This window comes from Pedobacter ginsengiterrae (assembly GCF_039537385.1).
GTDB lineage: Bacteria > Bacteroidota > Bacteroidia > Sphingobacteriales > Sphingobacteriaceae > Pedobacter > Pedobacter ginsengiterrae.
Map to the genome: position 1 here is coordinate 1 of NZ_BAABAK010000006.1, position 57,671 is coordinate 57,671.

The 57,671-nt window shown below is 35.5% G+C and carries 48 protein-coding genes and 1 other RNA gene (1 of these 49 running past the window's edge); 19 read left to right on the top strand and 30 right to left on the bottom strand.

What is annotated here, in order from left to right; all coding sequences use genetic code 11:
• Nucleotides 1-124 precede the first annotated feature (124 nt).
• A complete protein-coding gene (locus tag ABD692_RS07385) occupies nucleotides 125-631 on the bottom strand; it encodes a GNAT family N-acetyltransferase (RefSeq protein WP_316761003.1) in 507 nt (168 codons plus the stop codon).
• A 261-nt stretch (nucleotides 632-892) separates the two neighbouring features.
• Here ABD692_RS07385 and ABD692_RS07390 point away from each other — a divergent pair, with 261 nt between their 5' ends.
• The gene (locus ABD692_RS07390) at nucleotides 893-2,545 is read left to right on the top strand and encodes a M28 family metallopeptidase (protein WP_344766028.1); all 1,653 of its coding nucleotides are present in this window, start codon (nucleotides 893-895) and stop codon (nucleotides 2,543-2,545) included.
• A 91-nt stretch (nucleotides 2,546-2,636) separates the two neighbouring features.
• On the opposite strand, the gene ABD692_RS07395 is transcribed toward ABD692_RS07390, so the two are convergent.
• Nucleotides 2,637-3,239 carry an outer membrane beta-barrel protein gene (locus tag ABD692_RS07395; RefSeq protein WP_316761007.1) on the bottom strand — a complete coding sequence of 201 codons (603 nt, stop codon included), beginning with the start codon at nucleotides 3,237-3,239 and terminating at the stop codon, nucleotides 2,637-2,639.
• Between the two features lie 308 nt (nucleotides 3,240-3,547).
• Nucleotides 3,548-4,105 (bottom strand): NADPH-dependent FMN reductase, encoded by a 558-nt coding sequence (locus ABD692_RS07400; protein WP_344766029.1) that lies wholly within the window; start codon nucleotides 4,103-4,105, stop codon nucleotides 3,548-3,550.
• Nucleotides 4,106-4,198: 93 nt separating this feature from the next.
• On the opposite strand from ABD692_RS07400, the gene ABD692_RS07405 reads away from it, so the two are divergent.
• The gene (locus tag ABD692_RS07405) at nucleotides 4,199-5,401 is read left to right on the top strand and encodes an MFS transporter (RefSeq protein WP_344766030.1); all 1,203 of its coding nucleotides are present in this window, start codon (nucleotides 4,199-4,201) and stop codon (nucleotides 5,399-5,401) included.
• Between the two features lie 300 nt (nucleotides 5,402-5,701).
• Here ABD692_RS07405 and ABD692_RS07410 read toward each other — a convergent pair whose 3' ends face one another.
• The 4 genes from ABD692_RS07410 to pyrE form a co-directional block, all read right to left on the bottom strand.
• A complete protein-coding gene (locus tag ABD692_RS07410) occupies nucleotides 5,702-8,233 on the bottom strand; it encodes a hypothetical protein (RefSeq protein ID WP_344766031.1) in 2,532 nt (843 codons plus the stop codon).
• A 201-nt stretch (nucleotides 8,234-8,434) separates the two neighbouring features.
• Complete coding sequence (clpB, locus tag ABD692_RS07415; protein WP_344766032.1) at nucleotides 8,435-11,035, bottom strand: ATP-dependent chaperone ClpB; 2,601 nt, start codon at nucleotides 11,033-11,035, stop codon at nucleotides 8,435-8,437.
• Nucleotides 11,036-11,421: 386 nt separating this feature from the next.
• Nucleotides 11,422-11,820: an SRPBCC family protein gene (locus ABD692_RS07420; RefSeq protein WP_344766033.1), complete on the bottom strand. Its 399-nt coding sequence runs from the start codon at nucleotides 11,818-11,820 to the stop codon at nucleotides 11,422-11,424.
• Nucleotides 11,821-11,853: 33 nt separating this feature from the next.
• A complete protein-coding gene (gene pyrE, locus ABD692_RS07425) occupies nucleotides 11,854-12,519 on the bottom strand; it encodes an orotate phosphoribosyltransferase (RefSeq protein WP_344766034.1) in 666 nt (221 codons plus the stop codon).
• Between pyrE and ABD692_RS07430 the strand changes: the two genes are divergently transcribed.
• Entirely contained in the window at nucleotides 12,518-13,129 is a 612-nt protein-coding gene (locus ABD692_RS07430) for an NUDIX hydrolase (RefSeq protein WP_316761029.1), read from the top strand. The genes pyrE and ABD692_RS07430 overlap by 2 nt on opposite strands.
• A 101-nt stretch (nucleotides 13,130-13,230) precedes the next feature.
• Here the strand turns inward: ABD692_RS07430 and ABD692_RS07435 are convergent, their stop codons facing one another.
• From ABD692_RS07435 to ABD692_RS07455, 5 genes are all read right to left on the bottom strand, one after another.
• Nucleotides 13,231-13,839: a hypothetical protein gene (locus tag ABD692_RS07435; protein ID WP_344766035.1), complete on the bottom strand. Its 609-nt coding sequence runs from the start codon at nucleotides 13,837-13,839 to the stop codon at nucleotides 13,231-13,233.
• Nucleotides 13,829-14,332: an RNA polymerase sigma factor gene (locus tag ABD692_RS07440; protein ID WP_344766036.1), complete on the bottom strand. Its 504-nt coding sequence runs from the start codon at nucleotides 14,330-14,332 to the stop codon at nucleotides 13,829-13,831. Before ABD692_RS07440 ends, ABD692_RS07435 begins: the two co-directional genes overlap by 11 nt.
• A 186-nt stretch (nucleotides 14,333-14,518) precedes the next feature.
• Complete coding sequence (coaD, locus tag ABD692_RS07445; protein ID WP_316761040.1) at nucleotides 14,519-14,980, bottom strand: pantetheine-phosphate adenylyltransferase; 462 nt, start codon at nucleotides 14,978-14,980, stop codon at nucleotides 14,519-14,521.
• A 366-nt stretch (nucleotides 14,981-15,346) separates the two neighbouring features.
• Nucleotides 15,347-15,883, bottom strand: a complete 537-nt coding sequence (gene rsmD, locus ABD692_RS07450; protein WP_316761041.1) for a 16S rRNA (guanine(966)-N(2))-methyltransferase RsmD — start codon at nucleotides 15,881-15,883, stop codon at nucleotides 15,347-15,349.
• Nucleotides 15,874-16,680: a DUF3822 family protein gene (locus ABD692_RS07455; protein ID WP_316761042.1), complete on the bottom strand. Its 807-nt coding sequence runs from the start codon at nucleotides 16,678-16,680 to the stop codon at nucleotides 15,874-15,876. The genes rsmD and ABD692_RS07455 overlap by 10 nt, the downstream gene beginning before the upstream one ends.
• A gap of 262 nt (nucleotides 16,681-16,942) precedes the next feature.
• On the opposite strand from ABD692_RS07455, the gene ABD692_RS07460 reads away from it, so the two are divergent.
• The 3 genes from ABD692_RS07460 to ABD692_RS07470 all read left to right on the top strand — a co-directional run bounded on the left by ABD692_RS07460 (nucleotide 16,943) and on the right by ABD692_RS07470 (nucleotide 20,889).
• Nucleotides 16,943-18,082: a putative sensor domain DACNV-containing protein gene (locus tag ABD692_RS07460; protein WP_344766037.1), complete on the top strand. Its 1,140-nt coding sequence runs from the start codon at nucleotides 16,943-16,945 to the stop codon at nucleotides 18,080-18,082.
• 327 nt (nucleotides 18,083-18,409) lie between these two features.
• Nucleotides 18,410-19,843 (top strand): ATP-dependent DNA helicase, encoded by a 1,434-nt coding sequence (locus tag ABD692_RS07465; protein WP_344766038.1) that lies wholly within the window; start codon nucleotides 18,410-18,412, stop codon nucleotides 19,841-19,843.
• A 377-nt stretch (nucleotides 19,844-20,220) separates the two neighbouring features.
• Complete coding sequence (locus tag ABD692_RS07470) at nucleotides 20,221-20,889, top strand: MCP four helix bundle domain-containing protein (RefSeq protein ID WP_344766039.1); 669 nt, start codon at nucleotides 20,221-20,223, stop codon at nucleotides 20,887-20,889.
• An 86-nt stretch (nucleotides 20,890-20,975) separates the two neighbouring features.
• Here ABD692_RS07470 and ABD692_RS07475 read toward each other — a convergent pair whose 3' ends face one another.
• A complete protein-coding gene (locus tag ABD692_RS07475; RefSeq protein WP_316761052.1) occupies nucleotides 20,976-21,821 on the bottom strand; it encodes a CvfB family protein in 846 nt (281 codons plus the stop codon).
• Nucleotides 21,822-22,194: 373 nt separating this feature from the next.
• Between ABD692_RS07475 and ABD692_RS07480 the strand changes: the two genes are divergently transcribed.
• Nucleotides 22,195-23,931, top strand: coding sequence for an ABC transporter ATP-binding protein (locus ABD692_RS07480; RefSeq protein ID WP_344766040.1), 1,737 nt, complete (start codon nucleotides 22,195-22,197; stop codon nucleotides 23,929-23,931).
• A complete protein-coding gene (locus tag ABD692_RS07485) occupies nucleotides 23,915-25,675 on the top strand; it encodes an ABC transporter ATP-binding protein (RefSeq protein ID WP_344766041.1) in 1,761 nt (586 codons plus the stop codon). Before ABD692_RS07480 ends, ABD692_RS07485 begins: the two co-directional genes overlap by 17 nt.
• A 51-nt stretch (nucleotides 25,676-25,726) precedes the next feature.
• Here the strand turns inward: ABD692_RS07485 and ABD692_RS07490 are convergent, their stop codons facing one another.
• Genes ABD692_RS07490 through ABD692_RS07500 form a run of 3 tightly spaced genes read right to left on the bottom strand, consistent with a single transcriptional unit; the run spans nucleotide 25,727 to nucleotide 26,889 of the window.
• A complete protein-coding gene (locus tag ABD692_RS07490; protein WP_344766042.1) occupies nucleotides 25,727-26,095 on the bottom strand; it encodes a DoxX family protein in 369 nt (122 codons plus the stop codon).
• A gap of 6 nt (nucleotides 26,096-26,101) precedes the next feature.
• On the bottom strand, nucleotides 26,102-26,566 hold the full coding sequence (locus ABD692_RS07495; protein ID WP_344766043.1) for an SRPBCC family protein: 465 nt from the start codon (nucleotides 26,564-26,566) through the stop codon (nucleotides 26,102-26,104).
• The gene (locus ABD692_RS07500; protein WP_344766044.1) at nucleotides 26,566-26,889 is read right to left on the bottom strand and encodes an ArsR/SmtB family transcription factor; all 324 of its coding nucleotides are present in this window, start codon (nucleotides 26,887-26,889) and stop codon (nucleotides 26,566-26,568) included. The genes ABD692_RS07495 and ABD692_RS07500 overlap by 1 nt, the downstream gene beginning before the upstream one ends.
• A 170-nt stretch (nucleotides 26,890-27,059) precedes the next feature.
• Between ABD692_RS07500 and ABD692_RS07505 the strand changes: the two genes are divergently transcribed.
• Nucleotides 27,060-27,947, top strand: coding sequence for an SMP-30/gluconolactonase/LRE family protein (locus tag ABD692_RS07505; protein WP_344766045.1), 888 nt, complete (start codon nucleotides 27,060-27,062; stop codon nucleotides 27,945-27,947).
• Between the two features lie 61 nt (nucleotides 27,948-28,008).
• On the opposite strand, the gene ABD692_RS07510 is transcribed toward ABD692_RS07505, so the two are convergent.
• Together ABD692_RS07510 and ABD692_RS07515 are read right to left on the bottom strand one after the other, a co-directional pair.
• Nucleotides 28,009-28,296, bottom strand: coding sequence for a putative quinol monooxygenase (locus tag ABD692_RS07510; RefSeq protein WP_344766046.1), 288 nt, complete (start codon nucleotides 28,294-28,296; stop codon nucleotides 28,009-28,011).
• The gene (locus tag ABD692_RS07515) at nucleotides 28,268-28,900 is read right to left on the bottom strand and encodes an NAD(P)H-dependent oxidoreductase (protein ID WP_344766047.1); all 633 of its coding nucleotides are present in this window, start codon (nucleotides 28,898-28,900) and stop codon (nucleotides 28,268-28,270) included. Before ABD692_RS07515 ends, ABD692_RS07510 begins: the two co-directional genes overlap by 29 nt.
• A gap of 97 nt (nucleotides 28,901-28,997) precedes the next feature.
• Here ABD692_RS07515 and ABD692_RS07520 point away from each other — a divergent pair, with 97 nt between their 5' ends.
• The gene (locus ABD692_RS07520) at nucleotides 28,998-29,894 is read left to right on the top strand and encodes a LysR family transcriptional regulator (RefSeq protein WP_344766048.1); all 897 of its coding nucleotides are present in this window, start codon (nucleotides 28,998-29,000) and stop codon (nucleotides 29,892-29,894) included.
• Between the two features lie 165 nt (nucleotides 29,895-30,059).
• Here ABD692_RS07520 and ABD692_RS07525 read toward each other — a convergent pair whose 3' ends face one another.
• From ABD692_RS07525 to ABD692_RS07560, 8 genes are all read right to left on the bottom strand, one after another.
• Nucleotides 30,060-31,700, bottom strand: coding sequence for a TldD/PmbA family protein (locus ABD692_RS07525; RefSeq protein ID WP_344766049.1), 1,641 nt, complete (start codon nucleotides 31,698-31,700; stop codon nucleotides 30,060-30,062).
• Nucleotides 31,701-31,963: 263 nt separating this feature from the next.
• Nucleotides 31,964-33,280 carry a TldD/PmbA family protein gene (locus ABD692_RS07530; RefSeq protein WP_316761079.1) on the bottom strand — a complete coding sequence of 439 codons (1,317 nt, stop codon included), beginning with the start codon at nucleotides 33,278-33,280 and terminating at the stop codon, nucleotides 31,964-31,966.
• 2 nt (nucleotides 33,281-33,282) lie between these two features.
• Nucleotides 33,283-34,917, bottom strand: coding sequence for a TldD/PmbA family protein (locus ABD692_RS07535; protein ID WP_316761082.1), 1,635 nt, complete (start codon nucleotides 34,915-34,917; stop codon nucleotides 33,283-33,285).
• Nucleotides 34,918-35,006: 89 nt separating this feature from the next.
• On the bottom strand, nucleotides 35,007-36,803 hold the full coding sequence (locus ABD692_RS07540; RefSeq protein WP_344766050.1) for a hypothetical protein: 1,797 nt from the start codon (nucleotides 36,801-36,803) through the stop codon (nucleotides 35,007-35,009).
• A gap of 2 nt (nucleotides 36,804-36,805) precedes the next feature.
• Entirely contained in the window at nucleotides 36,806-38,938 is a 2,133-nt protein-coding gene (locus tag ABD692_RS07545; protein ID WP_344766051.1) for a DUF4175 family protein, read from the bottom strand.
• Entirely contained in the window at nucleotides 38,925-40,298 is a 1,374-nt protein-coding gene (locus tag ABD692_RS07550) for a BatA domain-containing protein (protein WP_344766052.1), read from the bottom strand. Before ABD692_RS07550 ends, ABD692_RS07545 begins: the two co-directional genes overlap by 14 nt.
• A gap of 3 nt (nucleotides 40,299-40,301) precedes the next feature.
• Nucleotides 40,302-41,189: a DUF58 domain-containing protein gene (locus ABD692_RS07555; RefSeq protein ID WP_344766053.1), complete on the bottom strand. Its 888-nt coding sequence runs from the start codon at nucleotides 41,187-41,189 to the stop codon at nucleotides 40,302-40,304.
• Complete coding sequence (locus ABD692_RS07560) at nucleotides 41,189-42,235, bottom strand: AAA family ATPase (protein WP_344766054.1); 1,047 nt, start codon at nucleotides 42,233-42,235, stop codon at nucleotides 41,189-41,191. The genes ABD692_RS07555 and ABD692_RS07560 overlap by 1 nt, the downstream gene beginning before the upstream one ends.
• Before the next feature lie 102 nt (nucleotides 42,236-42,337).
• Here ABD692_RS07560 and ABD692_RS07565 point away from each other — a divergent pair, with 102 nt between their 5' ends.
• Both ABD692_RS07565 and ABD692_RS07570 read left to right on the top strand, forming a co-directional pair.
• Nucleotides 42,338-42,967 carry a DUF4159 domain-containing protein gene (locus tag ABD692_RS07565; protein WP_316761097.1) on the top strand — a complete coding sequence of 210 codons (630 nt, stop codon included), beginning with the start codon at nucleotides 42,338-42,340 and terminating at the stop codon, nucleotides 42,965-42,967.
• Between the two features lie 20 nt (nucleotides 42,968-42,987).
• Nucleotides 42,988-43,761 (top strand): NIPSNAP family protein, encoded by a 774-nt coding sequence (locus ABD692_RS07570; RefSeq protein ID WP_344766055.1) that lies wholly within the window; start codon nucleotides 42,988-42,990, stop codon nucleotides 43,759-43,761.
• 795 nt (nucleotides 43,762-44,556) lie between these two features.
• Here ABD692_RS07570 and ssrA read toward each other — a convergent pair.
• Both ssrA and ABD692_RS07580 read right to left on the bottom strand, forming a co-directional pair.
• Nucleotides 44,557-44,922, bottom strand: a transfer-messenger RNA (tmRNA) gene (gene ssrA, locus ABD692_RS07575).
• A gap of 98 nt (nucleotides 44,923-45,020) precedes the next feature.
• Entirely contained in the window at nucleotides 45,021-45,380 is a 360-nt protein-coding gene (locus ABD692_RS07580; RefSeq protein ID WP_316761104.1) for a response regulator transcription factor, read from the bottom strand.
• 163 nt (nucleotides 45,381-45,543) lie between these two features.
• On the opposite strand from ABD692_RS07580, the gene ABD692_RS07585 reads away from it, so the two are divergent.
• A complete protein-coding gene (locus tag ABD692_RS07585; protein WP_344766056.1) occupies nucleotides 45,544-46,422 on the top strand; it encodes an aldo/keto reductase in 879 nt (292 codons plus the stop codon).
• Nucleotides 46,423-46,439: 17 nt separating this feature from the next.
• Here ABD692_RS07585 and ABD692_RS07590 read toward each other — a convergent pair whose 3' ends face one another.
• Entirely contained in the window at nucleotides 46,440-46,856 is a 417-nt protein-coding gene (locus ABD692_RS07590) for a putative quinol monooxygenase (protein WP_344766057.1), read from the bottom strand.
• A 241-nt stretch (nucleotides 46,857-47,097) separates the two neighbouring features.
• Here ABD692_RS07590 and ABD692_RS07595 point away from each other — a divergent pair, with 241 nt between their 5' ends.
• Complete coding sequence (locus tag ABD692_RS07595; RefSeq protein WP_316761111.1) at nucleotides 47,098-47,349, top strand: hypothetical protein; 252 nt, start codon at nucleotides 47,098-47,100, stop codon at nucleotides 47,347-47,349.
• A 328-nt stretch (nucleotides 47,350-47,677) separates the two neighbouring features.
• Here ABD692_RS07595 and ABD692_RS07600 read toward each other — a convergent pair whose 3' ends face one another.
• On the bottom strand, nucleotides 47,678-48,262 hold the full coding sequence (locus ABD692_RS07600; RefSeq protein ID WP_344766058.1) for a DUF4142 domain-containing protein: 585 nt from the start codon (nucleotides 48,260-48,262) through the stop codon (nucleotides 47,678-47,680).
• Between the two features lie 221 nt (nucleotides 48,263-48,483).
• Here ABD692_RS07600 and ligD point away from each other — a divergent pair, with 221 nt between their 5' ends.
• The 5 genes from ligD to ABD692_RS07625 all read left to right on the top strand — a co-directional run.
• A complete protein-coding gene (gene ligD / locus ABD692_RS07605) occupies nucleotides 48,484-51,222 on the top strand; it encodes a DNA ligase D (protein WP_344766059.1) in 2,739 nt (912 codons plus the stop codon).
• Nucleotides 51,223-51,305: 83 nt separating this feature from the next.
• On the top strand, nucleotides 51,306-52,076 hold the full coding sequence (gene ku / locus ABD692_RS07610) for a non-homologous end joining protein Ku (protein WP_316761120.1): 771 nt from the start codon (nucleotides 51,306-51,308) through the stop codon (nucleotides 52,074-52,076).
• A gap of 492 nt (nucleotides 52,077-52,568) precedes the next feature.
• Entirely contained in the window at nucleotides 52,569-53,663 is a 1,095-nt protein-coding gene (locus ABD692_RS07615) for a phosphotransferase enzyme family protein (protein WP_344766060.1), read from the top strand.
• A gap of 425 nt (nucleotides 53,664-54,088) precedes the next feature.
• Complete coding sequence (locus ABD692_RS07620) at nucleotides 54,089-56,755, top strand: valine--tRNA ligase (RefSeq protein ID WP_344766061.1); 2,667 nt, start codon at nucleotides 54,089-54,091, stop codon at nucleotides 56,753-56,755.
• A gap of 283 nt (nucleotides 56,756-57,038) precedes the next feature.
• Nucleotides 57,039-57,671, top strand: partial view of a sugar phosphate isomerase/epimerase family protein gene (locus ABD692_RS07625; protein WP_344766062.1) — the 5' portion only. 231 nt of this gene lie beyond the right edge of the window; only the first 633 of its 864 coding nucleotides appear in the window; it begins with the start codon at nucleotides 57,039-57,041; its stop codon lies off the right edge, out of view.

Here is a 57,671-nt window from a genome sequence, read left to right on the forward strand (position 1 = left end):
CAGAAATTATTAACTTCTACTCCTTTTTTCTAACCCAATCTTAAAGGGACTTTTTCAGTGCCCTCTGAGAATCGGGACTTTTTTTGTTTAATAGAATTAGGTAATTGCTTTTTACAAAATGTATCTACTTGGTTATAGCTGCATCAGTTAAGTCTTTATACATTATAAAAGCATCAACAAAGCCTAGTGTTTTGTGTCTGAACGCCTTCGGTGTTTTGCCGATAATATCAAAGCCAAATTTCTCCCACAGTTTTACAGCACCTTCATTCGTGCTAACCACTATGTTAAATTGTATGCCTAAATATCCATTGTCTTTGGCGAATTGAATAGAATGTTCGCAAAGTAGTTTTCCTGTCCCTCGTCCGTGATGCTTTGGATTTACCATATAACTGCAATTGGCAATATGGTTACCCAGGTCAATCTGGTTTGGCTTAATAATATAAGTCCCTAAAATTTCGCCGTTATCTATAGCAACGAATGTGTTCATATATTCGGCAAACCAATGTTTATCTAAGCTGCTCTTTGGTGTATTTGGGTCGAAAACATAGGTGTCGCCTGTCGAAATCACATTTTCAAAAATTTCCCAAATCTTGTCAAAGTCGGTTTGTTTGTCTGCTGGTCTTATCTCCATTTAAAATTATAAATCTAATGTTTCATTATTCTGTTAAACGAATATAGCACAAAGTAAAAAGTTGTACGATTGCAATTGTACTTTTTTAAGTTCGAGGCTTCTAAATTCCTTTTGTTTAATGCTTTGTGTAAAATGATTTAAATAGTTGTCTAACCAGTTACTCAGCTCAACCCAAAAAATTAGGCGTTTAAACTTTAGCAACAACTTGTTTAAGATTATTTTAAACTTATTTCCTTAATATTACGAATCAAATTAAAATTTATGAAAAAAACGCTGATTTACTTATCAGCTTTAGCTTTTAGTATTTCTGCCTGCAAACAATCGGGAGAACATACGGCTGAAGCACCTGATTCTACAGCTATAAGGGCAATTAACGACAGTAGCCTTAGCCAATATTTATCGGTTATTGCGGCAGATAGTTTAGAAGGACGAAAACCATTTACCAATGGTGAAACCAAAACCATTAACTATTTAAAAAGAGAATTCGAGAAATTAGGCTTAAAGCCTGGCAATGGCGATAGTTATTTTCAGGAGGTACCGATGGTGGAAATCAAATCGACGCCAGATGTGAAAATGCTTGTTAAATCGGGTTCTAAAGAAATAGCCTTAAATTATCTGACACAATTTGTTGCAGGTTCCAGACGTGTTCAAAACGAGGTAAGTATTAAAAATTCTCCGCTGGTTTTTGTTGGTTATGGTATTGTAGCACCCGAATATGGCTGGAACGACTACAAAAATTTGGATGTAAAAGGAAAAACAGTCGTGGTTATGATTAACGATCCTGGTTTTGCTGATTCAGCATTGTTTAAAGGCAAAAACATGACATATTACGGTCGCTGGACTTATAAATTTGAAGAAGCTTCGAGACAAGGTGCTGCTGGCGTTTTAATTATTCACGATACGGCACCTGCTGCGTATCCTTGGACCGTTGTTCGCAGTGGCTGGTCTAAATCAAAACTGCAATTGCAATCACCAGATAACGGCATGAACAGAACTGTGGTTGAAGGCTGGATCGGTTTAGATGTTGCGAAAAAATTGTTTGCTTTGGGCGGTCAGTCTTTTGATGCATTAGTTTCAAATGCCCGTAAAAAGGATTTTAAAGCAGTTGATTTGAATTTAACAACTTCGTTAACAGTTAAAAATAAAATTAAAAAATCAGTTACTTATAATGTTTTGGCTTCAATTCCTGGTGATAAGCTTAAAAATGAAGCCATTATTTACTCTGCACATTGGGATCATTTAGGTATTGGTGAACAAGTTTTAGGCGATTCTATTTACAATGGGGCTGTAGATAATGCAACAGGGGTTGCTTCCTTATTTGAAATTGCTTTGGCATTTAAAAAGTTACCGAAAAATCCAGATAGAACCATTCTGTTTATTTCTTATACTGCTGAAGAGCAGGGCTTGTTAGGATCAGAATATTATGCTAAGCATCCTACATTTCCATTAGCCAAAACGGTTGCCAATATTAATATGGACATGATGGGAATTGCGGGCAAAACTAAAGATATTGTGGTTTATGGCTTTGGTCAGTCTGAATTGGAAGATTATGCTGCGGTTTCAGCTAAAAAGCAAGGTCGTGTTTTAGTACCTGATCCAGTTCCATCTTCAGGTTTATATTATCGTTCTGATCACTTTAACCTTGCTAAAGTTGGTGTGCCTTCGTTGTTTACAGGTTCTGGTGTTGATAATATTAAAAACGGTAGAGATTGGGGTTTGAAACAGGTTGCTGATTTTACTAAAAATCGTTACCACTCTCCTCAAGATAATTTCGATGCCAAAACCTGGGATTTATCGGGCATTATTGAAGATGTGAGATTATTATTTGATATGGGTTATAGGCTAAGTAATGAAAGTACTTATCCAAAATGGAAAGCGGGTTCGGAGTTTAAAGCGATAAGAGAGCAGAAATAAAAAGAGCAATTTACACGTTATAGGATAAAATTTAACCTAAAAAAAATCCCAGCCTAGGCTGGGATTTTTTTGTTGAATTTATACTTTAGTTCTAGAAGTGGAACATTACACCTAATTTTGGAGCAAATGTATCAGCTTCTAAACCGAATGAGTTTGAAGTTACTTTAGCGCCACTTGCTTCGTTTTTAACCTGGAAGTTTTGGTAACCTAAACCATTAACAGAAACTTCGATACCGATTCTTTTAGTAGGGAAGAATGCAAAACCTGGAGCTACATTTACACCAATTGAAGTAGTAGAAGCAACTTTAGCACCTGCATCACCATTTGGAGCTACAACTTTATTTGAACCGAACGCCATTGGTACAGATAACTGACCAAAGAATTTGAACTGATCTGATAAACCAACATAGTAACGACCGAATGGTGCAACTACAAATGCTTCGTTTTGAGTTAAACGACTAACTTGTTTATCAAATGTATAGCCTACGCCTGTACCAATAGCGAAATTGTTAGCTACAAAATAGCCTGCACTTGGAATGATGTTAAAGCTAACATCTGATTTTGCTGCACCTTCTACTTTAGTTGAATTAAAACCAACGCTACCACCTAAAATTACTTTTCCTTTTTCTGTTTGTGCATTTGCACCATAAACTAAACCTGCAACTGCTACTAACGATAATAATAGTTTTTTCATCTTTTTTATTATTTATTTGTTTAAAAATTATAGTCAATTTTACTTTTTTAATTTCTGACTATATTTGGCTAAAAGTCAATACCTGTGCCAAAAAACATTAATAAAGTCACTAAAAAATCAGTTTTTGGATAACTATCTTATTAGTAATTAGATATAAATTTGGTGTTAATTCAATATTATTTTACTGTGACTTAAAATTAATCGATTGATTAATTTTTGCGACTGTCAGAAATTGACAAGCTGACTTTTTTTGTATAAATGTCAGATTTTTAAATGGCACATTTGGCAGGAGGGCTGCCGCAATTAAATTAAACGCGGCAGGCCGAAATTAGATTTTCTAGCTTTATTTTGATGATGCTCAGGGTTTTATCGTCAGTTAAATTTCCATTTTCATCAAATTTATTCTGCGCTTGTGCGATTAAAACTTCAGGCTGCAAAACAGGATTCATATTTAAAAAAGTAAAAACTGGCAGAAATGCGGTTTGCATTCTAACAGTTCCCCACATTCCCTGGGTTGCTCCAATTAACGCCACGGGTTTGTGCATTAAAGGGGAATCTTTTCCACGGCTTGCCCAGTCTATAACATTCTTTAAGCCGCCAGGAATAGAATAATTATATTCAGGAGATGCAATTATGAAGGCGTCGGCAGTGGCAAGCGTATCTCTAAATTTTTTAACCGATTCAGGTCGATCGCTTACTTCTGGTATATCATAATCGGCATTGTAAATAGGAATATCATCATAAGAAACAATTTCAAAGTTTATTCCATCTGGCAATAAGCTCCCTGCCACTTTTAGTAGCATTGCATTGTACGAATTTTTTCTAAAGCTTCCACAAAGGCCAACAATTTTACCATTCTTTTCCATAGTTAAATAACCAATAATGGAGTTAAAAGTTTTTATTGATTCGTGTGTCGATAAAAATATCAAATGTTAACTTTGGCTTATATCTAATAATTTATGAACGATAATTCCAATTCTCAGGCTTTAATTGAAAAAACTGTTTTCCCAATACTTTTTGCATTAAGTTTTTCGCATTTACTTAACGATACAATTCAATCATTAATTCCAGCTATTTATCCGATTATAAAAACTAGTTACCATTTAAGTTTTTCTCAAATTGGTTTAATTACCCTTACCTTTCAGCTGGCAGCTTCTTTGTTACAACCTTTTGTAGGGCTTTATACCGATAAAAAGCCTCAGCCATATTCATTGGCAATTGGTATGGGGTTTACGCTTATCGGTTTGATTACACTTTCTCAGTCTGTACATTTTTACACCATGTTAATTTCTGTTGCTTTGATCGGGGTTGGGTCATCAATCTTCCATCCAGAAGCCTCAAGAATGGCCCATGCCGCATCAGGAGGTAAACGGGGCTTGGCGCAATCTGTATTTCAGTTGGGTGGTAATGCTGGGAGTTCCTTAGGGCCTTTACTGGCTGCGTGGATAATTGTTCCTTATGGGCAATTTAGTGTTATCTGGTTTTCTGCAATCGCTCTTTTGGCAATTGTTGTTTTAAGTTATGTTGGCAATTGGTATAAAGGTTTTGTGCTGGCCAGAAGCAAAAAAGTTAATATTCAATCTGTAGTAAATCAGTTTTCGAGGAGTAAAGTTATTTTCTCTGTAGGTATCTTGTTATTGCTTATTTTTTCAAAATACTTCTACATGGCTAGCTTAACTAATTATTTTACATTTTATTTAATTGATAAGTTTCATGTATCTGTACAAACCTCACAAATCTATCTATTTGTATTTCTGTTCTCAGTTGCTGCTGGTACTTTGTTGGGTGGGCCGATTGGCGATAAAATAGGCCGTAAATATGTAATATGGGCTTCGATATTAGGAACAGCGCCATTTGCACTTTTACTTCCTCATGCAAATTTATTTTGGATTGGCGTTTTAATCGTTCCTATCGGGATGATTTTAGCCTCTGCATTTTCTGCAATTTTAGTTTATGCACAAGAATTGATACCAGGAAAAGTTGGGCTTGTAGCGGGTTTATTTTTTGGCTTTGCTTTTGGTATGGGGGGCATAGGTTCAGCGCTTTTAGGTAAGCTTGCCGATTCTAAAGGAATAGAATATGTATTTTCTATCTGCGCATTTCTGCCTCTTATCGGTTTGTTAACGAGTTTTCTACCAAATATAGAAACTAAGAAAAAATAAGATAGCCCACCAAATTAACGACGGGATATCATTAATAAAATCTCGAAAAAAGCTTTAAAAAAGTATGTAAATTTTAAACCTTAAATTGTCGATGAATCCCTGATAGCTAAGATTGAAAGATGTGTTCTGCACTTTATTAATTAATGTAGACACACCTTCGGTTTGTTTATTTGAGTTGCAAGCTATATCAGCAGATAATAAACTGTTTAAGTTGAAAATTAGGTAAACATAATTACCTAATGAATACGATATAATGGCAAGATTAGTTGAATTAAGTTAACATTTTTTATAAACTGGAATTTATTTTACTTCTAACTTCAGGGCCTTCATTCCAAAATTTCCATTCATATCCGAACCTTCAATCCATACCGTGTAAAAACCTTTTTTATCAGCCGAAAAGAACGAAAAATTTGCAATGCCTTTTTCATTTGTCAAAATATGTGGATTCCAGTAAATGGTAGAACGGTAGTCTGGCTTTTTATTTCCCTTATTCTGATCTGTATATTTTGGACTATAAAATTCCTTATTATCGCCATAAGCTGGTGGGTTATATTTGAACATGTTAGACGATTTTCTTAAAAATGGCCCACTCCCAGTTCTCGTGGTAACTTCAACAAATACATAGGTTTCAACCGTAAAGGGATCTTCATATTGTTTAATGTAATTATTTACATTTTTGCCACTTGTCATAATTTCAATCCCTTTAATATCTTCCGCGTTGTAATAATCAAAATAACTTTTTATGAACTGTAAATATTCCGTTTTAGAAGTAGGATCAAAATTGGTAAAAAAATAATCGACTTCAACTCCATCGATAATCATTTTAAAGATAGATCCATTTACTTTATAAAGCTGGAAACCTGTTTTTGGTTTAACGGATTCATGTAAACCTTTTATATTTTCTTTAAGCACATCGCCAAGCGTTTTTTTAGCAACCTTATCGAGGTCTTTTTCTGTTAAAGTAATATCTGCGTTTCCGTCACCATTTAAATTTTTGGAACCTTTAATGGTCTTTTTTCCAGTAATTTTAACTTCTCTTAAAATAATACCACTTTTAAACGAAGCTTCATATTCTTCATTTTTTGCCGCAATAAATTGTTTAGAAATGCTATCTAAAGTCTCTTCATAGTTTGTCAGGTTATTTTTTGCAGTCATTAAGAATGGAGCACTCTGAAATTCGTTTAATTCAATACCCAAGGTGCCAACTTTGCCTTTCGCATTTTTAGCTTGTACAACGAAAGCAGCACTATCGAGTACAGGAAAATCTCTAAAAATAAATACTCCATTACTATCTGTTCTGGTTTCCATTATCGATATAGGTTTCTTCATACCCAGTAAAAGTATTTGCCCATTTATTGCAGGTTTGTTAGTTATATTGGTTACCCGACCACTTATTGTAAATTCTTTTTCGGCCTTAAATAATGGCCTTTTATCTAATTCCCAATTGTATTTGATCCAACCTTGGGTAAGTACCAAGGCTTCTAAGTCGTTATGTTTTTGCTCATCGAAATGATTAAAATAATATCCTGGCGATTCGATCTCACCTTTTAAATCGGAGGCTAGTAATAAATGGCTTAAAATATTATTATCGTTTAAACTATCTTTTTGAATCTGGTTGTCATCCGTTACAGCTACCGAAAAAGTTCCTGATATTGGTTTTTTTTCGAAATCTGATGCCTGGATATTTACGCAAATGCTATCACGTAATCCGTAAACTGAAGTTGAGGTTGATGGTTGGATAATTAAGTCTTGTGATCTGTTTATAAAAAAATTTCTTTCATTAAGAACACGGTTTTTACCATCCATTAATAAAATTTGACAAATCCCTCTAGGAAAAAGACTTTTGGGAACATAAACGGTTTTGTATTTTTTGCCCGAGATAAACTTTGCAGTGAAGCAAGCAACTCCCTTCGATTGACCAATCATTGTAATTTCCTGTTCAGGTAAATCCGAATCGACGTTAATGGCCAGGCCATCTGAACCATAAGAGTTATTTACTTGTAAAAACGCACCAGAACTGGCTAATTTAGGGAGATTTTGCGTTTTAGTTATTTCGGTGCTATTTATGGTTGCCGTATAGGCTTCGTTTAGGATTGGAACCATCATAAAATAACCCATTCCTTTATTATTCGATTTAAAATCTAATATTTTATTCTGTTTAGAATCGAAAATTTCTCCCGTAACTTCTATTCCTTTTCCTGCATAATTAACAGCCTTAAATGCCATTTTTTGCATGCGATCTGCTTTCCAATTTCCACCCTCGGGTAAAAATTGAATATCAATATCTTTACTTTTTTCTATGGTTCTTGCGCTAATCTTTCTGGGGGTTGGCAAGGGTTTTTTATCAAGTTGATAAACATTCTCGTCTTTAATAAAATCCAGAATTTTGATCTCCTTTTTGAATATATAGGCATCTCCAAAATTCTGCATCCAATTGGTGTAAGCTCTAAAGGTGTAGCTTCCAGCTTTGTAAGCATCGGGTTTTAGCGCAATGCCACCCCAGGCAACACCCATGGCAGTAGGTACACAAATGGTTTCGATTAAGGTACCATTGGCATCAAACATATCAAAATAAATTAATCCGCTAACTTTAGAGAAAACGTTTGTGGTCGCATCAACCAAATAGGCCTTAAACCAAAGAGTATCTTGTGGCGCAAAAATAGCTTTATCTAGGTGTACGTATATTTTTTCTCTTGGAGCAACGGTTCTGACACTGTCGTATTGAGCGATAATTTTAGCATTCGATGTCGGCTCTTGTGCAAAAGCTATTTGTCTGAAGCAAAGAAATAGTAAAAGAAAAAATGGAATGGGAGTAGAGCGAAGATTTATCATAGGGAGAAAGCTGTAATCTAAAATACAACTTTCTTTCGATAAAATGGTTGTAAATGCCTGGTTATAAACAGATCACATTGGTACAGAGCAATGTCTTCGTATTTGCTATTTATAATGGAAGATAGCCGAAATTAGGCGCCTCACAATTTCACAAAAAAAATCCCCCAGAATTTTATTCTGAGGGATTTTAAAGTGCTTTTGTTAGCCTTGATTCTGATTCAGAAACACAAAATTATGATCAAACATATCTAACTTAATTTTGCTCTCCTTATCAATTTTGCCTGCCAGTATCTCTTTCGATAATTCATTTAAAATTCGTTTTTGAATTACACGTTTTAATGGCCTAGCGCCAAACTGAGGATCGTAGCCAAGTTGTGCCAACCAATCTAAAGCTTCTGGCGATGCATCCATCTCTATACCCATTTCTGCCAGCGTTTGTTGTACATGCTTAAACTGCAAGCTCACAATATCTCTTATTTCGTTACGGTTTAGTGGCGTAAACATAATCAGCTCATCAATTCGGTTTAAAAACTCTGGACGAATGGTTTGTTTCAAAACTTCGAATAATTCGTTTTTAGTTTTAGCAATAACTTCATCACGGTTTTCATCATTTAAATCTTTAAAATTATCCTGAATTAAATGCGCTCCGATATTCGATGTCATGATAATGATCGTGTTCTTAAAGTTAACCGTTCTGCCTTTATTATCGGTTAAGCGGCCATCATCTAAAACCTGCAGCAAAATGTTAAACACATCTGGGTGTGCTTTTTCAATTTCATCGAGCAATACAACCGAATAAGGTTTACGTCTTACCGCTTCGGTTAATTGTCCGCCCTCATCGTAACCTACATATCCTGGAGGCGCTCCAATTAAGCGTGATACTGCATGGCGTTCTTGATATTCACTCATATCAATACGGGTTAGCGCATTCTCATCATTAAATAAAAACTCAGCCAATGCTTTAGCCAATTCAGTTTTTCCAACTCCTGTTGTTCCTAAAAATATAAACGAGCCAATTGGTTTGCGCTTATCTTGTAAACCTGCACGAGAGCGGCGAATGGCATCAGAAATGGCTTCAATAGCCTCATCCTGCCCAGCAACACGTTGGTGTAATTCAGCTTCCAGATTTAAAAGCTTTTCGCGTTCGCTCGCTATCAGTTTGGTAACAGGAATGCCTGTCCAACGGCCAACCACACCAGCAATATCATCGGCCGTTACCTCTTCTTTGAGCATTCTGCTATCGCTTTGCTGATTTTCTAAATTAGTTTTAAGCTTTTCGAAAGTATCTTGTGCTTCCTTAATCTTTCCGTAACGGATTTCGGCAACTTTACCATAATCTCCAGCACGTTCAGCTTGCTCAGCTTCCAGTTTGTATTGCTCAATCAATTCCATTTGGTTGTTTAAGTTATCAACCAAATCTTTTTCACCTTGCCATTTTGCCTTTAATTCATCACGCTCTGCAGATAAGTTTGCAATTTCTTCTGAAAGCTCTTTAACTTTTTTATCGTCTTTTTCGCGTTTAATGGCTTCGCGTTCAATTTCTAAACGCATAATTTCTCGGTCTAGCGCATCCACGTTTTCTGGTACACTATCCATTTCCATCCGCAGTTTCGAAGCCGCTTCGTCCATTAAATCGATGGCTTTATCTGGTAAAAAACGATCAGAAATATAACGCTGACTCATTTCTACAGCAGCGATAATGGCTTCGTCTTTAATTCGAACTTTGTGGTGGGTTTCGTAGCGCTCTTTCAATCCACGAAGAATTGAAATTGCATCTTGCGTATCTGGTTCTTCAACCATTACTTTCTGGAAACGACGTTCTAAAGCCTTATCCTTTTCTAAATATTTTTGATACTCATCTAACGTTGTTGCTCCAATTGCACGCAATTCGCCACGAGCTAGTGCTGGCTTTAAAATATTTGCCGCATCCATCGCACCTTCTCCACCGCCTGCACCAACTAAAGTATGAATCTCATCGATAAACAAAATGATATCACCATCGCTCTGTGTAACCTCTTTAACTACGGCTTTTAAACGCTCTTCAAACTCGCCTTTATACTTTGCACCTGCAATTAACGCCCCCATATCCAAAGAGTAAACAACTTTGCTTTTTAGGTTTTCAGGTACATCGCCTTTTATAATTCTGAAGGCGATTCCTTCTGCAATTGCAGTTTTACCAACACCAGGCTCACCAATTAAAATCGGATTATTTTTTGTTCTACGTGATAAAATTTGAATCACCCGACGAATTTCTTCATCTCGACCAATAACAGGGTCAAGCTTTCCGCTTTCGGCATACTCATTTAAATTACGAGCATATTTACCCAAAGCCTGATAGGTTGCTTCTGCATTTTGATCGGTTACACGATTGTCGCCACGTAACTCTGTAATTGCTTTTTTAAGATCTTTTTCGTTAGCGCCTTGTTCTTTTAATAGGTTCGAAGTGCTGTCGTTAACGGCTAAAATTCCCAGTAGTAGGTGTTCAACAGAAACAAATTCATCTTTAAATTCTTTTAAAAATGATTGTGCCTTTTGTAAAACATTATTGGTGTTCGATGACAAATAGACATTACTTCCGCTAACTTTCGGAAATTTTGCAATATCTGCATCTAATTTTTGATTAAGTAAATTAAGATTAACGTTTAATTTCTTTAAAACATAAGAAACTACGTTTTCATCAACAGTAAGCAAACCTTTTAACAGGTGTGCCGTTTCAATAGCCTGCTGCTGATTGCCCTGAGCTATTTCGGAAGCCTGTTGAATTGCTTCCTGGGCTTTTATTGTAAAATTGTTGAAGTTCATATTTCCCTTTAAATCAAAACAAATGCCATATCAATTTTGATTTTATAATCGGAAATTTTGTCGGTAAGAATATTTTTAATATGACTAATTTACTGATTAATAGTGTTTTGTGCTGAAAATTTGTCTTAATTTTGAATTGGAAAGCATTTGCACTGTGCTTTTGATTCTGCAGCCCCGCTTTCCGCTTTATTTTTTGTTGTCCTTCGACTACGCTCAGGATTACAACAAAAATATGCCGCTCCAATCGGGTTTATGCGGGCTGGCTTGTGCATCTATTTACGATAAACCATAACGCATAAAAAAAGCATCTGCGTTTTATTTGCAGATGCTCTTTGATATTTTTGTTGATTGTTAAACAATTTAACAATCAAATAATTAACAATATTCTATGCCAAAATTTCTTTTAACTTTTCCGTCTGGTGATCAGCCAATTTTTGAAGCGGACCAGAAGCCAACATTTTCATCATCATATTCAAATCTGCTGATATTATATGCTTAGCAGTTGTAGTACCGTTTCCGTTGTCTTTAACAGTCCATTTCAACTCTAAATCGAACGGTGCTTTTTCTGTAGGCATAGCAGTAAGTTCTTGGTTTTCTACACGATTAGAAATCTTAATTGCAAGTTTAGCCATATTCTGAATGGTAAAACGTGCTTCATCTTCGGTCGAATCCCAATTGTAAATATTCTCAGGCATTAATTCCTGATGATTGTTCATATTTGCAAGGAATGTATAAACCTCAGCAACTGGTTTGTTAACTTCTACGGCACTTTCAATAATTGTCATTGGTTAAATATATTTGGGTTAGGGAATTTTACCTTACGATTCTGAATTTAAAACCTGATTTTGGCCCCATTCTGCTGGGTTTAAACGCCATTTACCTAATAATTCCATGTCGCTTTTAGCAATAATACTGTGCTCTGCAGCATAATCAATTAAAGCAGCATAATTAGATAAGGTTATGTATCGGCATTTAGCTTCAGCAAAATTTTCATCAGCTTTTTCAAAGCCATAAGTAAAAATTGCAGCTAAACCAGCAACTGATAAGCCTGCATTTCTTAAAGCCTCAACAGCTTGTAAACTACTTTTGCCTGTAGAAATTAAATCTTCAATTACCATTACACGTTGGCCCTCTACAACTTCTCCTTCAATTAAACTTCCTGTTCCGTGTTCTTTAGCTTTTGCTCTGACATAGATAAATGGCAAGCCTAATTCTTGTGCAACCAAAACACCTTGCGGAATTCCAGCAGTTGCAACTCCAGCAATAACATCTACCGAACCAAATTCTTCCTGAATTGCTTGCGCAAGTTTTTGACGAATGTAAGTTCTAACCTGAGGATGGGAAAGGGTAATTCGGTTATCACAATAGATTGGCGATTTCCAACCAGAAGCCCAAGTAAAAGGATTATTAGGTTGTAATTTAATTGCCTTTATTTGTAATAAAAATTCCGCTACCTTTAATTCAATATCACTTTTATTATACATGGCCCAAAATTACAGAATTTATATCAACGATAACACTTTGTTTATCTCAGATGTTTTACCAGAACAAAAAGAAAAAATTCAACAGCTTGAAATACAGGATTTTGATTTGCAAACTTTTTACAAAAAACTGAAAAATGGGTCTAAAAAAAGCTACATTTTCCTTACTAAAAACCCAAAGGAAACATTTAAGAAGCTTAAAAAGAACTGCGAAATCATTAAAGCTGCTGGCGGCTTGGTAGAAAGTGCCAATGGAAATTATCTTTTTATTTTTAGAAATAAGAAGTGGGATTTACCAAAAGGTAAGCTGGAATACGGCGAAAACATGAAAGAAACTGCCGTAAGAGAGGTTGAAGAAGAATGTGGAATCAAAGTTTTCAAGCGTGAAGAGAAGCTTTGCAAAACTTATCACGTTTATCCAATGGGATCGAAAATGGTAATTAAAAAAACCAATTGGTACAAAATGAAGGTTAAAGGTGAACCAAAATTAGTTCCTCAAAAAGAAGAAGGAATTGATGAAGCAGTTTGGTTAGATAAAAATCACATTTCACCTGTAATTAAAAATACTTTTCCATCGATAATGGATGTATTGAGGACAGGTGGAATTTTATAAACTTTAAGCTTATCGTTATTTCGACTAGTGGAGAAATCTTTGAAGTATTTTAAAAGATTTCTCCACTTTTCGATGCTTCAGTCGAAATGACGACTTAATTTTTAATTTTCAAAATCCAGTTCATCAACCACTTTCTGAACACGTTTAAGGTATTTTCCATAATAATACCAGGCCCATAATTCGGTTATTACACCAATAATCAATATAGATATAAAGCAGTTTAATAAAATATAAACTGGTGAGAGTTTGCCTACTATTCTAGCAAATATGGAGGCTTTTTCTACGAATAAATAAATAGCGATAAAGGCAAACCCTATAAAAGCGACAATGTAGGTTAGTGCCTTATAAAGTTCAATATTTAGCTTCATTTCGTAATAAAACCAAAGAATGCTTTTTCGGCTATCCAAACTCATATCATAAGAGTTTTTATAAAAACGGTAGAATTTGAGAAAATAATAGGCTGTAAAACCACAAGTTATGGCATAGAAGGCTAAATATATATGCTTCATGTTTGCCGAAAAATTGAAACAATATGGTAACAAAGCCATTATAACCAACACCACAATCTGGTAATTGAATTCATGCTTCATTTTTCTTCGAATAATATCAATTGGAGTTCGAGCCTCTTTAACTTTAAGCATAGCCTCAGAAACATTGTTTGCTTCTGCATTGTCGGCATTCCATTCGTTTTTTAAATCGTCAAAATTCATAACCATTTTTTTTTATAATGAATTGTAATTTCTCTTTAGTTCTGTTCAGTTTTACACGGGCATTTACTTCACTTATACCTAAATTTTCAGCAATTTCTTTGTGCGATTGATTCTCCAAAAAAAGAAATATCAATGCTTTTTCTATCGAATTTAATTCTTGAACCGCTTTATATAGGTAAGCAAGCTTCTCTTCTTTTAACTCGCTTTCATTTACGTCTATGATATCGATGTTCTCATCAAGCGGAGTCTTATCCACTTTTCGTTTGTCTTTTTTGAAATAGACTAAAGCGGTGTTCAGAGCTACCCGATACATCCAGGTAGAGAATTTGCTGTTGCCCTTAAATGTTGGATAAGCCTTCCAAAGTTGCATTACGATTTCCTGAAACAAGTCTTGCTGTTCTTCAACATGGTTCATATACATTTTAGAAACTTTATGTATGATGGCCTTGTGTTGATTAATCAGGGTGAGAAATATCGTTTCAGTTTCTTTCATTCAAAGCATTTTAGGTACGCTAAACAAATACTAATCATTAAAACCAAAGATATATGCGGCTGTACTAAAATTTTCTACCCTTCGAGTTTTCATAAAATCATTTTATATACTCAATTGGTAACCGATTTTTTAAAACGTTACAGTTTAACTCGAAAAATATTTTTGTCTGTCTGGTAAGCAAGAAATTTATAGAAAGCTCAAAGCCTCTTTCGGTACAAAAGGACTAACATCGCCATGGTTTCTTAAAATATCACGAACAATCGTAGAGCTGATCGCCGAATATTCTGGTTTACTCAAAAGTAGAATTGTTTCTACTTCAGGCATCATCGTTTGGTTAATTTGTGCAATGGCTCTTTCATATTCAAAATCTGATGCGGAGCGAATACCCCGAACCATATAAGTTGCGTTAATCTTTCTACAAAAATCGACGGTTAAGCCTTCGTAAGTTTTAATTTCGATGTTTTCATAGCCGTTAAAAACGGTTTCTAAAATTTGTAAACGCTGTTCGGCTGTAAGAAAATTTTGCTTAGAACTATTTAATCCAATGCCAATAACAATCTTATCGAAAAGGGGAGTAGCACGTTGTAGAATGTTAACGTGTGCAATCGTTATTGGGTCGAATGAACCTGGAAATAGCGCTATTTTCATCAGTTTTGAATTGTTTTTGATTGGTGATGAAGCTATAATGGTTTTTGTTTTAAAGTTATGATGAAGGCAAAAAGCATGATGGTTTCACAATTCAAATATAGATTTTTAAGCGGAAACGAGAAAGATTAAACCGCAAAGCTTTCCTACTTCGTCACGGCGAGTTGCGAAGCAATCTTAATACATTCGCTAAACTCATAATGTAAAGCTTGTTCATCATTATCGTTTTTTCAATTGCGTCAGCTACAAATTCATAGTAGAAAGATTTAGCTCGCTGAGCAGTTCGTGGTTCTCCACTTCGGCCAAAAGACGACAATATTATTAATGGTCTGGCTTTACGTTCTTTGCGAAAATTTAATGTTTTTTACATTAACTAAACTCGAAGAAACTAAACGACGAGTTGCCATACTTACGGGTTTCGGTATAACCAGGCTGGCTGTTTAATTTCATATTACTTTGGTGCTCTACAACCAGCAAACCATTAGGTTTAAGCAATTGCTGCGCCGCAACCATTACTGGGATTTGAGGAATGTTGGGCATATTGTATGGTGGGTCGGCGAAAATTAAATCGTAAGCGCCTGTCATTTGTTTTAGCAGTTTAAAAACATCACCCTTACGTACTTCAACCTGATTAAATTCGAACTTTTTAGCCGTTGTTTTGACCCAGTTTACACAGCCGTAATCCATATCTACGGCTAAAATACTTTCAGCATCTCGAGAAGCAAATTCAAAGGTTAAATTTCCTGTTCCACAAAATAAATCGAGAACAGAACAACTATCGAAATCAAATTTGTTGTTTAATATGTTGAATAAGGCCTCTTTCGCCATATCTGTTGTTGGGCGAACAGGTAAGTTTGCTGGCGGTTGCAAACGGATTCCTTTTAGCCTTCCACCAATTATTCGCATAAATCTAAAGCAAGTAATCCGCTGAAATAGTGTTGAGGCATATCGGCCAATAACTCACTTTTTTGTTTTCCGGCAGGAAGAAAGAAATAAAGATTGTTAAAATATTTTAAAAGGGTATTGTAGTAATCATCATCCTCATTAATAATGCCTTGCAAATAAACTGGGATAGTATCATTTAAGCCTAGTTGTTCTATTATTAATAGCAAAAAGTAATTAAATTCATCTACCGTTTCGGCCTGATAATGATTTTGGAAGTTAATTTTCTTATCCTTTATGCACAGTAAGTTAAATGATGATGCAGTAAAATCAATTAATAAAGCATCAGTATTGATTTGGCCAAATAACGCCAACAAGGGCGAAGATTGAGAATAAACAATTACTTCCTCAGGCAGCTCTTCTTCTACATTTTTATTTACTGAGAATACCGTGTTAAAACCTAAATCATTATGGCTTTTGGTATGAATTTTACCTTCAGAAATTAAGAAATTTGAATAAACCGATAAATTATCCGCATCAAACCACTCGTTAGGAACAAAAATAAAATTTGAAGTATGAACGGCAGCTTTTATTGTACCATACTTTTGTGATAAGTAGGTATCTGTTTCGAAAGCATTTTTTAAATCTTGCTGCACATCCTCGCAACCCTGCTTATCAAAAATTACATTAATCTCATCCGAATCTTTGTTTATTACAGCATACGAAAAGCTATCATTTGTTATTTTTAACAATAAATGGCAGTTAGCAGATGCATCAGCTTTAAAATTTGGATTAACTAATAAAAGGCTGTTGTTACTCATTGAAACAAAAATAGAGTTTTTTAAGGATTAACTGCAAGCTAAAACATACAAAAGAAATAATCCACAGATAATAAGGAGTAACACAGATCAGTTTTATTATTTTCGGTGACAAATTGTTAAATGACAAACTATTGCTTGAGAATCCAAATGAAAATCTGTGTTTATCTATGTAAATCTGTGGCTAAAACTCCAATAAATCTTTTTACCAAAATCAAACCTTTCGTCTATCAAAAAATCAAAATATTCAGCTTAAATTCGAAACATGAGTTACAAGCCTACTTATAAAGCTGCAAACACCATTGCCGCAACAATTGAACAGCATTTTGTTAGACTGCATAAAAATGCAATAGAACAAGGCGAGATAGATTTGGCTACTCAACCTAATAAAAATATAATTGAAGCTATAATTGATGTGGCCTTTTGGAGCAGCTTGCGTAAGGAGGAAGGTCATTCTCCACGCATTTCAATTGCCTTTTTACCTCCATCGCAAACTTCTAAACCGCTTCATTTTGCAAAGCGATTGGCTTTAAATGCGAACACTTTAACTAAAATTGCTCCTGGAATAGAACGTTCGGGTATTCACTTAGGGGTATGGGAAGAGGATGGTGAGCTTTACATTTGGGGTACTACCTTAAATATTCCAAATTTTTGTTTTGTGGTAGATGTTTCTGAACCTGGTTTAATTGTAATTAAACACCGCAGGATTTATGGTATTGGCAAATTTACTAATGTGGCTGTTTTAAAAGGAGAGCAAATTAGAATTGTTGATGATACCAGTTGTACAAACCGCGATTGTCCGCCGATTTTGAAGGCTTTACTTGATTTAACGGTATTAGCCAGCTGGAACGATCCGATAAATATCCTTATACAGTTTGCCGTTTCTATGCGGGCGCACGGTAGGGGTGGCGCTTTATTAATTGTGCCTAAGGGCGATGAGAAATGGGCCGAATCCATTATTCATCCAATACAGTATTTGGTAGAACCACCGTTCTGTGGCTTATCTAACTTAGCCAAACAAAGTGGAAACCAGAGTGAGATTTTCTCGCAGGGAGCTGTTCGTAGGGAGGTTGACCATTTAGCTGGTTTAACCGCTGTAGATGGGGCGACAATAATTAACGAAGAGTTTGATTTAATCGCTTTTGGTGCAAAAATCGGTCGTGCGAAAGGGAAACCCACTGTTGAGCAAATTGCTTTTTCAGAGCCAATTGTTGGTGGCGAAGATAAAATTTTATACCCAGGGCAATTGGGCGGCACAAGACATTTTTCTGTTGCACAGTTTGTTAACGATCAGCCGCAAGCTATTGGTTTAGTCGCATCGCAGGATGGTCATTTTACGATTTTTAGCTGGAGTACCAAGCAGGATATGGTAATGGCACATAGAATTGAAACGCTGCTGTTGTAATTAGTTTGGTGCATTACATTCTCTCTTAGATTTTCAAAGAATAAAGCGCAGTTTTTTATTTGGGGGATATTGGCCTTGTTAATTAGGATATTTTATGCATTTTGCTGGAGGTGGCTTTTAAAAGAGCTATTGTCTTTGCCAATTAAACCGTATTGAAGCGGTATACTTTTAAACTGCAGCCACTTTGTTTTTCAGAATGACAGACGTTTTTAAAAGATAAAGCGGAAAGACGGACTGATGAATCCTATAAGCACGGTAAATTGCTTTTCAAATAATTAAAACAGCTGCTATTCAAAACAATTTAATAATAAAATCATTCAATAATACATGTACATCGATAAAAGTCAACTAATTGCCCAAGCTTATGAACATACGCCAACCAAAGAGCAGTTGCTTTTTTGCGAGCGCATGTCGAGGTTTTTGCAAGAGGATGATGAATATAAGTGTTTTGTGTTGAAGGGATATGCTGGTACAGGTAAAACAACTTCGGTTGCGGCTTTAGTAAAAGTGTTGGCTAAATTTAATTTGAGAAGTGAATTATTGGCGCCAACGGGGCGTGCGGCGAAAGTAATGAGCCAATATTCTTATAGAAAAGCATTAACCATTCATAAAAGAATTTATAGAAAGCGTTCTGCGGCATCGCCAGAAATGCAATTTCAAATTGCTCCAAATTTATCGGAAAATACCCTTTTTATTATCGACGAAGCTTCGATGATTGCCGATGAATTTAATGAAACTGGTTCTTCGATTTTACGAGATTTACTGGAATTTGTTTACAATAAGAAAAACTGTTTTTTGCTTTTTGTGGGCGATACGGCACAATTACCACCTGTTGGTAGCTTGGATAGCCCTGCATTAAACGAACAGTATTTAAAAGATAAATTTGCTTTGCATATCAGTTCGGTAGAACTTAAGGAAGTTGTTCGACAGGAAAAGAAGTCGGGAATTTTAGCAAATGCAACCATGCTAAGAAATCAGATCTCGAAGAATCCAGAAAAACCTTTGCCTAAATTTCTGACGAAGAACTACAAAGATATTTACAATATGGCGGGTGCTCGTTTGGTAGAGGGTTTGGAGTATGCTTACCGCAAGTTTGGAATAGAAAATACTCTGGTCGTTTGTCGTTCTAATAAATCGGCTAATGTTTATAACCAGCAAATCAGAGCCCGATTGCTTTATCGAGAAGAGGAACTAACTGGTGGCGACCAGATTATGGTGGTTAGGAATAATTATTTCTGGCTGCCAGAAAATGAAGAGACGGCTTTTATTGCCAATGGCGATATGGCTAAGGTAATTCGGGTAAGGGGTGAAGAAGAACGATATGGTTTCCGCTTTGCAGATGCTACATTAGAGTTTTTGGATTTTCCAGCCGCTGGACAAATTAGCTGTAAAGTAATGTTAGATACTTTGAATTTAGAATCGGCTAATTTACCCTACGAACAAAATAAAAAACTTTTTGATGGCTTAAATGAGGATTATGAACATATCGCTAATAAAAGACAAAGAATGCTGGCGATTAAGGCCGATCCGTTTTATAATGCTTTGCAAATTAAGTTTGCTTATGCGGTAACTTGCCACAAAGCACAAGGTGGGCAATGGGACGCAGTTTTCGCAGATCAGGGTTATTTAACGGAAGAAATGATCGATTTAGATTTTCTTCGCTGGTTATACACTGCAGTAACCCGAGCAAAAAAAGAGCTATATTTAGTGAATTTTGCGCCACAGCTTTTTGCTAAAACAGCACAGGAGGATTACTTTTAATTTTTTAACAGAAATTAGAATTTTACCATCTAAGGTTTGTCAGAACATCTTAGTTTGTGTTTTTAAATTTTTTACTTGCATAAGATATCAAGCAGGTAGAGAAATTATTCTAGATGTTCGTTTTGAACTAGAATTTTACCATCTAAGGTTTGTAAGAACATCTTAGTTTATGTTTTTAGATTTTTTACTGGCATTATTATATCAAGCAGGCAGAGAAATTATTTTAGATGTTCGTTTTGAATTAGAATTTTACCATCTAAGGTTTGTAAGGACATCTTAGTTTGTGTTTTTAAATTTTTTATAGGGTAACAATATTAGGATATCGAACATATTTTTTAAATATTCTAACTACATTTTAGAAATAACCAAATCATACTATGAAATTCGCATTTAGTCTTAAAAACAAATTAAAAATAGCTTTTCTGCTTTTTTGCATCATGTGTTGTACTTTACTTATTCGTTTTTTAGAAGATAAAAGTGTTAAGAAAATAAATGAATCGTTTATTTCTATGTATAATGATCGCTTAGTGCCTGCTACAGATTTATACTTTATTGCCGAAAATTTGTACCATAAAAGTGCCATTCTTCAAGATGCTTTGGCCGAAAATGCAGTTCATCAATCTGTTAATATTTCAAAAATTAATAAGCACAACCGCACTATAGATTCGGTAATTAATAAATTCGAATTAACCTTTTTAGTAAAACAAGAAAAGGGTTTTTTAAAAGATTTAAAAGAAGCACTTTCTGCTCAACAAGAAATCGAAAATAGAATTCTGAACCTGGCAATTGCCGATGGTAAAAAAGTTTATGAAGCGATTGGTAGAAATGCAGCTGGTAAAACTTTAGATAAGCTATCTGCATTGATAAAAATTCAATCGAATGTTGGGGATGAATTGATTAAAGATTCTAAAATCTTTGTCTCTGGAACCAAAATTTACTCAACCTTTCAGGGGATTTTAGCAATTATAATCGGAATTATGATCGTTTCTATTGTTTCTGCATCAAATGCAGTTAAAATTCAGAACGATAAATTCAATTTGAATTAAAATTAACCACAGATTTTGACAGATAAACACGGAAGATTTTCTATAGATCCGTGTTCATCATTTTGATCTGTGGTTAAAATATTCTATTACTCGGCGTCTTCGTCGGTTAGTAACCTAATCGAATCATCAGAAAGAACAATTAAACGCTCTTTGTATAACGAACCTATTGTTTTTTTAAATGCGCTTTTACTAATCTGAAAACGGTGATAAATTTCTTCAGGAGAGCTTTTATCGCCTAGTTCAATTACACCGCCGCTCTTTTTCAACTCGGCCAACATCATTTCTTTCGAATCTAAAATGTGTCCGTAACCGCTTGGTTGTAATGTCAAATCTATTTTGCCCTCTACACGGATTTTTTTAATCCAGCCTTTACGTTGGTCGCCAATTTGAATGTTATCAAAAACCTCGTTGTGGTACAGCAAACCAATATAAGTATTGTTAATAATCGCATTGAAACCCAAATCGGTTTCTTCAGTTATCAATAAACTCACTTCATCGCCTTCTTCAAAATCGAAGTCTTCTTCCTCAACAAAATCGTACAATTTCGACGAAGCTAATAATCGATCGCTATTTTCATCTAAATACAAGTAAACCACATATTTGTAGCCTTTTTGCATTGGTCTTTTTTGTTCTTTTGTAGGCACGTAAACATCTTTATCGATCCCTAAATCCATAAAAATACCATCGTCACCATCCGAAACAACTTTTAAGAAAGCAAAATCGCCAACCTCTGCATAAGCCTTTTGGGTTGTACCCGTTAAGCGGCCGTCTTTTTGGATGTAAACAAAAACGTTAACGTTATCGCCAATTTCAGCATTTTTGGGTACGTACTGGTAGGGTAAAACGACCAATTTATCGCCATCCGTTAAATTTAAGCCTGCTTCTGTTTTACTTAAAATCCTTAATTCGTTGTATTTTCCTATTTCAATCATAATGTGGGTCAACCATTTTCTTCAATGGTTCTTTACAAAGGTAGCAATGTTTAATTGCAATTGGTTTTTAAATCATTTGAAAAGGTGCTGCAGTATTTCATCGGGGTTTGTAGTCAGGCTGTTCGCTAAATCTTTTTTGGTATCGTTACGGGTTAAAAAATTAGCAAGTGAAACAAAAAAGGATATCGCTACCATCCTGTTTATAATCGAAAGGATTATATATAATGGCAAAAGAACCTACCATTAAAAGTATATATTGTTAGCCAAACACAATACCGTTCGTTTTGCTTTTATAAAAAATTACATGCTCATATCATACTATTCAAAATAAATCGGTTAAATTTGATATTCACAACAGCGTACATTTATTTTTATGGCAAAACCCAAAGAAGCTAAAAAACCAAGTGTTTTTAGCTTGCTTTCATCATACAGAGGCTTAATTTTTCTATTGATTTTATTTGCATTGCTAAGCAACGGTATTAATTTATTACTACCAAAAATTATTGCAAATGGAATCGATTCTTACACCAACAAAACTTTTAATCTCCATTCAATTTTAGTACAGTTTTCTGTAGCAATTGTATTGGTTTTTATTTTCACTTACTTACAAAGTATTGTTCAAACTTATGCCTCCGAACGTGTAGCAAGAGATTTAAGGACTAAACTTTCCGATCAGATTTCTCGTCAAAGCCATGCCTATGTAATTCAATCGAACCCAGCAAAACTGCTAACTAATCTTACCTCCGATGTCGATTCGATTAAAATGTTTGTTTCGCAAGCTATTGTTTCGCTTGCATCGTCCATTTTTTTAATTGTTGGCGCAAGTATTTTGCTCTTAATTATTAATTGGAAACTTGCGCTTTGTGTTATTGCAATTGTGCCCATAATAGGCGGTGCTTTTTTTCTGGTATTAAAAAAAGTCAGGGTTCTTTTTATCAAAAGTCGCGAAGTTATCGATTGGTTAAATAAGGTGATTAGCGAGAGTATTTTAGGCTCCGCTTTAATTCGGGTAATCAATTCTCAACAACTAGAATATAACAAATTCTTAGATGCAAATGCGAAGGCAAGAGATTTAGGCCTTTCAATTTTAAGACTTTTTGCAGGTTTAATCCCGATTATTGTATTCGTTGCAAACCTTTCTGGCTTATGTATTTTGGTTTTAGGCGGTCATTTTGTAATTACCAACTCAATGTCTTTAGGAGAGTTTACAGCTTTTAGCAGTTACTTAACCATGATTATTTTCCCGATTTTAGTAATCGGTTTTATGAGTAATGTAATTGCTCAGGCTACTGCATCTTTTCAAAGAATAGAAAGCGTACTAAATGCGCCCGAAATTAAACACCCAGGAACATCTGCTAATGAATTGATTGGTAACGTAGAGGCTAAAAATATATCGTTAAACTTCGGACAAAAACCAGTTTTAAAATCGGTTAACTTTTCTGCAAAAGCAGGCTCTAAAACAGCTATTATTGGCCCAACTGCTGCGGGCAAAACACAGCTTCTGTATGTATTAACAGGTTTAATTGCACCCAACAGTGGAGAAGTGCTTTTTGATGGACAGGAAATAAACAGCTACAATCAGGAGAATTTTCATAAGCAAGTTGGCTTTGTTTTTCAGGATAGTATAATGTTTAACATGAGCATTCGTGAAAATATTGCTTTTAGCGATACCGTAACAGATGAATCTTTAGAAAAAGCCATTCAAACGGCCGAGTTGAAGGATTTTGTAGAATCTTTACCCGATAAATTAAATACAATAGTTTCCGAGAGAGGAAATAGTCTTTCTGGCGGTCAAAAGCAAAGAATTATGCTTGCTCGGGCATTAGCTGTTAATCCGAAAATTTTATTGTTAGATGATTTTACCGCCCGCGTAGATACCAATACCGAAAAGCGTATTTTGGAAAATATTCAACAAAATTACCCCGACCTTACTTTACTTTCTGTAACTCAAAAAATAGCATCTGTAGAAAATTATGATAAAGTAATCTTGCTTATGCAAGGCGAAATCATTGCAGAGGGAACGCATCAGGAGTTGATTAAAACCAGTCCAGAATACGTTCAAATTTACAATTCACAACAGAGCACCAGCAATTATGAACTACAATCTTAACCAGCTTAGCGAAAAGCAGGAAAAGCAATCTACTTACCAGGCGCTTAAAAGATTGCTTAATCTTATATCCGCTGAGCGGAGAAACCTTTGGCTGGCTTTAATTGCAATTTTAGTTAATTCTGGCTTGCTATTATTAGGCCCCTTATTAATTGGACATACAGTTGATACCTACATTCGCACTAAGCAATTTCATGGCGTTTTAATTTTTGGCGCTATCCTTTTAGGTATGTATATGATTGCAATGGTTACAGGTTATCTGCAAACCAAATTAATGGGTGGCATTGGTCAAAGAATGCTTTACACATTGCGTAATGCAGTTTTTAATAAGCTTCAGGAGTTACCAGTTTCTTTTTTCAACCAAAATAAGGCAGGCGATTTAATTTCTAGGGTAAATAATGATACCGATAAGCTTAACCAGTTTTTCTCCCAATCGTTAATGCAATTTATCGGCAGTATAGTAACGATGGTTGGAGCAGGCTTTTTTCTGTTATCAATCAATTTTAAATTAGGTGCGGCAACACTTAGCCCAGCTGTAGTAATCGTGCTTTTTACTTTGATTTTATCACCCTGGGTGAAAAGAAGGAATGCAAAGAACTTAAAAAGTGTTGGCGGAATGAGTGCTGAGATTCAGGAAAGTCTGAATAATTTTAAAGTAATTATTGCTTTTAACCGTCGCGATTATTTTAGAAAACGCTTCGATGAAGCCAATAAAGAAAATTATAAAACAGCTATTGGCGCAGGCCTGGCAAATAATATTTTTGTACCTGTTTATGGTTTTTTAACCAGTGTAGCGCAATTAATTGTATTGCTTTATGGTATTCATTTAATTTCGATTGGTGAATTTACTATCGGGTTATTAGTGAGTTATGTAGCCTATTGTACCAGTTTTTATAATCCTTTAAGGCAGTTGGCTGCCTTGTGGACAAGTTTTCAGGTTGCAATGGCGGGCTGGGATCGAATTTCCCAAATTTTACTGCTCGATACAAACTTAACTCAGGTTGAAGATCAGCAAACCGAAAAATCTGATGCTTTGCTGGAATTTAGAAATGTTCACTTCTCTTACGATGATTCTAAAGAAATTCTGCACAACATTAACCTGCGATTTGAGAAAGGGAAAACCTATGCTTTAATTGGTCCTACAGGTGGTGGAAAAACCACAACTGCATCTTTAATATCTCGTTTATATGATGCTACAAAGGGAACTGTTCTGTTAAATGGTAAAGATATTAGATCTTTTTCTGCAGAAGAGCGAACCCGAAAAATTGGATTTATTTTGCAGGAGCCATTTTTATTTACAGGAACGGTTAAAGACAATATTCTTTACGGCAACAGCCGATATAAAGATGCAAGCAATGATGAATTGAAAAAAATTATTCAGGATGCTAATCTCGATGCGCTTCTAGCCATTTTTGATGAAGGCCTGGATACTCAAATTACCTCTGGCTCTGATAATATCAGTTTGGGGCAAAAACAGTTAATTGCCTTTATGCGTGCCGTGCTTAGAAATCCTGAATTATTGATTTTGGATGAAGCGACTGCAAATATTGATACCATCACCGAGCAGTTATTAAGCAGTATTTTAAACAAATTATCTAAAGAAACAACTTTGGTAATTATTGCTCACCGTTTAAATACCATCGAAAATGCAGATGAAATTTATTTTGTAAACGAAGGAGAAGTACAAAAAGCTGGAACACTCAACGATGCGCTAAGTATGTTGTTAAAAGGAAAGCGGGTAAGTTAAATCGGAACTAACTACCCACTTTTTATGCTAAGAAAAGCTACTTTTTCAGCTTTAACTTAATTTTCTTGAAGCGGGTCTTAAGTACCAGGAAAAAATAGCTAAACTCGCAATTACTAATGGTACTATGATATGAAACGGAGAATCATTTACAGCTAAATGCGATGCAGATGCACCCGTCATAACAAAGAACACCCCAGCATAAGCCCACTCTTTCAATAGTGGAAATTTAGGTACCAATATTGCAATAATGGCTAGTACTTTCCATAATCCAATTATCGAAATAAAATAAGTAGGATAACCTAGAGTCTTAAAGCCGTCAACAACTTCTTTTATCTGAAAGATTTGTCCAATACCTCCAAGCATACAAAAACAGAGTAAGCCCGTTGTAATCCAGTAAAAAATGTTTTTTTTGTTTTTCATTAGTGATTATTTTAATTTGATCAAAAATTCTTGAAGTCTGTCGTGAGCCATATTTAAACCATAAGCAAAAGGCATTTTTAATTGTTCTTGTCGGTGCTCAACCGATTTGTAGATAATTTGAATGGTTAGTTTGCTTGTTTCTTCTGTAAGTTTCTCGAAATTTAAAAATTCAAGCTGAACGCCAATGGGCATATTTAACATTTCAAATGTTCGAATAATTTGTTGATTTGGAACACATTCATGGATCGTTCCTTCTGCACTAAATACGACATTACCATTATGGCTTGTTTCGAATTGATAACTGCCATGTTTTTGGCTTTCTAGTTTAAGCACTTTTGTGCCCATCCATTGCGCTACAAACTCAGATTCTGTGTATGCTTTAAAAAGTAGTTCAACAGGTAAGTCAAATGTTCTGGTTATTGTTAAATCCTGTTTGCCTTCTTCAGCAGATATATTAGTTTTTTGTTCCATTATTTTTTTGATTGATAGTTTTTCATAACCGCTTCCAATTTATTAAATCGATTATCCCACATTTGTCTGAAAGGTTCTATAAAATCAGCAACTTCTTTCATTTTGTTCGCATTTACCTGATAGTGAATTTCTCTTCCATTCTGCTCTTTTTTTAACAGCTCGCACTCGGTAAGAATTTGTAAATGTTTGGAAACTGTTGGCCTTGCGGTATCAAAGTTCGAAGCAATTGCACCCGCTGTCATTGCCTGTGTGGCCACTAATAGAAGTATTGCTCTTCTGGTAGGGTCTGAAATAGCCTGAAATACATCTCGTCTAAAATTCATTATGTAGTTATTTGACTTCAAATATATGTGTAGTTATTTGACTACGCAAATTTATTTTTCATTATTTTATCTTAATCCTGATTTTATTAATCTAATACTAATCAGCACAACATTTTTACTTGCAAGGCACAGGATTAATCTGCACTTTGCGAATCCAATAAGAATTATCGATGAAAAAATATTTTTCCATTCTGCTATTTTTAGCGCTCTCTATTTCATCTTACGCACAATCTAATTATCCAATTTTTGTTCAGGATAGTTTGAAGTTAATTTCTGCTCAGTTCGAATTTACAGAAGGCGCATCAGTTGATAAAGACGGAAATGTTTTCTTTACCGATCAACCGAATGATAAAATATGGAAATACGATATTAATGGCAAACTGAGTTTATTTATGGATAAATCAGGAAGAGCCAATGGAACTTATTTTGATAAACAAGGCAACTTAATTGTTTGTGCTGATGAAAATAATCAAATCTGGTCTATCGATAAAAACAAAAAAGTAAAAGTTCTTTTTTCTGATTATGAAGGTAAAAAGGTAAACGGCCCTAACGATATTTGGTTAGATACAAAAGGGGGGATTTACTTCACAGACCCATATTATCAACGCGATTACTGGACGAGAAAAACATCAGAAATGGATGGGGAAAAGGTTTATTACCTTCCAAAAGGAAAGAAAAATGCCATGCTTGTTGCTGATGGACTTGTTAGGCCAAATGGTATTGTTGGTACGCCTGATGGTAAATTTCTGTACGTTGCAGATCGGATTGCCGATGTTACTTACAAATATCAAATTAACAGTAATGGTTTATTGAGTAATCGTCAGCTTGTTTTAAAACAAGGCTCGGATGGAATGACATTAGATAGTAATGGAAATATCTATATAACGGGCAAAGGTGTAGATATTTACAATCCAAATGGCGAAAAGATTGGACATATTAACGTGCCCGAAAACTGGTGTGGTAATATTTGCTTTGGAGGCAAAAATAAAGATGTTTTATTTATAACGGCTTCAAAATCACTTTATAGCATAAAGACCAACGCAAAAGGAGTAGAGTAATTGTTCAGGCCGGGTAAATCTGCGATATAATTCGGCAAACCCCGCCTGAACAATTAATTTTTTAACTGATTTTATTGCATTTATAGATGATTACTTCATCAATTATTGCTTTTGATTCCGTTTGAAAAGCCTTTAAATAAGGTTGATTGTTATGCAAATCTAAGCCCTCTTGATTCGCCCATATTTCATTGAAGATAAATATGTTTTTATCTTCTAATGATTGATGTAAATCGTATTGCAGGCAAGCTTGTTCTTTCCTCGAATTGATTACCATTTCTTGAAGAACATTTTTAAGCACATCTGCCTGACCAGGTTTGGCTTTAATTATAGCTGTTAAGTACACTTTCATTTTCAATTTGATTTTGGATAAATAGTCTGTTTAAATGTTGATTGTAATTTTTTAAATCCTGAAGAATAAATTCATTCTTCATTACATCATGAAAATGGATACTTTCCAAAGGTTTCATTCCTGTAAAGGCATTCATTCTATGAAAACCAAACATTGGGCCTTCATCTACCGAATGCTCGTTGAAAAATTCTCCAGGCAGGGTAAAAGCTTCTTTTGGTGCATTCCACGAAGTGGTTAGCATATAATGTTTTCCATGCAACATTCCTCCGGTACCATAATTAATTGCTGGGTTTGCAGCCGTACGACCATCACTGTGGTAAATGCCTGTTTTATGTCCTTGGGTAAAAACAGTATCTATGTATTGTTTAAAACCATGTGGCACCTGAAACCACCAAACAGGAGTATGGTAAATTACTACATCAGCCCATTTGTATTTTTCCACCTCTTCTTCCAGATTATATGGTTGGTTAATATCTGTTGATTTAACTTCAAAGTCTGGGTTATTTTCAAAAAAAGTTATCGTAGCTTCTAATAATGATTTATTAAACTGACCGCCAGAGTGCCCAAAAACCTGCCCTCCGTTTATTACAAATATATTTTTCATTTTATTTTCTTTTTAACTGCGCAAAAATACCTGCTATATATCTACTATTAAAATAATATAAATTATACATTTGTATCATAATTATGATGTGTTGACTATGGTAAATTTAGAATGGTTCAGAACTTTTAAAGCAATTTACGAAACGGGTTCTTTAACAGCAGCGGCTGAAAGTCTCTTTATATCTCAACCTGGGGTAAGTTTGCATTTGAGCTCGTTAGAAAGCTACGTAGGCTATAAATTGTTCGATCGGGCATCCAGAAAAATGATTTCTACTGAAAGAGGGAAGATTCTTTATAACTACGTTCAGGAAGCGATTTGTAAATTGGAAGACGCTGAAAAGCACTTTCATAAAACAACAGAAAAGGATGTTCCTACGATAAGTATTGGTATGTGTTTCGAAACTTTTCAGTTTACACTCGAATCGTATTTGCCCACTTTACCTTTTAATGTAATAATCAAATTTGGCGAATACCCACAAATGTTAGCCGATTTAGATAGCGGCATTTTAGATTTAATTATTACACCACAAAAAGGCGATTATAAAAATTTGCTTTATAAGCCCTTTTTTAAGGAGAAAATTGTAGTTGTTGCCGGTTCTGATACAGAAACTAAAGAATTTCAAAAGTTAATTAAAGCTAAAAACCTTCCAGATATTCAAACCTGGTTAAAAAAACAAACCTGGTATGGTACAGCTGGAGACATGGAGCATTTACGCAGATTCTGGCATATTAATTTTGGTATAAGACCTGATTTTAAACCCAACTACATAGTGCCAAATATGAGTTCGATTTTGCGTTGCTTAAGTGGAGGAACAGGTATTGCGGTAATTCCCGATTTTTTATCTAAAAAAGAATTAGATTCTGGGCACGTTAGTATATTATGGGATGGTTTCAACAAAATCGAAAATACATTGTATTTTGGAACACGCAAGAAATCAATTTATGAAGAGCAAATAAAAATTGTGCAGGAAATTTTTGAGAAAGAGATGGTGTAAATTTCTTTTCAGTATAAACATAGCCAAAAACTTTGGAAGTCAATGTTTACTAAAGCGGTTCCTGTGCTGCATTGGTCATTCTGAGCGGAGTCGAAGAGTTTCTAAGTTTGGAGAAATAAACATGTGTCCTTCTGCTACGCTCAGGCTCACATGTTTATTTTTTTATTAACTTAATCTTCTTCCTGTATTGATTACGTTTACGCCATTAAAACGGGTAGTTGGACTACCATGAGAAACTGCACTCGCTTGTCCTGGTTGGCCTTTTCCATCAGAAAAAGTTCCACCTAAACGATAATCGTTTTTATCGCAACGCTGAACGCAAGAATTCCAGAATTCCTGGGTGTTAGCTTGGTACGCTGCATCTTTTAGCATACCCACAATTTTGCCTTCTTTAATTTCGTAAGCCAATTGTGCACTGAATTGGAAATTGTAACGCTGTTGATCGATAGAGTAGGAGTTCCTGCCAAACATATAAATTCCGTTCTCTACATTTTTAACCATATCTGCAGCGCTTAAAGCCGCATTTCCTGGCGCCAGAGAAACATTTGGCATTCTTTGAAACTGGATACTATCCCAGCTATCTGCATAACAGCAACCTTGAGATTCTTTTAAGCCTAAAATATGAGCCTGATCGCGGATGGTTTGATAATTAACTAAAATTCCATCTTTAATAATATCCCAGTTGCCACATTTAACGCCTTCATCATCGTAACCTACAGCACCCAAAGAACCAGCTTCGGTTTTATCTGCCAGTATGTTAACCTCTTTACTGCCAAAATTGAATTTCTTAGATTCCCATTTATCAAGTGTTAAAAAACTTGTACCTGCATAATTTGCTTCGTAGCCCAAAACACGATCTAATTCTGTAGGATGGCCAACAGATTCGTGAATGGTTAAGAATAGGTGAGAAGGATCTAAGACTAAATCATACTTACCTGGAGCAACTGGCTTGGCTTTCAGTTTTTCATCAACATGAACGGCAGCTTCGCGTACATCTTCCAAAATATCGTAACGCTTTTTGTACATTGTTACTGGGCCACCTTTTATTTTTTCTTCATCTTTCGGTTTTAAGTATTCAAAACCCATTCCCATTGGTGCACTTAGCGCATTCCTGGTTTCAAATTTTCCACTTGCAGCATCTGTTTTAGTCAAAGTGAACGTAGGCCAGATTCTATGAATATCCTGATCGATATACGAACCATCAGTCGAAGCAAAATACTTCTGCTCATTTATCATAAACAAATTCGAGCTGATAAACTTTGCACCACCTTTCAGGGCTTCACTATTCACATTTAAAAGTAAATCAACCTTGTCTTTAATGGGCACTTCAAAGGCATTAATCTCTACTGGTGTTTTCCAGGCTACTTCACCAAAACCTTTCTGAGCCGCTAATTGAACAGGTTCTTCCATTAATTTAGAATTTCCTTTTGCAATGGCTACGGCAGCTTCGGCGGCTTTTGCAATGCTGGCGTTATCCATATTGTTCGTGGCCGCAAAACCCCAGGCTCCATTTGCAATAACACGAACACCTAATCCATAAGATTCAGCATTGGAAATGTTTTCGACCCTTGTTTCTCTGGTGGCTACCACTTGATTTAAATACCTACCAATGCGAACATCTGCATAAGTTGCACCCTTACTTTTTGCCGCATTCAATGCAACATCAGCCATTTTTTTCTTCAGGGCAACATCTACAGGTGTTAAAGATTCTTCAACTGAAATAATTTTGCCAAAGGCAGATAGGTTCGGAAGCATAGTTGTACCCACTCCAACACCAGTCATATATAAAAAATCTCGTCTTCTCAATTTGTGTAATTAATTATCAATGTTATTCCTTAATCTATGTTTCCACAGATCATTGTTTTAATATAGTTCCAGTTTTTGGGACAATAATCTCATTAACTTAAGCAGAAAACGAAAAAATACTGTCATTCTGAGCATAGTCAAAGAACATGTATTTTTCCGTTTTCGATCATAGAAAGTCTTCGACTCCGCTCAGACTGATATCAATTTTCCTAAGTTTATTCAACTATTAGATTTTCATTCCATTGCATTTCAGTCGAGATGAATTAAATAGCGTCTGATAATGATGTAAAAGTAAAGTCACGGATTTTCATTGGAGGAATCATACCTGTACCTGTTCTAACTGGTTTTCCTAATGCTTCAACGTTGTTAAGCATAATTACCGGGCTTTCGTTAAACCTGAAGTTTTTAAGCGGGAATTTAATCTCGCCGTTTTCAATGTAGAAAGTACCATCACGGGTTAGTCCAGTTAGTAATAAAGTTTGTGGATCTACCGAACGGATATACCAGAAACGGGTTACTAAAATTCCCTTTTCGGTGCTCTTAATTAAGTCTTCTAAAGATTGATTTCCACCTTCCATTACAATACTGCGGCTAAATGGAATTGGCTCAACATTCTTTTGAGCAGCCCAATATCTAGAATAAGAAAGGTTTTTCACTACACCTTTTTCTACCCATTGCGTTCTTTTTACTGGTAAGCCATCGCCTGTCCAGGTAGAAGAAGGTAATTCAGGGTTCATCGGATCTGAGTAAATGTTTACGTTTTCAGAGAATAATTGTTCGCCTAAACGTGTTCCACCACCTTTTTTGCTCATAAAACTACGGCCTTCATCTGCACTTCTTGCATCAAAACCTCTAAACATATTGCCAAGCATATCGCTTGCAGCTAAAGGCTCTAAAATAACCGTGTATTTTCCTGGTTCGATGGCTTTTGCGCCTGCAGAACCATTTGCTTTACTTGCTGCAATCTTGCTTAATGCAAGCGTATCCATTTTTGCAAGGTCGTTAAAATCTTGCTCTATATAGCCAGAACCTGTTCCCTGCTTATTTCTAACCGTAACCGAGAAAGAAACGTTGGTACCTTTGTTATAGGCAAATAAACCTTTAGAGTTCATTATCGCATTAAAACTTGTGGAGTTTTCTAAGAAACCCGCTGCATCTAAACCTGCGGCTTTAGAAACGCCTAAACTTTTTCCAACCATTTCCGCTCTGGTATCAGGCGTAATTGCTGCGGTTGCTGCATTAAATGTTTTGGATTCTGCAAAAGTTTGTGGGCCTAAAAGTGGCATAAACTCTGGGTTTTCAGGTGCCAGCATGGCCAATTCTTCAGCTCTTTTTACAACTTTTTGTAATGATGCATCATCAAACTCATTTATTGTTGCCGAACCTGTTTTTTTACCGAATGTAGAGCTTACCCCTAAACTCATTACACTAATCTGTCCTGCAGTAGAAACTGCATTACGAGCATAACGAATGTTACCTCCATCAGATCCTCTTAAACTTACTTCGCAAGAATCAGCTTTTGAAAAGCCAATTACCTTCTTTAATATCGCCTGGGCTTCTTCTTTACTTAATATGGCCATAATTATATTTTTCTAGCTGTATTTATAACATTAACTCCATTAAACCTTGTAGTAGCACTACCATGAGAAACGGCACTACTTTGACTTGGTTGACCTTTTCCATCATTAAACGAACCACCTAAACGGTAATCGCTTTCATCGCAAATTGCGTTACAAGAATTCCAGAATTCTTGAGTATTTGCCTGATAAGCCACGTCGTTTAACATGCCAACAATTTTCCCTTCTTTAATTTCGTAGAAAATTTGTCCGCCGAATTGAAAATTGTAACGTTGCTGATCGATAGAGAAACTTCCATCACCGATTATATAAATGCCCTTTTCAACATTTTTAATCATATCATCAACGCTCAGTTTTTCTTTTCCAGCCTGCAATGAAACATTTGGCATACGCTGGAACTGAACATCATCCCATCCTTGAGCGTAGCAACATCCGTTTGATTCGGTTAAGCCAATAATGTGCGCCTGATCCCGAATGGCCTGATAACTCACCAAAGTACCATCTTTAATCAAATCCCATTTTTTACATTTAACACCTTCATCATCATAACCTACTGCACCTAAAGAGCCAACCTGAGTTTTATCGGCAACAATGTTTACCTTATCACTTCCGAATTTGAATTTTTTCGATTCCCATTTATCCAGCGTTAAGAAACTTGTACCCGCATAATTAGCTTCGTAACCCAATACACGGTCTAGTTCTGTCGGGTGACCAACAGATTCGTGGATGGTTAACCATAGGTGAGAAGGATCTAATACTAAATCATATTTCCCTGGCTCAACAGATTTTGCTTTTATTTTTTCAGTTGCTACACGAGCTGCTTCTTTAACATCTTCAAGCATATCGTAACGACCTTTGTAGCGGGTTACAATGCCCGAAACTTTGTCTTCCGGACGGGCGTGCATATACTCGTAACCTTTACCCGTTGGAGAACTAAGGGAGTTACGGGTTTTAAATTTACCCGATTCTCTATCGATTCTGGTTACGTTGAAGTTTGGATAAATACGATGCACATCCTGATCGATGTAAGAACCATCGGTAGAAGCGAAGTATTTTTGTTCGTTAACGGCAAAAATTACCGAGTTAACAAAGTTGGCGCCATTTTGCATGGCAACATCATTAACATTAAGTAACAAATCTACTTTTTCTTTTACCGGAACTTCAAATGCATTAATTTCAATAGGTGTTTTCCAGCTTACTTCGCCATAGCCTTTTTGTGGCGCGAGTTGTACGGGTTCACCGCCAATTTTAGCATTTGCTTTTGCCACAGCAACCGCTTGTTCTGCTGCTTTCGCAATTGCATCTTTAGTTACGTTGTTTGTTGCTGCAAAACCCCAGCATCCGTTAACTAAAACACGAATTCCTACACCGAATGATTCGGTATTAGCTACGCCTTGAACACGTTTTTCGCGGGTTGCCACAAATTGGTTTAGATAACGACCAATACGGATATCTGCATAGGTTGCACCTTTGGATTTTGCCGCATTAAGCGCCACATCTGCAAGTTCTTTTTTAATTTTCACATCAACTCCATCCAACGCCTGTAAGGGGTCTATGGGAGTTCCGAATGCGGAGAGGTTGGGTAGCATTAAAGCGCCCATACCCATTCCAGACAAATAGAGGAAATCTTTTCTTTTCAATTGGTTCAGTTTAGGTGGTTTACGATTACAAGATAGCCAATTGTGTACTTAATTGGTAAATTTGATTATAACATTTTAGTTTCAATCCGTTATTTGCCTTTTACAATACGCGATTCGTACCATAAAAAACTTGCAGCTAATAAAAAACCAGCAAAAAACCACCACTTAGATATTTCATTTAGAATAATTTGGTCTGTTATTGCAATTTTATTATTCCTGCGACTGGTGTTTTCTATAAACTGCTGCATTAAATCTGTTTTAGCTTGATTTTTGAGCAATTGCCAATCTTCTTTTTTATAAACATAGAATGATTGATTAACTTGATTGATGTAAAGATTATTCCAGCCTTCATTTTGCGGCCACGAAACGGCATCCCATTGAAACGGTAATTCTATATTTTGCCTAGGGCTCAGTTTTATATCATTAATCATTATCGAAGGTGTTTTTCCACCCTCCTTAAAATCTGCTATAAATCTTATTTTTTGATTGAGAACAGGAAATTGAGGTATGATTTCTACCGTTTGAATCTCTGCTTTTTTACGGGCTGTTTTCGATATAAGGGAAGCCCAATAACTGGCATAATCTGCTTGGTTGCCTGATAAAAGCCAGTTGTAAGTTGCAGATAGTGATGAAATTATAATTTTGCCTGAACCATTAATTCTGCTACTTACCAAAATTTTATTGGTGTTGTCGGTTATCAATGGTTCATCGGTAGTGCTTGCTTTTAAAAATAATGTTTGCTCAAAAGGTAATTTAGTGAGTTTAAAATCTTCATTTTTAATATTCAAGCTAAGCGTTTTTTCTTTGGGAGGGGGCGTTTCGTAGCGACTAATTCTTCCGCTTAATGCGGTTGCAGATTTTGAATTTGAAATTCTGATGAGTAAACCCATTCCATTATTAACCGCCTGATCGATAGATGCACGTTCTTCAACACTAATGGATGCTAATTCTTCTTCATCGATTATTAAAACATCAAATCTTTTTAAAGCAGCGCTGTTAATTCTGTTTAGGCTTAAGCTATCCATATTCAGAAAATCAGAACTATATTTATTTTTGCTAATCTGGCTACGGAAGGCTAAAGGATATTGATTATCGAAAAGCCATTTTTTTAAAAATTTATATTCAAAATCGGGGAATGAAGCCAGGATTAACAATTTCATTGGTGTTTGATCTTCAACCAAAAACGGAACAGGTTCCTTAGAAATTGTATCGTTTCCCTGTAAAGTAATTAATTGATAAACCGCTTTTCCATTTTGTTTTGGCTTGTTTTTAAACGAAAATGGGACAGTTGATTGTGGGTTTATGATAAGAGAATCAATTGAAAAACCTAATCCCTTAAGCAAAAGTTTAACTGATTTATTGCCTGCGTTTTGGTAGGTTCCCTGAACCAGCAAATCGTTTGTTGCCTTTAGTTTTGCTTGCCAGTTAACCGAAATTATGCCTGTTGATTTTGGCGATGGATGAAAGGAAATTTCGTGCCCAGCAGCATCTTGTAATTCAGAATCGGTTAAACCATAGCCATAAATATTAAGTTTTTGAAAGGTTGGATTGGCCTTTAAAAAATAGGAAAGGTCTGCAACTGGTACGGCCTTGATATTTTTTAATTCAGCTGTACTTGCTGAACCTAAAATGTACTTCTTTCCCTTTATTTTTGAAATTGAATCTGGGTTTGTTCCATTAGTTAATAATACGACTTCATTTGCATTTTGCTGTAAATGAGTTTCGTATTTAATGGGTACGATTAATAATGTAAAACAGGCAATTGCAATTACTGATGCTAAAATTCTCCAGAATAATCGAGATTTGTCGGCTCTGGTAATTTCTTTAAACAAGCAAAATGCAAGTAAAATTAAGCAAACAAGAATAGCGATGTATTTAAATTCCATATCTATTTTCCTGTTTTATTTAAGTTGTTAAAGTAATTTTGATATAAAGAGGCAGCTGGTTTCGAACTTTGCGACAGCGGTTTTTGAAATTCTAATTTTAGCATTTTTTGTATTGCTAATTGTGCTACATCAATATCTTTAACTACGAGTTTATTGCTAATCGATAATTTTCTTAAACTGGTTAGTGCCGATAAATAAGTTGCTGGATGATCGGCTGCCGAACCAATCATGTATTTTTCAGTTTCACTCAATAAAAATTTATCTTCAGTGGTAAATTTCTTGCCTTCTTTTCTACTTTCTAAAAGTGCTAGGGTGTTTTTTAAATGGGCATTTCTTAATTCTTTCTGCTCGAAATTCATCTTTTGAACAGGCTGTGTAATTTTATCCAGCTCACCACTCAAACGTTTCTCAGGTTTTAGCGCAGCCGTTTTTACCGTTGTTTTGGCTACATAAGCTCTTGATTTTTGTTGCAAATCTTTAAGCAAACGCAATGCTTTATATTCATAGGGCAAAGCTTCCTGCGGTTTATATGTCCTTAAGCGTAATTCAGAATTCCACATTTCTGTTAAAACTGCTTTTAACTGGGCTTTCATTTCTGGCTCAAAGAAAGTTGCATCTTCAGCAATGTCGTGCTTATGCGCATATTTATCCATGATGGCCGTTACATCGCCAAATTTCTCTTCGGTTTGCTTATGGTCGCCATGTTCATCGTGATCATCATGATCGCCACCAATCTCTGTTTCATTTTCTTCGCCTAAGAACTGCCCATACCTTAATCTCAACAGTTTCTGGTCAATTCCAAGGTTATTGCTGCGGTTTTTGAAGGCATCGGCTGGAATGGTACTTTGTTCTTTCAATAATTTTTCGGTATCGATAATAATCTGCCTTTGACTCCTGAAATATTCTGGAACCAGATTTACGCCATTTGTCATGCCCACTAAACTCATCAATTCAGTTGTATCTACAATCGAAACAAAATAAACATCAGAGCGGCTCGATTGACCATGATTATCCATCGCCTTGATGAAAAAATACAACTCATCACCAGGTTTCATGCCCAGGCTTTTCAAATCGATTTGTTTGGTTAAGGATATGCTTTTACGATTTCCAAAATTGGTGTCGAAAGTTAATTTTTTCTCCGTAAAACTTATGCCTTCACCTTTTCCACTTGCCATCGTTGCAGATATAAAAGCATCATTTATGCCGTAATCATCATTTAATGTTGCATTTAAAGTAAATTTTTGTGGCTGACCAATGTCTATTGTTGTACGCTGTTTGGGCTGCGTAATTTTGATATTGACAGGCAAGTCGGGGATAACCTCTATTTGATATAAATCTGATTTTTTGCCATCTAATTCCAGTTGGTAAAAACCAGCTTTATCAATTGTTTTAGTATAAGAAAAGCCAGTTGAAGCCGAACTATTAGGTTTTAATGTGTTTATTTCTTTATCGTTAAATATGATTTTAAGTTTTCTTATGGCAACATTGGTTTCTATTTTCCAGTTAATTTTTGCGCCAGTTTCTGCCTTAATCGAAAATTGTTTTTGTTCGCGGGTGCTTTTTCCAGTATAAGCAGGTGGAATAACTGTTGCGCTGAAATCCGAAATCTCTGGTAAAATATTTTCTTTAATTACTGGATTTAAGCGCTGCTGTTGCGTAACAGCACGAGCTTCTTCTTTTAAAGCGGGAACTTTCGTAATCCCAAAACTTAATAATACTCCAGCAGCAAGAATTGCTAAACCAAAATATAGTTTTTTTACAGGTTCTTTGGGCTGCGGCAAGGATGGTAAAAGCGTTTCAATTTTACTTCTTTGCAATTGTTGAAGCATCGAAAGCTCCGTTGGGTTCTTTAATAATAAATCGGCACTTTCTTCAAGCTCAGGATATTGGTTATTGATATATCTTGAGATATCTGAATCGGTGGTTTTCCAAATGGGATTAATAAATAAACTGATAACTAAAATTACTGGAAAAACAACGGCAAAAAGCCAGGCCGAAAGCTGGAAAATATAAATACCAAGTGCAGCTATTAAAATTGTAATAGCGAGGCTTATGGCAATTGTTCTAATTAAATAAAGTGTAATCCACTTTATTCTTAAATTATGAATCCAATTTTGTCCTTCAGCTTCTAACATAATCTGGTTTTTTTCTGAATGATAAAATACGTTCGGTAGCAAAAATTAAAAAGGCTGCAAACCAGAAAATTGTACTCAAAGGTTCATCTGTTGAAACTTTTAGCTCTTTTTCTATTTTGTTGGTTTGGATATTTTCCTTCTGATTTAAGGGCATTTTTCTCTGGTCGCTTAAGTTATTTTCGAAACCAAACTCACTAAATTTATCGTCTTTAATTATTATTGGCATTAATGCTTTAACAAAGGTTTCATTCCAAACCAATTCATTCCATTGCGGATTTAATCTGCTGTAAAAGTGAAGAATACTTAAACCATTTGTATTTTCTGCTGATAGAATGGCATTACCAAAACCATCGCTCCATATTTTATTAAATGAATGATTAGGGACGATTCGCCTGGTTAAATCAACTATTCCACTATTGGTATTGATAACAGATTTTTCTGAAACAATTTTTCCTGATGCATACTTAAAGATACTTCCGTTTTCCTTTATAGAAGCTTTAAAGTTTTGTGAGATTGATTTTTCTGAGAGCCAAAAACCGACATCAAATGATGCATTTGGCTGATTGATTTGAATTTTTCTTTTGCTAAAACTGGCAATTGCATGTATTGCCGCTTTAATGTATTTACTATCGTTGCTGCCAGCTTCTTCAAAAATGGCTACAGATATTAGAGGTGCATCGTCGCTATTTAATGCTTTATATTCAACAACTGAAGGATTAGAGTTTGCTTCGTATTTTTTGCCAGCAAATTGGGTAATCCAACTGCTTAAAGTATCGGCCTGGTTTACAGGTTTCCAAATTAATTTATAATTGGTTAATGGTAATACATTGCCAAATTGATTTAGATGCTGGCTTGCAAACAAGTAAACCGATGTACCCGCAGGAACCAAATTGTTTAGTTCTTTAAGTAAAGCAGTATGTTTTAGGGCGTTTACAGTCTGTTCTCGTTCAGAAGCTATTGTATCTTTTAAGCTCAGTAAATTAAAACCCAGATTGAAATCGTGTATTTCGTAATTGCGTTTTGTTAATGAATCGATTGTTTTACGATTATCTTTAAAAATCTGCGGAAATTTAGATTTTTCTACTAATATCCAGCCGCCTTTGTTTTTTGCATTCAGCGTTTTTTTAATGTATGGTTGCGCTAAAAGAAAAGCAATTAAAATAATTAAGAGGCAGCGTAAAATAAAGAGTAACCAATCGGTTATGCGAAAGCTTTTCGAGCTTACACGAGCACTTGCGCCTAAAAGCGAAATGCTGCCAATTTTTAGTGTTTTGCTTTCTTTAAAGTTCCACAAATGAATTATTAGTGGAATCATTAATGCTGCTAAAGCCAGTAAACCGATGGGATATAAAAACTGCACAGGCTAAATTCTTAGTTTACTTCTTTGTTTTAAAAAATCTCTCAAAGCCTGATCTAAAGGTTCATCCGTAGAAATTGTACGATAAAAAATCCTTCTGTCGAGCATTTGTACCCTTGTTTTTTCGAGGTAGGCGTTAAGGTTACTTTTATATTCTGTTCTGGCTTTTGCCTGGTCAATTTGAACGGTTTCGCCTGTTTCCAAATCCTCAAAAGTAGAGTAGCCTTTAAAATCTAAATCAAGCTCATTTCTGGAAAGTAAATGAAAAACCACAATTTCATGGCGAAGGGTATTTAACGTATCTAAAAGATGAATTATTTCATCGTCAGTTTGATATAAATCGGTAACGAAAATTAAAAGTTCACGCTTTTGGGCACCTGCAAAAAGTTCTTTATAATGTATCGGCTTAGTAAACTCACCATCTGGATTTATATTTTCCAACTGATAAAATAACCTTGCCAAATGTTGATAATCCTGTTTGGGCGTCATCGAAAAAATGCCCGAATTTTTGAGCACATACAAACCAATGGCATCACCTTGTAAATTTGCCAGATAAGCCAGTGATGCGCCTAAATACCTGGCGTATTCAATTTTAGTGAAATCGCCATCGCTGTGGTTCATAGATGCACTGGCATCCATTAAAATCCGAACGGATATATTGGTTTCTACTTCCGATTCGCGGATGTAGTACCGATCGGAACGGGCAAACATCTTCCAGTCTAAAGACCGCAAGTCATCGCCAGGCTGGTAGCTTCTATATTGACTAAACTCTAAGCCAGCGCCCTTAACCGTACTTTTATTAATGCCGCTCATAAAGCCATCTATCGTCATTTTGGCCGATAAATTCAGTTCTTTAATTGCCATCAATACTTTCGGATCGAGCAGTTTACTCATTAAATGTTAGCTTTTGGTTTTGATATTGCCTTAATCAATTCATCTGTTACTTTATCTGAAGAAACATCTTCCGCTTCGGCTTTAAAATTCATTAAAACCCTGTGGCGAAGTACTGGATAAGCCATTGTCTGTAAATCTTCTAAAATAACAGCATACCTGCCTTTAAATAATGCCCTGGCTTTTGCAGTAAGAATTAACGCTTGTCCTGCCCGTGGGCCAGCACCCCAGCGCACCCATTCTTTAACAAATGGTACTATTGTGGTATCTGGTCTGGTTGCACGAATCATTTCACTCACGTAAGTGATTAAATCATCGCTAATGCTTACTTCGCGGGTTATCGATTGTAGTTCCTTAATTTCTTCAGCTCCAATAATAGGGTTAATGGTTGCCTTTGTAGCGCCAGTTGTACTGCTTAAAATTCTTGATTCTTCGGCAGCTGTTGGGTAACCGATTTTAATGTATAATAAGAAGCGATCGAGTTGTGCTTCGGGCAGGGGATAAGTTCCAGCTTGTTCTATTGGATTTTGTGTAGCCAGAATAAAAAATGGTCTGTCTAAAGGATAAGTTTGTCCGCCATAAGTAACTTCAAACTCCTGCATGGCTTCTAAAAGTGCCGATTGTGTTTTCGGAGGTGTTCGGTTTACTTCATCAGCCAAAACGATATTAGCAAATAACGGGCCTTTGTTAAACTTAAAGAAACGTTTGCCTGTTACATGGTCTTCTTCCAGAATTTCTGTTCCAACAATATCAGTAGGCATTAAATCGGGTGTAAACTGAATTCTTCTAAAAGATAAATCTAATGCTTGCGACATGGTTTTAACCATTAAGGTTTTAGCTAAACCAGGTACGCCTTCTAAAAGACAGTGTCCGCCAGCCATCAAAGCAATTAACATTTCCTCGATTATTACATCCTGCCCAACAATTACTTTTTGTATTTCGCTTTTTAATTGGGAAATCTTGCTGATCAATATTTTTAAGTTAGTTTCTGAACGCTCCAAAACGATTTTTTTTAGTTTGAATGAATATTGTGCCTCAATATAGTGCATTATGGCATATATCTTTAGGCTTATTGGAAAGAATATCAAAAAATTTACAAGATTATCTTATTAAAAACCCGAATTAATAAAAATAGGCCTTAATTTAGAGCCATGCAGAGATCGAAGTTTACATTTGCTAGGCTAAAATATAATTCGGGCGATTGGGATACAGATCAGCGTATGCCATCGAACGTACTAAATTCTTTGTTGGAATACACCACCATTCCGCTTGACGAAGAAGAAAAGATAGTAGAGTTAAGTAGCCACGATTTGTTCAAATACCCATTCTGTTATTTAAGCGGCCACAAACTGGTTCAGTTTAACCAGCAGGAAGCCGCTAATTTTAAAATGTACGTACAGAATGGTGGTTTTGTTTTTGTAGATGATTGCAACCACGATATAGATGGTTTATTTGCTCGCTCATTTGAAACACAGATGAGCAATTTATTTGGTGCAACAGCTCTGAAGAAAATCCCAAATAATCATGCGGTTTACAATTCATTCTTTAAATTTGAGAAAGGTCCTCCTACAACCTCTTTCGAGTTAAATGGTTGGGGAGATGATTTAGTACATGATTACCTGAAAGCCATAACCATAAATAATAGAATTGGGGTGTTGTACAGCAATAAAGACTATGGTTGCGAATGGGATTACGATTTTAGGAATAAACGTTTTCTTGCAGAGGATAATACTAAATTTGCCGTGAACATTATTTTGTACGCCATGGGCGTAAATAGTTAACGTTACTAAAAATAAATATCTTGAAAACTAACCTAAGCAGATTACTTTTTCTAACGGTGATCTTACTATCAACCGCTGCAAGCGCTTTTGCCACTAAAAATCAATTCTATTATCAGTTAAAAGTTTATCATTTAAAAACATCAGCCCAGGAAGTTATGGTTGATGGTTATTTAAAAGATGCTTTTTTACCTGCGCTTCACCGTGCAGGAATTAATAGTGTTGGCGTTTTTAAACCAATAGCAAAAGATACGGTAGAGCAACTGGTTTACGTTTTTATCCCATTTAAAAAGATGGACGACTTCGCGAAGCTGAATGAAACCTTATCAAAAGATAAAGAATACCTTAAAGCAGGCGCGACCTATTTAAACGCGGAATACAATGCAACCCCTTATACAAGAATCGAATCTACCTTATTAAAGGCTTTTTCGGCTATGCCTGAATTTGCCGCTCCGAATTTCAATTCGCCGAAAAGTGAGCGGGTTTACGAACTTAGAAGCTATGAATCGGCTACCGAAGCCTTGGCAACCAATAAGATAGGTATGTTTAATGATTACGAAGTTGAGATTTTTTCGAAGCTAAACTTTAATGCCGTTTTTTACGGTCAGGTTATTTCAGGAAGCAAAATGCCAAACTTGATGTATTTGACTACTTTTAAAAATAAGGCAGATCGTGACCAGCATTGGGTAGATTTTGGTGCTGAGTACAAAAAGATTAGTGGTTTACCTCAGTATCAGCATAATGTTTCGAAAAATGTAACCCTGTTTCTTTATCCAACAGCGTATTCCGATTTGTAACGGATTTATTTATCAGAAATGCAAGGGTATCTCGGTGTTACATTAAGCACTTTATATCCATTTGTTAATTAAGTTTCAGACAAGCCTTCCTGGGGAATTCTGGGATTCAACTCCATATCAAGTCCATGTTAAGTCCATGTTTTGCTGGTAAAATACGGACTTTCAGTTGAGTTGATTTATTCTAGTATGGGGTATGGTGCGAATGGGTATGCCTGATGATTAGCTTCATCTAGGAGAGAGGGCTAGGTTTAACCTAACGGATAAATTTTGTAAGTAAGCTTTTTTGGGTTTCTAAATCATCATGAAAACTATAAGTCCGATAATTAAAGCAACAGCAAAGGCGCCTGCCATCATTAACATTACAAATTTTTCAAACGAGTCTAGTGGTTGCATAATTGTCTAACTTATAAAATTGAATAATGTTTGTAAAATATAAGTTATGAAAAAAAATTGCAAGGAGATTTATACTATTAATGGTAAATGAAGCTTAAAATGCGCCGTCAACCAGCCATAATATATAATATACAATATTATGGCCAGTAGACTATTAATCACATTCGACTGTTCGGACGGGCTAACAGAGCCAAAATTCCAACACTCATAATCAACGTAATTATTCCTGCGATCAAATTAAATTTCTCTGCCATAGTTTGTTTGGTTTGAAATCTAAAATATAACAAAGCCGTTACAAAAACAATAGTTAAACAGAAAAAAATACGGTTTTAATGAAATTATTTTTCCACAAAATATTCGTTAAAAAAAATAACCCTCATAAATTAATATGAGGGTTATTTTTAGTGGAGCCGAAGGGAGTCGAACCCTTGTCCAGTTGTGAGATAACTTATACCTTCTACATGCTTATTTTTCAATTGATTTTCGGGAAATAAACGGGCTGAAAACCGACCTTATTTAAATCCTTAGATACTTTATCTCACCTTAAATCGTATCTCTTTAAGGCCAGCTTTGTTATTTCGATGCCCCAGATTCTAACCTAACAATGCAGCAGTTAGAGGGACAAAAGCTAATTAGTTCTAAACTAAGCAGCTAAGGCGTAAGTATTTTCGCCAACTAAAATGTGAACGTTCACTTTAAGTGCTCTCCGTACAACGCACTGCATGCTAACATAACCTTCGCCACCCTGTCAAATCCAAGAACGGCCCCAGTTTTCGAGTTTTCAATTAAGAAACAAGATTACAAATATACGAAAAATCCCTCAACAGCGCATTGAATAAATGATATTTTGAAATCTGGAGTCGTATTTAATGAATCTGTGCGTTAAGCCTAATTACAAAATCATTAATATCAAAAGGTTTATGTATATAATCATCTGCATGGCATTTGCTTCTCATTTCTGTATCAGAAAAATTTGCCGACATCATCACAATTGGCATATTTGCCGTTTCTTTTAATTTTTTAAGTTCGCAACATAAATCTAAACCATTTCCATCAGGCAACATTACATCCAGTAAGAATAAATCTGCATGAAAATCCAATGCTCCTTTTCTAAACTCTTGTATATTTTTAAAGTATTTTACTTTATAATGCTCATCTTCTAAAATAAAGCCAATAATTTCTCTAATATCTTCGTTATCTTCCAAAACACATATTCGCTTATCCATACTCAATAATTTTTAGTTCCTATATATTAACCAAACAGCGGTATTAATGTTTTGATTTTTAGTAGGTTAAGTAACTCCAAAAAGGTGTTGGTATTCGTCAAACAATAAAAACAAAATGTAAATTTAACCTGTTAATAATTGGCATCAAACGACTTTAGAATTTATGAACATAAATAAAACCCTCATCATAGGTAAAGATTCAGAACAACCTTTCACCGCTAATCGAATTGGTTATGGTACCATGCGTTTAACTGGAAAACACTTTTTTGGTGAGCCTGAAAACCGACGAGAGGCTTTACAAATTTTAAAAAAAGCGGTCGAACTTGGCGTAAACTACATTGATACCGCCGATTATTATGGTATTGATGTTACCAATCGTTTAATTGCCGAGGCTCTTTATCCTTATCAGGATAACTTAATTATAGGCACAAAGATTGGCGCAATGCGTAAGGATGATGCAAGCTGGAATGTTTTTAGTAAACCCGAGCAATTGCGACATAGTGTAGAGAATAACCTTCGGGTTTTAAAATTAGATCAATTGGCTGTTGTCCATTTTCGCTATATGCCTGGTTCTGAAACTTCTTTCGAAGATTCACTTTCCGCTGTATTTGAACTGCAAAAAGAAGGGAAAATAGCTCATGTGGGTTTGAGTAATGTTAACAGAGAACAGTTAGAAGCTGGATTAAAAATGGGCGAAATAGGGACGGTGCAAAATTTATATGGTTACACGCAACGCACAACTTTAGCTGGGCCTATGGGTGGGGCAGGAGGAGAAGAGATTTTAGATTTGCTTGAAGCACATCAAATCCCATTAATTCCTTATTTTTCTCTTGAAGCATCTTTAGGCAAAGGTCAGCAAAAGATTGAGGAAATAGCCAAAAAATACAATGTGAGTACGGCTCAAATGAATTTGGCCTGGTTGCTACATAAATCTCCTTTAATTTTACCAATTCCTGGAACTACTTCGCTTAAGCACCTGGAAGAAAATATGGCAGCGGCTGAAATTTCTATTTCTAAAGAAGATCTGGATTACTTAGGTTAATTTGGAATAAAAAAGGCTTAATTATTTTCTTTTAATTTCTTGAAGATTTGGGTCATGGTTTTAGAATCAAGTGCATCCATATCTATAAGTTTTAAAGATTTAACGATTTTTAGGGTAGAAGTTTTATACTTTAAAAAATGTGGTGTTTTGAGATGTGATTGATAGGATTCTGAGTTTTCATAAATTTCCAAAATCCTTATTTGGTTCGGGTTTTCCTTCTGACTCATTGGGAAAATAGCAATTACGCCTGGTTCTAACTTTACAGATGCTTCTGATTCTTCCTTCAGAATTTTGTTATAGGCTTTCAGGTGATTGGGAAATATTTCAATTTCTGAAATCCTTATGATCATACCTGGCTGTTGTGCCGAAGATTTCTCTAAAGTAACTAAGCATAATAGGCTTATGATAAGTATTTTGAGTGCTTTTGTAGTCATGTTTATTATTTGTATGGAATAATACTTCCCACTTCAAAAGTGGTCATTTTTCTCCAAAGGATTTGTATATAAATTTCTGTATCCTATACCATTATTCCTGATGTATTAATTATAAATTGATTTTTTTGCCATTTATTTGATTAAAGTACTAAGAAATAGCAAAACAGCTAGTAAATAAGGGTGATTTTACGGTATAAAAATAAATAAAGTTGATTTAGATTTGTTGTAAATCAAAACTACAATGGAAAATCAAAGAGAAGTTTCTTTATTGCAAAGCCTTGTAAATAAGGCTGAAACGCTTAAAACTTATAATAAAAAAACCTTTGACGATATTTTCAATGTCCTTAAAGGAGCTCCTGAATTACAAACCTCAAAAACCACTATACTTTTAAATGATTCCCTAACTGAAAAGAACTGGATAAATTTTAAGTATAATTTAATTGATGAAATGGTAAAGAAGATAGGTGATATTTCTATGCTAAACATAGCCTAGTTTTTGGTTATTCGAAATCAATTCAAATTCGATAACATCTATCTATTCTAATCACAGATCAACTGATAATGCGGGTCTAAAATTTATAACTGTCCAACCTTAATAGCTCGGTTTTGCCTTTATTTTTAAGAGCATCATTTCCATTTAAGAATAGAAGTAACTCAAGGATTGTTGATCTGGGCAGGAGTTACACATTTGGAACAACGCCAAAGACACGATTTGCAATTTGATAACAGCCAGTAATACCAGCTGAAAACCTGTATTTAAATGCATAAAAAAAACCTTCTGATATCATAATCAGAAGGTTTTTTTATAATTCAAGATTGGCTTATTTCATGCCATCTTTAATTTTTTGAATCATATCCAAATGTGTTTTAACAATTGGTGCTGTTTTAGATGCAAATGCTTTTAAGTCTACATCCATACCATCTTTTGCTTCTTTTTCCATTAAATCCAAAGTAGATTTATGTCCATCTACCATTGCATCAACATAAGCTTTATCAAAATCGGCGCCTGTTTTTTTACTTAAGTCGTCCATTTTTTTCTTGTGGTCATCATCAACAGTAGTTGGTAATGTAATGTTTTTTGTGCCAGCTAAAGCCATCAATTCTGTATTCGCTTTACCATGGTCGCTCACCATCATTGTAGCAAATTCTTTTACCTTAGCATTTGTGCTTTTTTCTAAGGCAAGTTTACCTAATTCTACTTCTGCCATTCCACCAACTGCTGCTGAAGTTGCAAATTTCGAATCTTCTTCAGGTACTGCAATACCACCAGTTTCTGCTACGTTAGTTGTTGTGTCTTTCGACATATTCAAACTATCTGCTTTTTCTTTGGCATCCTTGTTTCCACTGCAAGCCTGAAAGGTTAGTGCAGATGCGGAAATTGCCATTACATAAAATAAATTTTTCATAGTATAAATTTTGTTGTGTTCTTTAAACCTCAGATTCAATGAAATAGTTTTAAAAAATTTTAGAACTACACCATTCCTTAAAAAAAAGGCATAAAAAATTAGGCTTTATAGAATCCTTCATATTTAAAAAACAGTCGAAATAAAACCAACACATATAGTGCATTGTTATCCAGTTGCTATTGAATGTTTTTTTTCATCACGCCGTTGTTAATTAATTAGTTATGAGTTTAGATAAGTATAAACAGAAACGCGACTTTACAAAAACTGCCGAGCCAAAAGCGGGTTTAAGCAAGGATCGAAATAAAATGATTTTCGTGATTCAGAAACATGATGCATCCAGACTTCATTATGATTTTAGATTAGAAATGGGTGGCGTTTTGAAAAGCTGGGCTGTACCTAAGGGGCCATCTCTCGACCCGAAGATTAAACATTTGGCTATGATGGTTGAAGATCATCCCTTTGATTACCGAAATTTTGAGGGATTAATTCCAGAAGGGGAATATGGTGGAGGAACGGTAATTGTTTGGGATCAGGGTTGGTATGAAACGATTGAAGATATAAAAGGCAAAAAAGCGCAGGAAAAATATCTTCTTGCTGAGTTAAAAAAAGGTTCGGTAAAAATGCGCCTGCATGGCGAAAAATTAAATGGAGAATTTGCCCTGGTCAAAACCAAGGGAATGGGTGACAATGCCTGGTTGTTAATTAAACATGATGACGAATTTGCGACTAAAAAGGATGTAACTAAACAAGATAAGTCTATACTTTCGGGAAAAACCATTGAGGTAATGGAAAAGAGCGGAGATAAAGTCTGGAAGTCGGGTAAGGAACAAAAAATTAGCGTTAAAGATAAAGCCGTAGCCAAACAGATTGAGGAAGGTGAAAAGAAAACTAAAAAAAAAGCTGAAGCAGATGATGCTGATCAATTTTTAAAGGATGCACCAAAATCATCCATCTTTGAAAACATTAAACCCATGCTGGCTACTTTGGTTGATGCACCATTTGATGATAAGGAGTGGCAATATGAGGTTAAATGGGATGGTTACCGTGCACTGGCTTTTTTAAATAAAGGAAAAGTTGAATTACTTTCCAGAAACCAGAAATCATTTAACGACCGGTTTTATCCAATTACCAGTATTTTAAAATCCTGGAAGCAGGATGTGGTTTTGGATGGGGAAATTCTGGTACTTAACGATAACGGTATATCAAACTTTGGTGCCCTTCAAAATTGGCGAAGTGAGGCAGATGGAGAACTGATATTTTATGTTTTTGATATTTTATGGTACAAGGGTAAAGATTTAACAGGTTTAAGCCTGATCGAGCGTCAAGCCATACTCAATCAGATCCTGCCTAAGGATGATGATCGTATACGGATTTCGAAAGTATTTGATGCCAGTGGAATCGATTTTTTTGCCGCTGCCGAACGAATGGGTTTGGAAGGTATTATGGCTAAAAGGAAATCATCGAGTTATGTTATCGATAGCCGATCGAAGGACTGGCTGAAAGTAAAAATTAGTAAAAGGCAGGAAGTAATTATTGCTGGTTTTACCAAAAACAAAGATACCTCCAAATCTTTCAGTTCGCTGATTTTAGCTGTTTATGAAAATAAGGTGTTAAGCTACGCTGGCAAGGTTGGTACTGGATTCTCTGATGCTGCACAGCGAGATATGGTTAAGCTTTTTAAACCATTTGTAACGGATAAAAGTCCGTTTAAGGTTGCACCAGATGTTAATAAGCGTTCCAGATTTCAGTCGAAACAGCCTGATGCCGAGATAATCTGGATGGAACCTCAATTGGTATGCGAAGTAGCTTACACGGAGATTACCAGTGATGGTGTATTTAGACATCCATCTTTCCAGGGGATGCGCGAAGATAAAAAGGCTAAAGATGTTACCCGCGACAAGGCAATTGAAACCACTGATATTGTTGAACAAGATACGGAGGCTATTAGTGAAAAGAAGAAAACAACAGATCACCACGCCAGTGCCATTAAGCCGCCTAAAACTACCATACCTAAAACTTTATTAAATCCAAAGGATGAAACTCAGGTTCGAAAGATTAATGGAAAAGAAATAAAGTTTACCCATCTTTCTAAAGTTTACTGGCCCGATGATGGCGTTACCAAACGGGATATGTTTAACTATTATTATCAGGTTTCTGATTTTATCTTACCCTATCTGAAAGACAGACCACAATCGTTAAATCGTTTTCCAGGCGGGATTAAGGGAAAGAGTTTTTACCAAAAAGATGTTAGAGGAAAGGCTCCCGACTGGGCTAAAACCTTTCCATATTCCACCAGTGACGGGGAACCAAAAGAGTATTTATTAGGTGATGATCAGGCTACGCTTTTATGGATGGCTTCCTTAGGTTGTATTGAAATTAATCCCTGGTTTTCCCGTTCGGAATCGCCCGATTATCCTGACTATTGTGTAATTGATTTAGATCCAGATAAACAAAGTTTCAATCAGGTTATAGAAGTTGCGCTTACCGTTAAAAAAATATTGGATTCGATTGATGTACCCAGCTTTCCAAAAACATCGGGTTCTACGGGAATTCATATTTACATCCCAATGGGTGCAAAATACACTTATGATCAAACGCAGCTTTTCGCCAGAATTGTGGTTGGATTGGTGCATGATCTTTTACCAGATTTAACTACGCTGGAGCGAAAAATTTCTTCCCGAAAGGGTAAAATGTATCTGGATTTTTTGCAAAACCGACCAGGAGCCACCATTGCAGGCCCTTATTCGCTGCGGCCCAAACCAGGCGCAACGGTTTCTATGCCGTTAGATTGGAAAGAGGTTAAGGCTGGTTTAAAAATGCAGGATTTTACCATTTTTAATGCGATTGAAAGACTTAAAAGAAAAGGCGATTTATTTAAAGGTGTTTTGGGAAAGGGTATTGATCTTGAACAGGCGATTAAAAAGGCTCAAAAGAAATACCCATCAGCAGCAAATTTATAGGGGAGATTTCTAGTTCAAGGCTACATTTGTAAAACAATAATCTTTTGTTCATGTTATTTGTTAAAATCAAAAATAGATAAGTTATGCGTTCTATATGGAAAGGCTCTATTGGGTTTGGATTGGTTAACATTCCAGTCAAATTATTTTCTGGTGTGCAAAACAGCAACCTGGATTTTGATATGTTAGACGAACGCGATCATGAAAAAATCAGGTTTATGCGGGTTAATGAAAAAACCCATAAAGAAGTTCCTTTCGAAAAAATAGTAAAAGGCTATTTTCTTAAAGACCGATATGTGATTTTAGACAAGCATGATTTTGAGGAAGCTGCCCCCGAAAAGACCAAGATTATAGAACTTGAAAACTTTGTAGACATAACAGATATTAACCCAGTTTACTACGAAACATCTTACTACACAGAGCCAGAAAAGCAGGGTAGAAAAGCTTATGCACTACTTTTAAAAGCTTTGGTTAAATCAAAAAAGGCAGGCGTTGGTCGTTTCGTTTTGCGTAACACCGAAAACTTATGTGTAATCCATCCGATGGAGGATGTAATTGTAATTACCAAAATTCGTTTTCAGCAAGAAATCAGGCCTGTATCTGAAATTAATAAAGTGGAAGATATCAACATTACCAAAAAGGAAATGGATGTTGGTTTAGCCTTGATTAAGCAATACAGTTCGTCATTTGACTTAAGTACCTTTAAAGATGATTACAGTAATGAGTTACTAAAAATTATAAAGGCGAAAGCTAAAGGAAAACGTGCTACAGTTAAGAAAATGAAGCCTCAGAAAGCGACTAGTGATGACCTTTACGAACAACTTATGCAAAGCCTTGGTTCGAAAAAAGGTGCTTAACGTTGTTATTAATTGAGCTAAGTTATATTTTAAAAAAGTGTAGTTCAATAAATAATTATCCTGGTTTCGTTGTCTGCCGCAAAAATAAATTACTGCCTTATAACATCTTAAAAGCTTTTTGGCAGCTTTTAAAACTTGTTTTCTAAAGAAAAACTTTATGATCAAACGTTTGCGTTTCGTTTGTTTAGCAGCTTAATTTCTTTCTTTTCGCCCGAGTAGCGAAATCCTCTAAAAAAATGCATACCGTAATTTTATGATGGGTTAGCCTAACATTAAGCTATAATTTTTTAAAATTTAAGTTTATAAGGGCAACGCTTGGATCTTTTTCCAGGTTTTATAAATCAAACGTTTGCGCTTTATTTGTTTGGCAGGCAATATCTGTATCCTCTTATATTGGTCTCGCCGATTCTAAAATAATAGGTTTTAACAGAAATTAATAGGAAAAAGGTTAACGCACTAATTTTTGAATACTCAAAAATAAATAATAAATAAATGATTGAAAAAGTTCTAAAAGCCTACGGACTCGAATACTTAGAATGTGAAATTGAGCCTTTTGGAAATGGTTTAATCAACCAAACCTGGAAAGTATCTGCTAAGAGCGGAAAATATATTTTGCAAAAAGTTAATACGAACGTATTTCATTCTCCACAAGATATAGCCAGTAATACCCTGAAAATAAAAAAATATCTGGATCGGGTTTCGCCACAATATTTATTTATAGCCCCAGCAACTACAACAACAGGCCTTGGGGTTTTTGAAGATAATGAAGCTTTCTATCGACTTTTCCCTTTCGTTGCCGATTCTTTTACCGTTGATGCCGTTACCGAAGCTAACCAGGCTTATCATGCGGCCAAACAATTTGGCAAGTTTACCAGAATTCTTGAGGCTTTTAATCCTCATGATTTAAAGGTTACTATTCCTGATTTTCATAACCTTTCTTTAAGAGCGGAACAGTTTACTTTGGCGTTGGAAAATGGCAGTCAGGAGCGTTTAAAAATTGCTAAATGGGCTATCAGTCAAATTGAAACCTTTTCTTGGATTGCTGATCAGTTTAAAGAACTGCTTCAAGAAAATAGCCTTAAAACAAGGGTTACTCACCACGATACCAAAATAAACAATGTGCTTTTACATGTTGGAAGTGGAATAGGATTAAGTGTGATTGATTTGGATACCGTTATGCCAGGTTACTTTATAAGTGATGTTGGCGATATGATGAGAACTTACTTATCCCCCGTAAATGAAGAGGAAACTTCGTTAGATAAAATTATGGTTCGCCATGACGTATTTCTTGCAATTTATAAGGGATATATGGAGGAAATGAGGCGAAGTTTAATCTTTAGGGAACAAGAATTGTTTATTTATAGTGGTCAGTTTATGATTTATATGCAAGCTTTACGTTTTTTAACCGATTACCTGAATAATGATATTTATTACCCAGTATCTCATGGAGAACATAATCTTATGCGAGCGAAAAACCAAATTACATTGCTAATAGCTTACACTAAATCAGAAGAATATTTTAAACAAATCATTAAAGAATACGAAGCAGATTTAGAGATTTCGAGCAGCAAAATTATTAGTAACTAAAATTTGATTAACAAGATAAACGAGGTTAAAATAGTTAGTTCATTGGCTTAAATTCGAACTTGTCGAAAACTTTGTTCTTGAAAATGAAAAACATTCTTCTCTATGCAGCTTTAGAAATCAACTTATTTAACATTGGGTAGGAGAACATTATAAAGCGCACTGGACAAAGTTTTTAAACCTGATTGCAGTGGAAATACTTTTTGTTGCAGGTTTTAAATGCCTATGTAGTAACATTCGCAAAAAGATTGCAACAAAAAGCAGGACTAGCTTGAAAATGGAACACTGTTTCTTACTTTTCAAATCAAGAGAAATATCCATCTTTTAGCCACTTGATTAGGAGTGTGGGCTTAGATCGTATCAAACTTTTAGCTTTGCACTTTAGTCTTTCAGCTTATTTAGCTATTTTTGGGCTTTTAATATAATTCATGAGCATTTCCACGAAGTACAATCCAGCAGAAACAGAAGATAAATGGTATAGCTATTGGCTATCGAAAAAGTTTTTTCACTCAGAACCTGATGAGCGTGAGCCTTACACTATTGTAATTCCACCGCCAAATGTTACTGGTGTGCTGCACATGGGGCATATGTTAAATAATACGATTCAGGATGTTTTGATTCGTAAAGCCCGTATGGAGGGTAAAAATGCTTGTTGGGTTCCTGGAACTGACCATGCCTCTATCGCTACCGAAGCGAAGGTTGTGGCGATGTTAAAGGAGCAAGGCATCAATAAAAAAGATCTTTCTCGTGAAGAATTTTTGAAATATGCCTGGGAGTGGAAGGAAAAATACGGCGGGATTATTTTAGAACAGTTAAAGAAACTGGGTGCAAGTTGCGATTGGGACCGTACTCGTTTTACAATGGAGGAAGACCTTTCTGCGGCCGTGATCGATTCGTTTATTCATTTATATAAAAAAGGTTGGATTTACCGTGGTATACGCATGGTAAACTGGGATCCAGCGGGTAAAACGGCAGTTTCTGATGAAGAGGTAATTCGTAAGGAAGTAAACCAGAAGCTTTATTACATTAAGTATTTGATTTCTGGTACGGAAGATCAGTTTTTAACGATTGCCACTACTCGTCCAGAAACGATAATGGCTGATGCCGCAATTTGTATTAACCCGAATGATGAACGTTTTACGCACTTAAAGGGTAAAAAAGTTTTTGTACCGCTTGTTAATCACGAAATTCCAGTTATTGAGGATGAATATGTTGATATTGAATTTGGTACAGGCTGTTTAAAAGTTACACCAGCGCATGATTTGAATGATTATGAACTTGGTGTAAAACACAATTTGCCTGTTACCGATATTTTAAATGATGATGGAACCTTAAATGAATTAGCGGTTATTTTAGTGGGCGAAGACAGGTTTGTTGCCCGTAAAAAGATTGCTAAAATGCTTGATGAAGCAGGCCATTTAGATAAGGTTGAAGATTATAAATCGCAGGTTGGTTTTTCGGAGCGTACTGATGCGGCAATTGAACCAAAGCTTTCTATGCAATGGTTTGTAAAGATGAAAGAGATGGCACAGCCAGCTTTGGATGACGTTTTGAATGGTGATGTAAACCTGATTCCAAATAAGTTTGAAAATACCTACCGCCATTGGATGGAAAATGTTCGCGATTGGAACATTTCTCGTCAGCTTTGGTGGGGCCAACGCATTCCAGCCTGGTATGATGATAAAGGAAACTGGGTGGTTGCCAAAACTAAGGATGAAGCTTTAGAAGAATTCTGGAAGAAAAAACATTTAGATGAAAGTGCTAACGAAAGTGAAAAAGCTGGATTTAAACATCAGTTGGAGCCTTTCTTAAGGCAAGATGAAGATGTAATGGACACCTGGTTTTCATCATGGTTATGGCCAATTTCTGTTTTCGATGGTTTTAAAGACCCAAATAACAAAGATATCAATTACTACTACCCAACAAATGATCTGGTTACTGCACCAGAGATTATGTTTTTCTGGGTGGCACGTATGATTATGGCTGGACATGAGTTTATGGGCAAAAAACCATTTACTAATGTTTATTTAACTGGTATCGTTCGAGATAAGTTAGGTCGTAAAATGTCTAAATCGTTAGGTAACTCTCCGGATCCGATTGGATTGATCGAAAAATATGGTGCGGATGCCGTTCGTGTGGGTATGTTAATGTCGTCGCCTGCGGGGAACGATTTAATGTTTGATGAAAGTTACTGTGAGCAAGGCCGTAATTTTGCTTCAAAAATATGGAATGCCTTCCGCTTGGTAAAAGGTTGGGAGGTTGATGAAAACCTAGAAAATCCGAATAGCCAAGCGATTTCCTGGTTCGAAAACCGTTTTAACGAGGCTTTGGTAGAAATTGAGGCAAACTTTAAACAATATCGTTTATCAGAAGCTTTAACAACCACTTATAAATTGGTTTGGGATGATTTCTGTGCCTGGTATTTAGAAATGGTTAAACCTGCGTATCAACAGCCTATCGATGCCGAAAGTTATAAAGCTACGGTTGGTTTCTTTGAACAGATTATTAAGTTATTGCACCCGAATATGCCTTTCTTAACCGAAGAATTGTGGCACGATGATTTGTTTGCCGAACGTGGCGAAATGGATTGCTGTATTGTTGCTGAATTCCCGAAAGGTGGTGCAATTGACGAGAAATTATTGAAAGATGCAGAGGTAATTAAAACGGTTATTGCTGAAATTAGAAATGTTCGTAACCAGAAGCAAATTTCACCAAAAGAGGCTTTGCCTTTAAGTTTAAAGGTAAATTCTGATATCGATTACGAAAAGTGGCTGAACATTGTTTTTAAATTAGCTAATGTTTCTGAAGCTGAAATTGTAAACGATAAAATTGCTGGCGCAACGGCTTTCATGGCTGGAAAGGACGAATTTTTCATTCCGCTTTCAGAAAATATTGATGTTGATGCAGAACGCATTCGTTTAAATGCTGATTTGGTTTACCTGCAAGGTTTCTTAAAATCTGTTGATGCTAAGCTGGGCAATGAACGTTTTGTACAAAATGCAAAACCAGAAATTATTACCAATGAACGTAATAAAAAAGCAGATGCAGAAGCGAAAATCAAGATCATTGAAGAGAGCTTAGCGATGTTAGGATAAAACATAGATTAAATCTTAAAAGTTTAGAATCAGCCCTTTAGAATTAAGTTTCTAAAGGGCTTTTTGTTTTATAAAGCATTAATAACGCTAAATATATTCCTGGTATTCAAGTAAGGGGCTGAAGTAATTTGAGCATCGGCCTGCGACTGACCGTTTCTAAAATGTTACTAAACCGTTTTACGATCTTTCATTTAAAAGCACTATTTTAGGGTAGAAAAAGAGCGAAAGCTTTGCTAACCAATATCTATACGTTGCCACCAACGAATGCCTAATTTAACTGAGAATGAGACTAAAAGTTGTAATCATAGTATTTCTTCTTCTGCCATTAGTTTTCAGCTTTCAATCAGAAAATAAATCATTTATAACGCTAGGCATTGTGGCGCCATTAGAAAAAGACAGTTTAATAAATGCGTCTGGATTTAAATTAATGGGAGAGTCGGTTAGTAAAATGATTTCTCCATCCTTATCTGACGAAAAATTCAGACAAAATCTTGAGCTAATTAAAAAGCTTAAGACTAAACTTTACATGTGTAATGTTATGTTCCCTGGCGATATGAAAATTGCTGGACCAGATGTAAACGAAACGACTGTACTCGCTTATGCCGATCGTTTATTTGCCAGAGCGCAACAAGCAAAAATAAAGGTTTTAGTGCTCGGAAGCGGAACCGCCCGGCAGTTGCCAGATCACTATGACGTGAAAAAAGCCACAGTAGATTTTATAACCTTAAGTAAAAAAATAGCAGTTATAGCTTCCAAATACCAAGTCAAAATCGCACTAGAAAATCTTCAAAGCAAAGAAACCAATTTTATTAACACAGTGAAATCGGCTGCAGAAATTGTGAGGCTAGTTAATCATCCAAATTTTAAACTTAATGCTGATATTTTCCATATGAGAAGAGCGCATGAGCCTCCTCAA

Bases quoted from the DNA above. Each gene is read 5' to 3' on its own strand.
- ABD692_RS07385 (WP_316761003.1), bottom strand. From the start codon at position 631: ATGGAGATAAGACCAGCAGACAAACAAACCGACTTTGACAAGATTTGG.
- ABD692_RS07390 (WP_344766028.1), top strand. From the start codon at position 893: ATGAAAAAAACGCTGATTTACTTATCAGCTTTAGCTTTTAGTATTTCT.
- ABD692_RS07395 (WP_316761007.1), bottom strand. From the start codon at position 3,239: ATGAAAAAACTATTATTATCGTTAGTAGCAGTTGCAGGTTTAGTTTAT.
- ABD692_RS07400 (WP_344766029.1), bottom strand. From the start codon at position 4,105: ATGGAAAAGAATGGTAAAATTGTTGGCCTTTGTGGAAGCTTTAGAAAA.
- ABD692_RS07405 (WP_344766030.1), top strand. From the start codon at position 4,199: ATGAACGATAATTCCAATTCTCAGGCTTTAATTGAAAAAACTGTTTTC.
- ABD692_RS07410 (WP_344766031.1), bottom strand. From the start codon at position 8,233: ATGATAAATCTTCGCTCTACTCCCATTCCATTTTTTCTTTTACTATTT.
- clpB (WP_344766032.1), bottom strand. From the start codon at position 11,035: ATGAACTTCAACAATTTTACAATAAAAGCCCAGGAAGCAATTCAACAG.
- ABD692_RS07420 (WP_344766033.1), bottom strand. From the start codon at position 11,820: ATGACAATTATTGAAAGTGCCGTAGAAGTTAACAAACCAGTTGCTGAG.
- ABD692_RS07430 (WP_316761029.1), top strand. From the start codon at position 12,518: ATGGCCCAAAATTACAGAATTTATATCAACGATAACACTTTGTTTATC.
- pyrE (WP_344766034.1), bottom strand. From the start codon at position 12,519: ATGTATAATAAAAGTGATATTGAATTAAAGGTAGCGGAATTTTTATTA.
- ABD692_RS07435 (WP_344766035.1), bottom strand. From the start codon at position 13,839: ATGAATTTTGACGATTTAAAAAACGAATGGAATGCCGACAATGCAGAA.
- ABD692_RS07440 (WP_344766036.1), bottom strand. From the start codon at position 14,332: ATGAAAGAAACTGAAACGATATTTCTCACCCTGATTAATCAACACAAG.
- coaD (WP_316761040.1), bottom strand. From the start codon at position 14,980: ATGAAAATAGCGCTATTTCCAGGTTCATTCGACCCAATAACGATTGCA.
- rsmD (WP_316761041.1), bottom strand. From the start codon at position 15,883: ATGCGAATAATTGGTGGAAGGCTAAAAGGAATCCGTTTGCAACCGCCA.
- ABD692_RS07455 (WP_316761042.1), bottom strand. From the start codon at position 16,680: ATGAGTAACAACAGCCTTTTATTAGTTAATCCAAATTTTAAAGCTGAT.
- ABD692_RS07460 (WP_344766037.1), top strand. From the start codon at position 16,943: ATGAGTTACAAGCCTACTTATAAAGCTGCAAACACCATTGCCGCAACA.
- ABD692_RS07465 (WP_344766038.1), top strand. From the start codon at position 18,410: ATGTACATCGATAAAAGTCAACTAATTGCCCAAGCTTATGAACATACG.
- ABD692_RS07470 (WP_344766039.1), top strand. From the start codon at position 20,221: ATGAAATTCGCATTTAGTCTTAAAAACAAATTAAAAATAGCTTTTCTG.
- ABD692_RS07475 (WP_316761052.1), bottom strand. From the start codon at position 21,821: ATGATTGAAATAGGAAAATACAACGAATTAAGGATTTTAAGTAAAACA.
- ABD692_RS07480 (WP_344766040.1), top strand. From the start codon at position 22,195: ATGGCAAAACCCAAAGAAGCTAAAAAACCAAGTGTTTTTAGCTTGCTT.
- ABD692_RS07485 (WP_344766041.1), top strand. From the start codon at position 23,915: ATGAACTACAATCTTAACCAGCTTAGCGAAAAGCAGGAAAAGCAATCT.
- ABD692_RS07490 (WP_344766042.1), bottom strand. From the start codon at position 26,095: ATGAAAAACAAAAAAAACATTTTTTACTGGATTACAACGGGCTTACTC.
- ABD692_RS07495 (WP_344766043.1), bottom strand. From the start codon at position 26,566: ATGGAACAAAAAACTAATATATCTGCTGAAGAAGGCAAACAGGATTTA.
- ABD692_RS07500 (WP_344766044.1), bottom strand. From the start codon at position 26,889: ATGAATTTTAGACGAGATGTATTTCAGGCTATTTCAGACCCTACCAGA.
- ABD692_RS07505 (WP_344766045.1), top strand. From the start codon at position 27,060: ATGAAAAAATATTTTTCCATTCTGCTATTTTTAGCGCTCTCTATTTCA.
- ABD692_RS07510 (WP_344766046.1), bottom strand. From the start codon at position 28,296: ATGAAAGTGTACTTAACAGCTATAATTAAAGCCAAACCTGGTCAGGCA.
- ABD692_RS07515 (WP_344766047.1), bottom strand. From the start codon at position 28,900: ATGAAAAATATATTTGTAATAAACGGAGGGCAGGTTTTTGGGCACTCT.
- ABD692_RS07520 (WP_344766048.1), top strand. From the start codon at position 28,998: ATGGTAAATTTAGAATGGTTCAGAACTTTTAAAGCAATTTACGAAACG.
- ABD692_RS07530 (WP_316761079.1), bottom strand. From the start codon at position 33,280: ATGGCCATATTAAGTAAAGAAGAAGCCCAGGCGATATTAAAGAAGGTA.
- ABD692_RS07540 (WP_344766050.1), bottom strand. From the start codon at position 36,803: ATGGAATTTAAATACATCGCTATTCTTGTTTGCTTAATTTTACTTGCA.
- ABD692_RS07545 (WP_344766051.1), bottom strand. From the start codon at position 38,938: ATGTTAGAAGCTGAAGGACAAAATTGGATTCATAATTTAAGAATAAAG.
- ABD692_RS07555 (WP_344766053.1), bottom strand. From the start codon at position 41,189: ATGAGTAAACTGCTCGATCCGAAAGTATTGATGGCAATTAAAGAACTG.
- ABD692_RS07560 (WP_344766054.1), bottom strand. From the start codon at position 42,235: ATGCACTATATTGAGGCACAATATTCATTCAAACTAAAAAAAATCGTT.
- ABD692_RS07565 (WP_316761097.1), top strand. From the start codon at position 42,338: ATGCAGAGATCGAAGTTTACATTTGCTAGGCTAAAATATAATTCGGGC.
- ABD692_RS07580 (WP_316761104.1), bottom strand. From the start codon at position 45,380: ATGGATAAGCGAATATGTGTTTTGGAAGATAACGAAGATATTAGAGAA.
- ABD692_RS07585 (WP_344766056.1), top strand. From the start codon at position 45,544: ATGAACATAAATAAAACCCTCATCATAGGTAAAGATTCAGAACAACCT.
- ABD692_RS07590 (WP_344766057.1), bottom strand. From the start codon at position 46,856: ATGACTACAAAAGCACTCAAAATACTTATCATAAGCCTATTATGCTTA.
- ABD692_RS07595 (WP_316761111.1), top strand. From the start codon at position 47,098: ATGGAAAATCAAAGAGAAGTTTCTTTATTGCAAAGCCTTGTAAATAAG.
- ABD692_RS07600 (WP_344766058.1), bottom strand. From the start codon at position 48,262: ATGAAAAATTTATTTTATGTAATGGCAATTTCCGCATCTGCACTAACC.
- ligD (WP_344766059.1), top strand. From the start codon at position 48,484: ATGAGTTTAGATAAGTATAAACAGAAACGCGACTTTACAAAAACTGCC.
- ku (WP_316761120.1), top strand. From the start codon at position 51,306: ATGCGTTCTATATGGAAAGGCTCTATTGGGTTTGGATTGGTTAACATT.
- ABD692_RS07615 (WP_344766060.1), top strand. From the start codon at position 52,569: ATGATTGAAAAAGTTCTAAAAGCCTACGGACTCGAATACTTAGAATGT.
- ABD692_RS07620 (WP_344766061.1), top strand. From the start codon at position 54,089: ATGAGCATTTCCACGAAGTACAATCCAGCAGAAACAGAAGATAAATGG.